Source organism: Kitasatospora sp. NPDC050463 (assembly GCF_040655255.1).
Taxonomy (GTDB): domain Bacteria; phylum Actinomycetota; class Actinomycetes; order Streptomycetales; family Streptomycetaceae; genus Kitasatospora.
This window is the reverse complement of the sequence record NZ_JBFAJO010000060.1, coordinates 1-57,671: the sequence shown is the minus strand read 5'-3', so window position 1 is coordinate 57,671 and position 57,671 is coordinate 1. Positions and strand designations below refer to the sequence as shown.

At 74.4% G+C, this 57,671-nt stretch carries 41 protein-coding genes (1 of these 41 running past the window's edge); 18 read left to right on the top strand and 23 right to left on the bottom strand.

Annotated features, from left to right (window positions below):
- The 7 genes from AB0J08_RS30405 to AB0J08_RS30375 form a co-directional block, all read right to left on the bottom strand.
- On the bottom strand, positions 1 to 685 hold the 5' portion of the coding sequence (locus AB0J08_RS30405; protein WP_360641064.1) for a hypothetical protein. Its footprint begins 86 nt before the window's first position; 685 of the gene's 771 nt are visible here — the first part of the coding sequence; the start codon lies at positions 683 to 685; the stop codon falls past the left edge of the window.
- Entirely contained in the window at positions 669 to 1,898 is a 1,230-nt protein-coding gene (locus tag AB0J08_RS30400) for a hypothetical protein (protein WP_360641063.1), read from the bottom strand. The genes AB0J08_RS30405 and AB0J08_RS30400 overlap by 17 nt, the downstream gene beginning before the upstream one ends.
- Before the next feature lie 186 nt (positions 1,899 to 2,084).
- Entirely contained in the window at positions 2,085 to 2,777 is a 693-nt protein-coding gene (locus AB0J08_RS30395) for an O-methyltransferase (protein ID WP_360641062.1), read from the bottom strand.
- A gap of 137 nt (positions 2,778 to 2,914) precedes the next feature.
- Entirely contained in the window at positions 2,915 to 4,522 is a 1,608-nt protein-coding gene (locus AB0J08_RS30390; protein WP_360641061.1) for an alpha/beta fold hydrolase, read from the bottom strand.
- Between the two features lie 228 nt (positions 4,523 to 4,750).
- Entirely contained in the window at positions 4,751 to 6,091 is a 1,341-nt protein-coding gene (locus tag AB0J08_RS30385) for an MFS transporter (RefSeq protein WP_360641060.1), read from the bottom strand.
- A 200-nt stretch (positions 6,092 to 6,291) separates the two neighbouring features.
- On the bottom strand, positions 6,292 to 8,073 hold the full coding sequence (locus AB0J08_RS30380) for an ABC transporter ATP-binding protein (protein WP_360641059.1): 1,782 nt from the start codon (positions 8,071 to 8,073) through the stop codon (positions 6,292 to 6,294).
- On the bottom strand, positions 8,070 to 10,118 hold the full coding sequence (locus AB0J08_RS30375) for an ABC transporter ATP-binding protein (protein WP_360641058.1): 2,049 nt from the start codon (positions 10,116 to 10,118) through the stop codon (positions 8,070 to 8,072). Before AB0J08_RS30375 ends, AB0J08_RS30380 begins: the two co-directional genes overlap by 4 nt.
- Positions 10,119 to 11,045: 927 nt before the next feature.
- On the opposite strand from AB0J08_RS30375, the gene AB0J08_RS30370 reads away from it, so the two are divergent.
- The 11 genes from AB0J08_RS30370 (at position 11,046) to AB0J08_RS30320 (ending at position 21,927) form a co-directional block, all read left to right on the top strand.
- Positions 11,046 to 12,533, top strand: coding sequence for a condensation domain-containing protein (locus tag AB0J08_RS30370; RefSeq protein ID WP_360641057.1), 1,488 nt, complete (start codon positions 11,046 to 11,048; stop codon positions 12,531 to 12,533).
- 61 nt (positions 12,534 to 12,594) lie between these two features.
- Positions 12,595 to 13,482, top strand: a complete 888-nt coding sequence (locus AB0J08_RS30365) for a diiron oxygenase (RefSeq protein WP_360641056.1) — start codon at positions 12,595 to 12,597, stop codon at positions 13,480 to 13,482.
- A 104-nt stretch (positions 13,483 to 13,586) separates the two neighbouring features.
- The gene (locus tag AB0J08_RS30360) at positions 13,587 to 14,438 is read left to right on the top strand and encodes an aminoacyl--tRNA ligase-related protein (protein ID WP_360641055.1); all 852 of its coding nucleotides are present in this window, start codon (positions 13,587 to 13,589) and stop codon (positions 14,436 to 14,438) included.
- Positions 14,425 to 15,498 (top strand): nitronate monooxygenase, encoded by a 1,074-nt coding sequence (locus tag AB0J08_RS30355; protein ID WP_360641054.1) that lies wholly within the window; start codon positions 14,425 to 14,427, stop codon positions 15,496 to 15,498. The genes AB0J08_RS30360 and AB0J08_RS30355 overlap by 14 nt, the downstream gene beginning before the upstream one ends.
- Positions 15,499 to 15,502: 4 nt before the next feature.
- Complete coding sequence (locus AB0J08_RS30350) at positions 15,503 to 16,534, top strand: class I SAM-dependent methyltransferase (protein ID WP_360641053.1); 1,032 nt, start codon at positions 15,503 to 15,505, stop codon at positions 16,532 to 16,534.
- Positions 16,535 to 16,608: 74 nt separating this feature from the next.
- Positions 16,609 to 16,848 carry an acyl carrier protein gene (locus AB0J08_RS30345; protein ID WP_329491118.1) on the top strand — a complete coding sequence of 80 codons (240 nt, stop codon included), beginning with the start codon at positions 16,609 to 16,611 and terminating at the stop codon, positions 16,846 to 16,848.
- Positions 16,845 to 17,510, top strand: a complete 666-nt coding sequence (locus AB0J08_RS30340; protein WP_360641052.1) for an isochorismatase family cysteine hydrolase — start codon at positions 16,845 to 16,847, stop codon at positions 17,508 to 17,510. Before AB0J08_RS30345 ends, AB0J08_RS30340 begins: the two co-directional genes overlap by 4 nt.
- A 289-nt stretch (positions 17,511 to 17,799) precedes the next feature.
- On the top strand, positions 17,800 to 20,160 hold the full coding sequence (locus AB0J08_RS30335) for a molybdopterin cofactor-binding domain-containing protein (RefSeq protein WP_360641051.1): 2,361 nt from the start codon (positions 17,800 to 17,802) through the stop codon (positions 20,158 to 20,160).
- 117 nt (positions 20,161 to 20,277) lie between these two features.
- The gene (locus AB0J08_RS30330; RefSeq protein WP_360641050.1) at positions 20,278 to 20,805 is read left to right on the top strand and encodes a (2Fe-2S)-binding protein; all 528 of its coding nucleotides are present in this window, start codon (positions 20,278 to 20,280) and stop codon (positions 20,803 to 20,805) included.
- Positions 20,806 to 20,882: 77 nt separating this feature from the next.
- The gene (locus tag AB0J08_RS30325) at positions 20,883 to 21,605 is read left to right on the top strand and encodes a class I SAM-dependent methyltransferase (protein ID WP_360641049.1); all 723 of its coding nucleotides are present in this window, start codon (positions 20,883 to 20,885) and stop codon (positions 21,603 to 21,605) included.
- A 58-nt stretch (positions 21,606 to 21,663) separates the two neighbouring features.
- Positions 21,664 to 21,927, top strand: a complete 264-nt coding sequence (locus tag AB0J08_RS30320) for a hypothetical protein (RefSeq protein ID WP_360641048.1) — start codon at positions 21,664 to 21,666, stop codon at positions 21,925 to 21,927.
- Between the two features lie 119 nt (positions 21,928 to 22,046).
- Here the strand turns inward: AB0J08_RS30320 and AB0J08_RS30315 are convergent, their stop codons facing one another.
- The 3 genes from AB0J08_RS30315 to AB0J08_RS30305 form a co-directional block, all read right to left on the bottom strand.
- A complete protein-coding gene (locus tag AB0J08_RS30315) occupies positions 22,047 to 22,643 on the bottom strand; it encodes a TIGR03086 family metal-binding protein (RefSeq protein ID WP_360641047.1) in 597 nt (198 codons plus the stop codon).
- Positions 22,644 to 22,809: 166 nt separating this feature from the next.
- Positions 22,810 to 23,559, bottom strand: coding sequence for an SDR family oxidoreductase (locus AB0J08_RS30310; protein ID WP_360641066.1), 750 nt, complete (start codon positions 23,557 to 23,559; stop codon positions 22,810 to 22,812).
- Positions 23,560 to 23,860: 301 nt separating this feature from the next.
- A complete protein-coding gene (locus AB0J08_RS30305) occupies positions 23,861 to 24,634 on the bottom strand; it encodes a transglycosylase family protein (protein WP_360641046.1) in 774 nt (257 codons plus the stop codon).
- A gap of 220 nt (positions 24,635 to 24,854) precedes the next feature.
- Between AB0J08_RS30305 and AB0J08_RS30300 the strand changes: the two genes are divergently transcribed.
- Positions 24,855 to 25,049, top strand: coding sequence for a hypothetical protein (locus AB0J08_RS30300; RefSeq protein ID WP_360641045.1), 195 nt, complete (start codon positions 24,855 to 24,857; stop codon positions 25,047 to 25,049).
- Positions 25,050 to 25,160: 111 nt separating this feature from the next.
- Here AB0J08_RS30300 and AB0J08_RS30295 read toward each other — a convergent pair whose 3' ends face one another.
- Positions 25,161 to 25,865: a lysine transporter LysE gene (locus tag AB0J08_RS30295; protein WP_360641044.1), complete on the bottom strand. Its 705-nt coding sequence runs from the start codon at positions 25,863 to 25,865 to the stop codon at positions 25,161 to 25,163.
- Positions 25,866 to 25,935: 70 nt separating this feature from the next.
- Here AB0J08_RS30295 and AB0J08_RS30290 point away from each other — a divergent pair, with 70 nt between their 5' ends.
- The gene (locus tag AB0J08_RS30290) at positions 25,936 to 26,367 is read left to right on the top strand and encodes an Lrp/AsnC family transcriptional regulator (protein WP_360641043.1); all 432 of its coding nucleotides are present in this window, start codon (positions 25,936 to 25,938) and stop codon (positions 26,365 to 26,367) included.
- 100 nt (positions 26,368 to 26,467) lie between these two features.
- Here AB0J08_RS30290 and AB0J08_RS30285 read toward each other — a convergent pair whose 3' ends face one another.
- From AB0J08_RS30285 to AB0J08_RS30275, 3 genes are all read right to left on the bottom strand, one after another.
- Complete coding sequence (locus AB0J08_RS30285) at positions 26,468 to 27,136, bottom strand: response regulator transcription factor (RefSeq protein ID WP_360641042.1); 669 nt, start codon at positions 27,134 to 27,136, stop codon at positions 26,468 to 26,470.
- A 108-nt stretch (positions 27,137 to 27,244) separates the two neighbouring features.
- Entirely contained in the window at positions 27,245 to 28,918 is a 1,674-nt protein-coding gene (locus AB0J08_RS30280) for a histidine kinase (RefSeq protein ID WP_360641041.1), read from the bottom strand.
- Positions 28,919 to 29,111: 193 nt separating this feature from the next.
- Positions 29,112 to 31,637 carry a SpoIIE family protein phosphatase gene (locus AB0J08_RS30275; protein WP_360641040.1) on the bottom strand — a complete coding sequence of 842 codons (2,526 nt, stop codon included), beginning with the start codon at positions 31,635 to 31,637 and terminating at the stop codon, positions 29,112 to 29,114.
- Between the two features lie 320 nt (positions 31,638 to 31,957).
- Here AB0J08_RS30275 and AB0J08_RS30270 point away from each other — a divergent pair, with 320 nt between their 5' ends.
- Both AB0J08_RS30270 and AB0J08_RS30265 read left to right on the top strand, forming a co-directional pair.
- Positions 31,958 to 33,280: a PQQ-binding-like beta-propeller repeat protein gene (locus AB0J08_RS30270; protein WP_360641039.1), complete on the top strand. Its 1,323-nt coding sequence runs from the start codon at positions 31,958 to 31,960 to the stop codon at positions 33,278 to 33,280.
- Positions 33,281 to 33,323: 43 nt separating this feature from the next.
- The gene (locus tag AB0J08_RS30265; protein ID WP_360641038.1) at positions 33,324 to 33,962 is read left to right on the top strand and encodes a uridine kinase; all 639 of its coding nucleotides are present in this window, start codon (positions 33,324 to 33,326) and stop codon (positions 33,960 to 33,962) included.
- Here the strand turns inward: AB0J08_RS30265 and AB0J08_RS30260 are convergent.
- The 6 genes from AB0J08_RS30260 to AB0J08_RS30235 all read right to left on the bottom strand — a co-directional run bounded on the left by AB0J08_RS30260 (position 33,910) and on the right by AB0J08_RS30235 (position 39,110).
- Positions 33,910 to 34,767, bottom strand: coding sequence for a DNA-formamidopyrimidine glycosylase family protein (locus AB0J08_RS30260; protein ID WP_360641037.1), 858 nt, complete (start codon positions 34,765 to 34,767; stop codon positions 33,910 to 33,912). The two genes, AB0J08_RS30265 and AB0J08_RS30260, sit on opposite strands and share 53 nt — an antisense overlap.
- 47 nt (positions 34,768 to 34,814) lie before the next feature.
- Positions 34,815 to 35,027, bottom strand: a complete 213-nt coding sequence (locus AB0J08_RS30255; RefSeq protein ID WP_360641036.1) for a cold-shock protein — start codon at positions 35,025 to 35,027, stop codon at positions 34,815 to 34,817.
- A 109-nt stretch (positions 35,028 to 35,136) separates the two neighbouring features.
- Positions 35,137 to 35,601 carry a universal stress protein gene (locus AB0J08_RS30250; RefSeq protein ID WP_360641035.1) on the bottom strand — a complete coding sequence of 155 codons (465 nt, stop codon included), beginning with the start codon at positions 35,599 to 35,601 and terminating at the stop codon, positions 35,137 to 35,139.
- Positions 35,602 to 35,869: 268 nt separating this feature from the next.
- The gene (locus AB0J08_RS30245; RefSeq protein ID WP_360641034.1) at positions 35,870 to 36,880 is read right to left on the bottom strand and encodes a zinc metalloprotease; all 1,011 of its coding nucleotides are present in this window, start codon (positions 36,878 to 36,880) and stop codon (positions 35,870 to 35,872) included.
- A gap of 293 nt (positions 36,881 to 37,173) precedes the next feature.
- Entirely contained in the window at positions 37,174 to 37,842 is a 669-nt protein-coding gene (locus tag AB0J08_RS30240; RefSeq protein WP_360641033.1) for an AAA family ATPase, read from the bottom strand.
- Between the two features lie 341 nt (positions 37,843 to 38,183).
- Positions 38,184 to 39,110 carry an LLM class F420-dependent oxidoreductase gene (locus tag AB0J08_RS30235; protein ID WP_360641032.1) on the bottom strand — a complete coding sequence of 309 codons (927 nt, stop codon included), beginning with the start codon at positions 39,108 to 39,110 and terminating at the stop codon, positions 38,184 to 38,186.
- A 174-nt stretch (positions 39,111 to 39,284) separates the two neighbouring features.
- Between AB0J08_RS30235 and AB0J08_RS30230 the strand changes: the two genes are divergently transcribed.
- Entirely contained in the window at positions 39,285 to 39,638 is a 354-nt protein-coding gene (locus tag AB0J08_RS30230) for a DUF6401 family natural product biosynthesis protein (protein ID WP_360641031.1), read from the top strand.
- Positions 39,639 to 39,751: 113 nt separating this feature from the next.
- Positions 39,752 to 40,558, top strand: coding sequence for an alpha/beta hydrolase (locus AB0J08_RS30225; RefSeq protein WP_360641030.1), 807 nt, complete (start codon positions 39,752 to 39,754; stop codon positions 40,556 to 40,558).
- Positions 40,559 to 40,637: 79 nt separating this feature from the next.
- On the opposite strand, the gene AB0J08_RS30220 is transcribed toward AB0J08_RS30225, so the two are convergent.
- Complete coding sequence (locus AB0J08_RS30220) at positions 40,638 to 41,513, bottom strand: SDR family NAD(P)-dependent oxidoreductase (RefSeq protein WP_360641029.1); 876 nt, start codon at positions 41,511 to 41,513, stop codon at positions 40,638 to 40,640.
- Between the two features lie 438 nt (positions 41,514 to 41,951).
- Between AB0J08_RS30220 and AB0J08_RS30215 the strand changes: the two genes are divergently transcribed.
- Entirely contained in the window at positions 41,952 to 43,646 is a 1,695-nt protein-coding gene (locus AB0J08_RS30215) for a fatty acid CoA ligase family protein (RefSeq protein WP_360641028.1), read from the top strand.
- Positions 43,647 to 43,722: 76 nt separating this feature from the next.
- On the opposite strand, the gene AB0J08_RS30210 is transcribed toward AB0J08_RS30215, so the two are convergent.
- Positions 43,723 to 55,242 (bottom strand): type I polyketide synthase, encoded by an 11,520-nt coding sequence (locus AB0J08_RS30210; RefSeq protein ID WP_360641027.1) that lies wholly within the window; start codon positions 55,240 to 55,242, stop codon positions 43,723 to 43,725.
- Positions 55,235 to 57,671: SDR family NAD(P)-dependent oxidoreductase (locus AB0J08_RS30205; RefSeq protein ID WP_360641026.1), on the bottom strand; the 2,437-nt coding region annotated here is incomplete at its 5' end. The genes AB0J08_RS30210 and AB0J08_RS30205, both read right to left, overlap by 8 nt.

Sequence of the window (57,671 nt, the reverse complement as noted above, 5' to 3'; positions counted from 1 at the left end):
GCAGTCGGTAGAACTCGCGCCTCTGCTCATCGTCGGCCGCCAGGAGGGGCGAACCCTGCGGGAGGTACACCTGCCCGTCGCGAAACCGAACGAGTGTTTTTGACGTTCGAAAGGTCACGCCCAACCAGGTGGCGTCCGCCGCCTGGACGGGCGCATCCAATACGATCTTGTGCCTGTGCCGCCGATTCGAGTCGACGGAAAACGCGACGACACTGTGGTGGGCGAGGGGGATCTCGAACTTCTCGCCACCGGTCCCCTTTGATTCGAAGATCAGCTTCCTCGGCGGGCTCGCTTCGGGATCCTGGTAGCAGGAGAAGACGGCGATAAACGACTCGTCGGCCAGATCGAGGGCTTGGTCGGAATGGCTGCCCATGGTCGTGTAAGCGTTCGTGTAGCTCTCGATGAGAGCATTGTTGAATCCGACCGAAAGCGCCGCACGCTCTTGAATCCGCCGGGCAAGCCGTTCGTGCACATCCCGGAAACGCTGCGCCGGGCTGCCGTACCGCGTGGTAGTGCGCACGAGAGGCACATCACCCGCCTCTTCGATCCTGGCAAGCACCGCGCCCCGCCGGCCTTTTCCCACGTCTTCCCAACGAGCCGACGCGGCCAGCTCCGCGAAGAGATTCTCCTCGGTCGGCAAAGTGTACGAGAGGATCTCGTCCGAGATCCTAGATCCGGGGGGCAATGTAGTCTCCCGTGTTCATACTGAAGAGGAATTCGTCGCCGTAATCAATGAAGGACGAGGTCCTGTTCTCCTCGGCGTACAGCCTGCGCAGCTCGTCCATGCCGGCCGGTGTGGGTGGCCCCAGCTTCACCAAGTCGCCGGCCACTTTGAGGAACGTGTGGCCGTTCTTGTGCACGGCTTCGGTGCTCGAACAGCGAACCACGTATCCCAGACGGGTCGGGAGCAACTCGGCGTCCAGCATGGAGGGCCGGATTTCGTGCGCGTACAGGCGGTTGGTGGACAGCGGCATGAAGAACACGGAGCCGGGATAGAGGGTGAGGGTGAACTGCTCGGGGAGCGCGACGCCGTCGGGCTCTTCGATCCGCTCCTTGAGGCGGAAGTGAAGTCTGGTCAGCCCGCTGGCCCCCTTCACGCCGTGGTCGAAGGCGTCCTCGGCCAGGGGCCGCAGCCCGTCGAGCCGGTCATAGAAGGTACAGAAGGCCATGATGCCGTTGACGGGCATGTCCTTGGTCTTGTCGGCATGGGCCGAGATCCTGGCCTTGGACTGCTTGCGATCGGCCGTGGCAAGGATGTTGTGGTAGGTCTGAGCGAGGACGTGATTCAGCGGCGCCTGGTTCCGGAAGACGGCGGCGGCCTCGCGGTTCAGAGCCTCGACGATGTGCGTATCGGTCGGGCGAAAGCTCTCGGTCGGCCCCGAGAGATTCGTGGAGCACCGAAGCAGGCGGAAATGGAGTTCGTCACCGTTTCGTGCGACGGGCGTCAGGTAGATTCCGCTGCGGTGGGCTGTTCCAGGCTTGGTGGACTCCGTCAGGGACTGGAAGTTGTGCTCCGCACGGATCCGCCCGAAGTGATCGGCGTCGAGTCCGAAGAAGCGACGGTAGTACACGCCGACACCGTGCACGCGGATGGGAACTCGGCCGAGGTCGATGAGGGTCCAAGGCTCGTCGACGTCCTCGTGGTAACCGTGTGACAGCTCCCGGATGACGAATATCCGAGCAGCCGCACGCAGGTGGCGGCCGCTGATCCCGGATATGTCGCCACACAGGTAGACGGTCTTCTGCGCGAGGTCGGGCGAACCAGACGCAAGGTCCTCCGGCGTGATGGTGGACCCGAAGAAGTCCCTGATCACGTCACTGTCCCGCAACGTCGAAGGCGCAACCAGGATGTTGCTCGCATCGTCGATGCGGGCTTCTGTCGGCGCTGGTGTGTACATCAAACGGTACCGGCCATTCGCAGATCTCGGTGGATTTCTCAAAACCGTGGACATGGCAACGGCCCGCACTCTTTCATTCGCGCTGCGAAGCGTAAACGAAAGGGCACGGACCGTTGGACCTCGATGCTCTCACGGGGGCTCGACAGCGGGCAACGGGCTCTCGTTCCGGCGGTCCGGCAGTCCGGGTCAGCCCGTGACCAGTGCGAGCACGAAGCCGTCGTACCCCTTCTCCCCCACCGTCTGCACGGCGGTGGCGGTCAGCCGGGGGTGCGCGGCGATCTGCTCGGTGAAGCGGCGGACGCCCTGGACCCGCGGGTCGGTGCTCGCGCCGTCGGTGACGGCGCCGTCGCGGACCACGTTGTCACCGATGATCAGGCTGCCGGGCCGGGTGAGGCGCAGCGCCCACTCCAGGTAGGCGGGGTTGCTGGGCTTGTCGGCGTCGATGAAGACGAGGTCGAAGGGTTCGCCGCCCTCCTTCTCCAACTGCGGCAGGGTGTCCAGCGCCCGGCCGGTGCGCAACTCCACGACCTCTGCGAGCCCGGCCCGTTCGATGGAGCAGGTGGCGACGGCGGCGCACTGCTCGTCGGCCTCCAGGGTGACCAGCCGGCCACCCTCGGGCAGCGCGCGGGCGAGCCAGATGGTGCTGTAGCCGCCGAGGGTGCCGATCTCCAGCACCCGGCGGGCGCCGTGCACGCGGGCCAGCAGCGAGAGCAGCTTGCCCTGGTTGGGCGCCACCTGGTGCGGGGGCAGGCCGGCCGCCTCGCTGTCGGCCACGGCGGCCAGCAGGGCGGCGTCCTCCTCGACCAGCAGGCCGTTGAAGTAGGTGTCGACGGCGGTCCAGGTCTGCTGCGGGTCCGGTCGGCCGGTGTCCGGGGTCATCTCCGTGGGTTCCCTTCCAGTACTGACTCAGTTCCGAAGAGAAACTTACTGGATACCCGGGCCGGCGCGACGGTCGGCCCCCTGCCGCGACGGGCAGGGGGCCGACGGGGTCGGTCCGGGGTCGCCCCCGGCTCCGGTCAGGCCACCGGCGGGAAGGCCTCGGCGTCCGGCTTGAGGAGCTGGCCGGGGGCCGGCACGGCCTGGTCCACCAGGTAGCGGGTGACCAGCTTGTTCAGCTCCTTGCTCCGGCCGACCGCGCAGTGCTCGATCACGTCGACGCTGACCAGGACGGCGCTGCCGAGCTGGCGCTGCATGCGCTTGGCGAAGGTGTACTGGGTGGCGGGGTCGAAGAGGTTGCCGATCACCATGACCGGGGTGGCGGTCCGCCGGTTCCAGGGACCGGTGTACCGCTCGACGTCGCGTGCCGGGGCCGGCCAGGTCGCGCAGGCGGGCGCGTCGAAGGCCTGGTAACGGCCGAAGGTGGGCGCTTCACGCTCCCAGGAGCGGGCCAGATTGGCGAAGACCCGCGGGTTGGAGGGGTACGGCTTGTCCTGGCAGTTGACGCCGTAGTAGGAGTCGTCGGCGGAGTACGGGGTGTCCGCCGGGGCCTCGCGCAGCGCGGCGGGCACGGTCACGGCCAGCACGTTGGCGTCGTCCGCGTTCTTCGGGGCGGTCAGCGCCGGCGCCTTCTGCTGCCGCAGGACATCGTCCAGCGCCTGCAGCGAGGCGGCCAGCGGCGCCTGCCGGCTCTGCGCGTACAGGGCGTTGGCGACCTGGCTGGTGAAGCTGGACAGCGTCACCTGGGTGCCGTTCGGCAGGGTGACCGGGGAGGTGCGCAGGTGGTCGCGGATCGCGTCGAACTTGGCCCGGGTGTCGCCCTCGCCGAAGGCACAGCGCGGCGCGCCGACCGTCCCGCACCGCTTCAGGTACTCGTCCAGGGCGAGTTCGAAGCCGTCCGCGCGCTGCTTGTCGTACTCCAGGCCGTTGTGCAGCCGCAGATTGGGGTCGACGTTGCCGTCGATGATCAGCGCGCGGACCTTGTCGGGGTACATGTTGGCGTAGGTGGCGCCGATCAGCGTGCCGTAGGAGAACCCGGCGAAGGAGAGGCGGCTGTCACCGACGCCCCGGCGCATCCGGTCGAGGTCGCGGACCACGTTCTCGGTCGACATGTGCTCGATCAGCGGGCCGGCGTTGCGGTCGCACGCGTCGGTGTAGTCCCGGGTGGCGGCCAGTGTGCCGTCGACCTCGGCCGCGGTGACCGGCACTCCGGTCATCCGGTCGAAGACGGCGCCGGCCTCCTCGTCGGTGGTGAAGCACTTCAGCGGGTTGCTCCGCGCGACGCCGCGGGGGTCGAAGCCGACCAGGTCGAAGCGGGCCTGGACCTCGGGGTCGAAACGGGTGCTGGTCGCCCAGAGATAGCCACTGCCGCCCGGGCCACCGGGGTTGAGGAACAGCGAGCCGATCCGCTTGGCCGGGTCGCCGGCGCGTCGGCGCATCATGGCGATGCCGATCTTCTCGCCGGACGGGTCCGCGTAGTCCAGTGGCACGGGATAGACGGCGCAGTCGTAGATCCCCGGGTCCGGCTTGGACGGATCGGGATTGCACGGGGTCCAGGCGACCGGATCGACCCGGGCCTCGGCGGCCGCCACGCCGGGATCCGGTGCCGCCGACGCGGCGACGGCGGTACCGGCGACGAGCGCGAACGCGCTGGCGACCGCCAAGGTCAGACTGGTGATGCGGGACACGTAACCTCCTCCGGTTCAGCAAACCCGGTCAGCCTGGCAGCCGGTACTCGGGAGGGGAAGACCACGTGCGGTCGTAGATTCTTCTGGCGTGACGTCATCTGTCCGATATTTTCCCGCTATCGGGGCAGGATCCGGCGCAAAATCCACCGTGCCGTGACCGTACATCGCCACCTTGTGATCGGCGCGGGCGGTCCGTGCGGAGCCGGCTCCGCGGGTGGTGCCGGTCGGTCAGCGCCGGGCGGGCGCGGCCGCCGGAGCCGCTCGCTCCGCCACGGCGTCCGGAACGACATCCGCTACGGCATCGGGCCCGGAGACCGGCACGACATCCGGCCCGACACCGACGCCCGCCGCCGCGACCGCCCCCGGCCGCCGACGCTCCGCCCATCGCACCGCCGGCCCCATCGCCCAGCCGGCCGCCGCGAAGATCCCGCCCAGCACCAGCCAGCCGGGGACACCCCAGGTCAACAGCAGCGTGGTGAGCAGCAGGGGTCCGACCGTGCGCGCCACCGCCACGCCCGAGCCGAAGAAGCCCTGGTACTGGCCGGTCTGATGGGCCGGTGCCAGGTCGAAGGCGATCTGCCAGGAGCCGGCGGACTGCCGCAGCTCACCGGCGACCTGCAGCGCCGCCGCGGCGACCAGCAGCCCACCCAGCGCCCAGAGCGGCAGGCCCCCGGCCGCCGCCAGCGCGAAGACCCCGCAGGAGGCGAGCAGGACGAGCCCGGCCTCGCGCACGGCCCGCGAGGCCGTGCGCAGTCCGCTGACGCGGCGGGCCACCCGCACCTGGAACAGCATCACCCCGACCGTGTTGAGAACGAACAGGGCCGAGCCCAGCCAGCCCAGCCCGGGCGCCCGGTCGGCGATCCAGAGCGGGATCACCAGGCTGAGCAGCGGCATGCGCAGCAGCAGGACGGTGTTGAGGAGCGTCACGACGGCGAACGGCCGGTCGGAGAGCACCTCCAGCCTGGGCGCGGCGCCCGTCCGGTCGCGGCCGGGAGCCACCTCGGGCAGCCTCAGCAGCAGCAGTCCCGCGGTCAGGAACCCCAGCGCGGTGAGCAGGAAGGCGGCGAGGAAGGCCGTCCTCGTACCGACCGTCAGGACGACGCCGCCGACGGCCGCGCCGAGGGCCAGGCCCGCGTTGAGCGTCGACTGCAGCCGGGCGAGCAGCCCCGTGCGCTCCGCCCGTGCGACGAGGCCGCCGACCAGCGCCTGACGCGCGGCGGTGAGCCCGGACTGCGCGGTGGCGTACAGGGAGGCGGCGAGCAGGAACCCCCCGAAGGAGTGGACGACCAGGAACGAAGCGACGGCCGCGGCGGTGGCGAACGCCAGCAGCACCGCCGTGCCCCGCGGCCCGCGCCGGTCGGCGAGGTGGCCGAGCGGGACTCCCGCCAACGACCCCACCGCCCAGGCCACCGCGAGGCCGAGACCGAGCCGGCCGGGTGAGAGGCCCACGACGCGGGTGAAGTACAGCGCCGAGCAGGTGAAGTACGCCCCGTCGCCGATCGAGCTGATCAACTGGGCGGTGGCGAGGGTCCGTCGGGCCCCGGCCGGCGGGATGGATCGATTCGACACAGCTCTCCCGGATCGGGCGGCCGTCGGCCGCTCGGTGACGCTGACAGGACCGATCCTAGGGGGCAGGTGTGCCGCCCGGCAGGGCCAGTGAGGTACCAGGAGAGTGGGCCACTTCGCCTCCGGAGGCCCGGGACGGCCCGCGAAGGCCCCGGCCGGAAGGGCCGCGGGTGCGACCCCGGGCCGGGGCCGCACCCGGCCGCTCACCGGTAGACGCGGGCCTGCAGTCGGTAGAGCTCGGCGTACAGGCCCGCTGTGGCGGCCAGTTCGGCGTGGCTGCCGACCTGCGAGACCCGGCCGCCCTCCAGCACCACGATCAGGTCGGCCATCCGCACCGTGGAGAAGCGGTGCGACACCAGCAGGGTGATCGCACCGGTGTCGGCCCGGGCCTGGGCGGCGAGGTCGGCGAAGCGCTCGAACAGGGCGTGCTCGGCCGTGGCGTCCAGGGCCGAGGCGGGCTCGTCGAGTGCCACCAGCAGCGGCCGACGGCGCATCAGTGCCCGGGCCAGGCCGAGCTTCTGCCACTGGCCGCCGGACAGTTCGGCCCCGTCGCCGTAGCCACGGCCCAGCAGCCCGTCGAGGTCGCCGTCGACGCGGGCCAGCGCCGGGCCGCAGTCGGCCGCCTCCAGCGCCTGGGTGAGCGCCGCGTCGTCGTCCAGCCGCTCCAGGTCCCCGATGCCCACGTTGTCGCGCAGCCGCAGTTCCAGCCGGGCGAAGTCCTGGAACAGGGTGGCCACTCGGCGCTGCCAGAGCTGCGGGTCGCACTCCTCCAGATCCACTCCGTCGACCAGGATCCGGCCGGCGGTGGGCCGGTAGAGCCCGCACAGCAGCTTGACCAGAGTGCTCTTGCCGGCGCCGTTCTCACCGACGACGGCGAGCGCGGCGCCCGCCGGGATGTCCAGGGTGACGTCGTCCAGGACGGGCCGCTCCTGGCCCGGGTACCGGAAGGTGACGCCCTCCAGGCGGATGCCGGCCGTCATGACCTCGGGGACGACCGCTCCCGCGGTGCCCGCCGGGCTCGGTTCACGGAGACCGTCCAGCCGCTGCAGGGTGCGGCCGGCGCCCTGGAGCACCGAGAGCAGCGCGAGCGCGCTGGAGACCTGCAGGCTGACCTGCGCCGCGAGCGTGATGACGAGGATGACGTCGCCGATCCCGGCGCCCGCCCCGGCGTTCACGGTCTGCCGCGCGACCAGGTAGATCGCTCCCCCGTATGCGCCGGCAAAGGCCAACTGGCCTGCCGCACGCAGCAGTCCGGACTTGGCGTGGGCGCGGGCCAGGACAGCGGTGGCCCCCCGCCAGTCGCGGCCGTGCCGCTCGATCAGCACCGAGGCGGCGCCGGACAGTCGCACCTCCTTGACGGAGGCGTGGGTGGTGGCGAGTTCGAGCAGGTGGCGGCCGAGCCGGTTCTCCGGCGCGGTGGCCTCCTTGCCGCGGTCGACCAGGAGTTGGGCCCGATTGCCGACCAGCACGGGCACCACGGCGAACAGCGGGAGCAGCAGCAGCCACGGGTCGAGGAAACCGAGCAGCACCGCGGTGACGGCCATCTGCAGTCCCAGGCCGCCGAGTTGGAGTACCGCTTCGAGCGCGGCCCGGGTACGCGGCAGCTCCTCGCGGATCAGCGTCAGGGTGTCCGCGACGTCGGCGCGGTCCAGCTTCTCCAGGCCGCGGTCGCCATGGGCGATCGAGATCACCTCGGCCTGCAGGCTCAGCTCCTCCAACTCGCCCAGTTCGAAGTAGGAGAGGTGAGCGAAGTGATTCATCGTCAGTTCGACGACCAGCAGCAGGGCGGTGGTCAGGGCCAGCCAGGTGGCGGCCGAGCCGGTGCCGTCGATGGCGGCTGTGGTCAGCTCCTTGAGGCTCACCGCGATCAGCGGCGTGGCCAGGTAGCCGACGGTCATCAGCAGGACGGCGTGGGTCAGCCGGCGGGCGTCGCAGTGCGCGGCGAGCCGCAGCAGCCGGCGCACGGCGTGGAGCAGTGTGGTCATCGGGCACCCACCGGGCGCATGGCGCGGTCCTCTTCCTGTCCGTCGGTCTGATCGTCGTCGGCCTGCTCGTCGTCGGGGTGCTCGGCGTCGGCGTGCTCGGCGTCGGCACTCTCGCCGGCGCCCTCCTCGCGCGCGAACCGCTCCGCCTGGACCCGGAACAGCTCGGCGTAGCGGCCGTCGAGCTCCATCAACTGCTCATGGGTGCCGCTCTCCACCACGCCGCCGTCGGCCAGGACGACGATCCGGTCCGCGCGGCGCACGCTGGAGAAGCGGTGCGCGATGATGACGCTGGTGATGCCCTCGGTCATCTCCAGGAAGCGGTCGAAGAACGCCGCTTCGGCCCGCACGTCGAGTTGCGCGGTGGGCTCGTCGAGGATCAGCAGCGAGGCCCCGGCATCCACGGCGAGCAGCGCGCGGGACAGGGCGATGCGCTGCCACTGCCCGCCGGAGAGGTCGCTACCGCCCTCGTACTGGGTGGACAGGACGGTGTCCAGGCCCTTCGGGAGCCGCTGGACGATCTCGGCCGCTCCGGCCCGCTCGGCGGCGGCGAGCAGCGCCTCGCGGTCGCCGAGCAGCTCCGGGCGGCCCATGCCGATGTTCTCGGCGGCGGTGAGCTGGTAGCGCGTGAAGTCCTGGAAGATGACGGCGATCCGGCGCTGCCAGTCCTCGGCGGGCAGCCCGGCGAGGTCGGTGCCACCGGCGGTGATCCGGCCCTCGGTCGGCTCGTGGAGCCCGGCCAGCAGCTTCACCAGGGTGGTCTTGCCGGAGCCGTTGAGGCCGACAATCGCGGTGGACCGGCCGGGTGGCAGCTCCAGCTCCAGCCCGCGCAGCACGTCGGGGCCGTCCTCCTGGTAGCGGAAGGCGACGCCCTCGAACCGGATCGGACCGTCGACGGCGGGCGGGGCCGTGACGGCGGACCGAGTCGCACCGGCGGGCGGACCGTCGACGGCGGGCGGGGCCGTGACGGCGGCGGTGCGCGGCACGCGGAGGCGGTCCTGCGCCAGGGCCTCGAAGCGGACCAGCGAGTCGTAGGCCGCCAGCCCGTACTGGGTCTGGACGTCGCTCTCCGGGAAGTAGACCCCGAAGCGCATCGGGATCAGCACGGCCTGGAGGGCCACCGAGAGCTGGAGCAGCGACAGCGTGCCGTCGACTCCGCTGCGGGCCAGGACGACGAGCGCGGTGCCGCCGCCGAGCAGGCCGACCACCGCGAGGCCGACGAAGGGCCAGAAGAGCAGTCGGCGGCGCCCCGTCCAGAGCGGTTCCAGGTAGTCGCGGGCCTCCCGCTCGTGGCGGCCGAGCAGCCAGGGCAGCAGCCCCAGCATCCGGGTCTCCTTGGCGAGTTCGGTCCCGCCCGCGGCGCGCCGCAGATAGCCGACCCGGCGGCGCGGACCGGCCAGCGAACCCAGCAGGGCCGCGAAGCGCCCGAGCGAGCCCCGCTGACCGAACCGGATGACCAGGGCGGTGAGGGCCACCATGACTCCGGGGAGGAAACCGAGCGTAACCGCCACCATGACGGCGGCGCCCGCCAGTTGGGCATAGCGGGCGATCAGCGCCAGGGCTCCCGCGGCGGCGTCGCCCGGAGTGGGCCGGGCCCGGTCGAAGGCGCTGCGGGCGTCCGAGAGCAGATCGAGCACCTCCTGCCGCTCCAACTCCGCCGCGGGCAGGGCTCTCAGCGCGCCGTCCATCAGCCGACCGATGCAGGCGCCGTCGACCCGGCGGGTGACCACCTCACTGATCACGGTCTGGAACGGGGTCAGCAACTGCTGCAGGACGAACGCCCCGACGGCGATGCCGAGCGCGGCCGCGACCTTCTCCCAGGCCGCCCCGGTGGTGCCCCCGGCCGCCGTGGCGGCGGGGATCTCCGCGATGACGCGGCTGGTCCAGGCGATGAACGCGATCGGCAGCAGCCCGACCACGAGGTGGACGAGCACGGCAGATACGAGCAGGCCGGCACCGGCGTGACGCAGCAGCTCGACAACGGCGCGCCAGCGCCTGATGCGGCTGCCGAGCCATCCGGCGTCGGCAGACGGAACGGAAGACGGCACCTTGAAACCCCCGTGGACAGATGTGCTGACGAAGCCGACGAGCCGATGGACCGACGAGCTGGGTGAACTGGGAGACGTGAACCGGTGGACGGGCGGAGCCGGCGTACTGACAAGCCGACGAGAAGGGCGGACGCGTGACGCGTCGTCGACCGCGGTCGTTCGTGCCGGTGCTGGAAGACACCCCGAAGCAGGACCGGCGGCTGTGCGGTTCGGCGCGAGCAGGAGCCACGGGGTACCCGGGCGGTCGGCGGAAGGGGCGGGCGTGGGTGACAACCGATTTTGTTCCGCTGCTGCTCATGATCGTGCGCCGCGATCAGCTTGGACTAGACCAGTGGTCACGTCAAGGAATTCCCGGAACTGCCGGCCCCGGGTCGTCACCGCGGCCGGGCCCGGCCGGGCGGACCGCCGGAAGATGCTGGACAACCGGAAGCGGGGGTCGCTAGGGTCCGAAGCGGATGGGAGCAAACCGGCCGGCAGGTCGGCGCTTTCGTCCTTCACCTCGGACCGGGGTCGACGTGGGCCGCCGCCCGATCGGTGGCCCCGCACCTCTGGAAGCCGGACCGAGGGCCAGGCCCGACAAGCCAGCCCCACCTCCGCAGCCTCCCGTACCGCAGCGTCCGACACACCGCGGCGTCCCACTCACCGCGGCAGCCCGCTCACCGCGGAGTCCCACCGCCGCACAGCCCGCTTCGCGCTCCGCCGAACCGGCCGCGCGCAGCGGCCACCCGGGCCCGCCCGCACCGCCCCGAGCGGCGCACCCGCACGCCCGGTCCGCACCGCGACCCCCGGCGCACCCGCATCCCCGGTGCACCGCGTCCCGAGGCGCCCCACCGCCGTGGCGCCCGGACGGGACCCGCCGGACCCACCCGCACCACGCCGTCAACCGACCGCGCCGCCTGACGCAGCGCAGCCCCGAGAGGCATAGGCATGGAACACCGTCGTGTCGGCTCCCTCCGGTTCCACGGGGACCGGACCGAGAGCGCCCCGATGACCTGGGGCCAGCGCGCCATCTGGAAGTCCATCCAGTGGCTCGACGAGGGCGCCCACTACTACAACATCCCCCGGGTCGTCGCCGCCCCACCGGGCCTGACGATCAGTCAGGTCGAGGTGGCGCTGGGCCGGCTGCTCACCCGCCACGAGGCGCTGCGCACCCGCTTCGAGCAGACCGAGGACGGACCGGTGCAGTACGTGTCCGCCTCCGGCGAGCTGGCCGCCCCCGTCCACGAGGCCCCGCCGGGCCAGGGCGCGACGCTCGCCGACGAGGTGTCCCGGACGCTGGCGGCCGAGCCCTTCCGGCACCGCGAGGAGTGGCCCTTCCGCTGCGCCCTGGTGCTGGAGCAGGGCGAGCCGGTCCACGTCGCGCTGGTCTTCTCGCACCTGGGCGTGGACTTCTGGGGCGTGCAGCAGGTCGAGCAGGACCTGCGCGACCTGCTGGCCGGGCAGGATCCGGAGCCGCCGGCCTGGCAGCCGCTGGACCAGGCGCGGTTCGAGACCGAGGGCCCGGGCGCCGCCCGCGGCGCCGCGTCGGTCGAGTACTGGCGCCGGAGCCTGGCCAGCGTGCCGCCCGCGATGTTCCCGCCCGCACCGGTTCCGCCCGTCGAGACCGAGCCGGAGCCCGGGACCGGGGCCGGGTCCGGGACCGGGACCGAGGGCGAGACCGGAACCGCTGCCGGGCCCGGGGCCGGGGGCGAGACCGGAACCGCTGCCGGGTCCGGGGCCGACCGCTTCGTCCGGCTCTGCATGAACTCGCCCGCCACCGCCGTGGCCGCCAGCACGCTCGCCGACCGCTGCGGCGTCAGCACCGGTACCGTCCTGCTCGCCGGCACCGCCGCACTGCTGGGCTCCTACACCGGAAACAGCACCGCCGTCCTGCAGTTGATCGCCGTCAACCGGCACGACGAGCGCAGCCGCCGACTGGTGGCCGCGATGACCGCCAACGCGCTGTTCTCGCTGGACGTGGCCCGGCCGACCTTCGAGGAGGTCATCCGCGCCACCTTCCTCGCCGCGATGAACGCCTACCGCTTCGCCCAGTACGACCCGCTGGTGGTCGACGGGGTGATCGACGCGGCCCGGGAGGCGAGCGGCGGCGCGCTGCGGCTCTCCTCCTTCTTCAACGACGTCCGCCTGCACGACCGTTGGGAGCAGCTGCCGGGCACCGACGGCTCCGCACAGCAGCTGCGCGCCCTGACCGCGAAGACCGAGGTCTCGCTGATCGGCACCTGGGAGCGCCAGGACGCCGACTTCTTCGTGCACACCACCTACGAGCCCGATACCTGCCTGCTCTACCTGATGGCCGACACCGCGCTGATCCCCCGGCCGGAGATCGAGCGGCTGCTGCGCGCCTTCGAGCACCTGCTCGTGGAGAGCGCGGCCGGCCTACCGGCCCTGGACACCCTCCCGGTCGCCGGGTCCTGACCTCCTTCTCCCCCCTTCCGAAGCACGTCCGCAGCCCCACCACCGCACAGGAGCAACACCCATGAGCAGCACAGCGCCCGCCGTCTGGGACGAGGAGGTCAGCGCCGCCGTCGAGCGTCTGACCACCGCCGCCGAGAACGAGTACTACAACCCGTACCAGACCTTCGACTGGCCGGAGGGCATCCCCGAGGGCGCCCTGTGGATGAGCGAGGACCTGATGACGGTCCACGGCACCGATGCGGCCGCCGAGCTCACCCGCGAGCAGTACCTGGCGCTCGCCAAGTGGGAGAGCGTCAACTTCTACAGTCTGAACGTGCACGGCATCCGCGAGCTGATGCAGGAGGTCGTGGCGCGCATCCACGCGCCGGGCTACGAGATCCCCACGCCGTTCTTCCACCACTTCCTGGGGGAGGAGAACGAGCACATGTGGTTCTTCGCGGAGTTCTGCCTCCGCTACGGCGGCAAGCTCTACCCCAACCGGGCGATGAGCTTCGGGGACCAGAAGCGCTCCGCGCTGTTCGACAACTTCATCGTCTTCAGCCGGATCCTGATCTTCGAGCAGATCGTCGACCACTTCAACAGCAGGATGGCCGGCGACGCCGCGCTGCCGGAGACGATCCGGGCGATCAACCGGGTCCACCACCAGGACGAGTCGCGGCACATCGCGTTCGGCGCCCAGCTGGTCCGCGCGCTCTGGGACCGGCTCCGCGAGGCCGGCGACGAGCAGGAGCTGGCCGCCGCCCGACAGTACATCGAGAAGTACGTCAACGCCTCGATCCAGCAGCTGTACAGCGTGGATGTCTACCGCGACGCCGGCATCCCCGAGCCGTTCGCCTTCCGCACCCGGCTGCTCGCCGACCCGGCCCGGGGGCCCGTCCATGACGCCATCGTCAGCCGCACCACGGCCTTCTACCGCCGGATCGGCGTGCTCGCGCCGAAGGCCGCCTGAACCCCCGGGGCCCCCGGCCCCACCGCCGCCGCCGGCGACGAAGCACACCCGGCACGCGCACACCCACGAGAATCACGAGAGCCACGAGAACGAGGTCCCGCCCCATGACATCGACCGTAGAGCCCGCCCCGACCGCCGTCCGGCTGCGCGACCCCGGCCCCGGCCTGGTCGCCCTGGACCCCGACCGGGCCGCCCTGCTGCTGGAGCTCGACGCGCTCTTCACCGGCCTGGCCGACCAGGTCGCCGCGCCCGCCGTGGTGGGCCCGCCGCTGCTGCCCGTGGAGGGCCTGGCCAAGCTCGACTACTTCCGCAACTTCCCCCACCTCGGGGTGCTCGCGGCACGCCTGTCCGAGCAGGCCGTCGACGAGCTGGCGGCCGGTGCGGAGGCCGGCCGGCAGCCCGTCGAGCCCACCGGCTACGTACTGCCCTCGGCCACCTGCTACGGCGTGCTGCTCTCCCTGGAAGGTCAGGAGGTCGGCGAGGAACTGCGGCTGACCGCGGTCGGCCGCTGCTTCCGCAACGAGGACCACTACGACGGCCTGCGCCGGCTCTGGGGCTTCCACATGCGCGAGGTCGTCTACTTCGGCTCGGCCGACGGCGCCCGCGACCACCTCGCCACCTCCCGGGTCTTCGTCGAGGAGCTGGCCGGCCGCCTCGGCGTCGAGCTGTCCTACCAGCCCGCCAACGACCCGTTCTACGACCGGACGGGCTCCCGGGCGAAGCTGATGGCCCTGGACCCGGTGAAGTACGAGTTCGTCGCCACCGACGGCACCGCCATCGCCTCGGTCAACCGCCACCGCAACTTCTTCGGCGAGCGGCTCGGCATCACCTCGGGCGGGCGGACCGCGCACAGCAGCTGCACCGCGTTCGGTGTCGAGCGCTGGGTGCACGCCCTGCTGCTCGCCCACGGCAGCGCCGACAAGGCCCTGGCCCGGGTGCGCGATGTCCGCGGCTGACCCCGGGGAGCGGGCCCGGGTGATCGCCGCGGCCGAGCGTGGCGCCGCCGCGCTCGGCGTGGAGTTCCCCCTGGTCCAGGCCGGCATGGGCGGCATCGCCGGGCCGGCGCTGGCCGCCGCCGTCAGCGAGGCCGGCGCGCTGGGCACCGTCGCGCTCTACAAGGGCGACCGGGCGCTGGCCGTCGAGCTGATCGGCGACACCGCCCGCCGAACGGCTCGCACCTTCGGCGTCAACCTGATCCCCGAGGTCTCGGGCCGGCTGCTGCCGGAGCAGATCGGTGCGCTGATCGAGGCGGCCGACCGGCAGCTCGTCCTCAACAGCTACGGCCTGCCCCCCGAGGCCGAGGCCCGCCGGGTGCTGGACGCCGGACACCGGCTGCTCGTCCAGGTCGGCACGCCCGAGGACGCGGCCGCCGCCGCGGAGCTGGGCGCCCACGCCGTGGTGCTGCAGGGCACGGAGGCCGGCGGCCACCACCTCGGCACCCGGTCACTGCGCGAGCTGCTGGCCGCCTACGACCAGGAGCCGCCCGTCCTGGTGTCCGGTGCCGTCGCCGACGGCGGCGACCTGCTGGCCGCGCTCCGGGCCGGGGCGAGCGGGGCGCTCTGCGGCACGGTCTTCGTGACCACCACGGAGTCCGCCGCCCACGACGACTACAAGCGGGCCGTCGTCGCGGCCACCGGTGCGGACACCCTGATCACCGACCGCTTCTCGATCGGCTGGCCCGGTCGGCCGCACCGGGTGCTGCGCGGGCCGGTGACCGACCCGCCCGAGCCGCCGCCGGCCACCCTGATCGCCTGGACCACCGTGATGGGGGTGCGCCGCCCGGTGCCGCGCGGCTCCGCGGCCGCCCCGACCGTCGAAGCGGAGGGACGGATCGACGCCATGGCCCGGTACGCCGGCCTCGGCAGCGGCCGGGTGACGGCCGTCGAACCCGCCGGCCGGGTGGTCGCCCGCTTCCGCGACGAGTTCCTGGCCGCTCTCGGGGGCGACGGTGCCCGCTCCAGCGGCGCCCCCGTCGACTCCTCACCTCCTCATTCTTCTGCTTCCGAAAGGACCTGACCTGATGGCCCTGGACCTCGCACTGACCCAGGTCAGCCAACTGGCGTTCGGCTACTGGCACTCCCAGGTACTGATCGCAGCGGTCGAGCTCTCGGTCTTCGACGCGCTCGCCGACGGCCCGCTGAGCGCCGAGGAGGTCGCCGAGCGCTGCGCCGTCCCCACCGACTCCGCACTGCGGCTGCTCGACGCCGCAACCGCCCTGCGGCTGCTGACCCGTGGCGCCGACGGCGGGTACAGCAACAGCCGTACCGCCGAGCGCCTGCTGACCACCGGCTCGCCGGAGTCGCTGGTGCGCTGGGTACGGGTGATGGGCCGCTGGTACCAGCCCTGGGGCCGGCTCGGCCAGGCCCTGGAGCAGGGCCGCGCGGTCGAGGACCGCAACGAGCGGCTGACCGACGACCCCGCGTACGTCGAGGACTTCATCCTCGGCATGCACGAGTACAACTCCCGTACCGCGGAGGCGGTCGCCCGGGCGCTGCCGGCCGAGGACGCCCGTCGGCTGATCGACGTCGGCGGCGGCGCGGGCAGCTACAGCATCGCGTTCTGCCGGGTCTGGGAGGGCTTGCGGGCCGAGGTGGTCGACCTCGCGCCGGTGGTCGAGCTGGCCGGCAAGGTGATCGGCGAGGCCGGCCTGGCCGACCGGATCACCGCCCGGACCGGCGACTACTACCAGGACGCCTTCGGCACCGACGCGGACGTCGTCCTGCTCTCCAACGTGCTGCACCAGGAGAGCCCGGAGAACTGCCTCTCCATTCTGGGGCGTTCGGCGGCGGCGCTGCGTCCCGGCGGCCGCGTGCTGGTGCACGGCCACTTCCTGGAGGAGTCCCGTACCGCGCCGGTCTTCACCACCCTGCACAACCTCTCCGCCCTCGCCCTCTGGAGCGGCGGCCGCAGCTACACCACCGACGAGATGGCCGAACTGATGACGGCGGCCGGCCTGTCGGACATCGAGGTGCTGCCCACCGCCGAGCAGTCGGCCCGCCTCCTGGTGGGCCGCACCGCCGGTAGCGGGAGCGCCGCCGGCAGCGCGGGCTGAGCCCCGCCCGGACAGCGCCGTCGCCGTCCCCGTCGCCGTCGTCGTCGGACCCCTTCGAACCCCCAGGAGCAGTCATGCAGCAGATCATCGAGTGGATCAACGCCAAGAACCCGGAGCTGGACCGGGAGATCGACCGCGAGGAGGACCTGATCGAGGGCCGCCTCATCGACTCCCTGGACTTCCTGGAGTTCATCTACCTGCTGGAGAGCATCTCCGGCCGCACCATCGACCTCCAGGAGGTCAGCGTCGACGACTTCCGCACGGTCGAGCGGATCGAGCAGCGCTTCCTCGCCGACCTCATCGAGGCGGCATGACCACGGCCGACGCGCACCTCGAACCGCACCCGGAGTCCTCCGCCCTGGTCACCATCGACCTGCAGCGGGACTTCCTCTCCGACAGCCCCTACGGCATCCCCGGGACGACCGAGGTCCTGCCACAGGTGCGCCGGACGGTCGAGGCCTTCCGCGCCGCCGGCCGCCCGGTCGTCCACATCGTCCGGCTGTACGAGAAGGGCGGTGGCAACGCCGACCTGGTCCGCCGTACCCTGCTGGCCTCGGGCACCGAGCTGGTCGCGCCCGGGTCCGAGGGGAGCGGGCTCGCCCCGGCGCTCGCCCCGCAGGGCGCGCCCCCGCTCGACCCCGCGCTCCTGTTGGCCGGACGGGCCCAGGAGTTGGGGCCGAAGGAGTACGCGATCTTCAAACCGCGGTGGGGGGCGTTCTACCGGACGCCGCTGCAGGAACTGCTGGAGCGGCACGGCGTGGACACCGTGGTCTTCGTCGGCTGCAACTTCCCGAACTGTCCCCGGGCCAGCCTGATCCAGGCCAGCGAGCGGGACTTCCGGGTGGTGGCCGTTCCCGACGCGATCTCCCGCACCAGCGAGCAGGGACTGGCGGAGGTCGCCGGGCTGGGCGTCCAACTGCTCGACACCGCCGCGCTGCTCGCGCGGTTCGGGTTCCCGGAGCCCGCGGGGAGCTGACTCCCGCGCGACGTCGGCGCGGTCCCGTCCACCAGGACCGGTCCGCGCCGACCGCGCGCCCGCCGTCTCCCGCGGACCCCGGGGCCGCCCGTGCCCGCACCCGCACCGCACGCGCACCGCACCCGAGGGGTGAACCTCCGTACGAACACGGAGCAGCGTTCACCCGCTTGGCGGTACCCAGGAGGCCGCCGCGCGGTGCGGTGCCGTCCGTACCCGCCCCATCCGACATCCCCACAGATGCCCCTTCCGGCCCGAAGTGCCCGTGTTGACCGGCCAGTAACCCACTCCTATGCTCGACCGCGTTCGTGATCCGGCACCGGGGCCGGGGCCGCCCAGGTCCGCCCCGCCGGAGCCGACCCCGGCTCGAAGGGCTCCTGCCATCAGCACCTCCGTCGCACCCTCGGACAGCACGCGGGACACCGCCGCCCCGACCGCCCCCGACCGTGCCACCGCGTCCACCGGCCGCCGCCGCTTCCTCACGTACCTGCTCGCCGCCCCCACCCTCACCATCGCCGCGCGAGCCGGTCTGGACGCCACCGCACCCGCCGCCACCCATGCCGCGGAGGCCGAACAGGGCGCCGCCGCACCACAGTTGATCGGCCTGCCCGGCATCCCCGACATCCTGGACCTCGGCGACGCGCTGATCGTCGCCGGTCTGCCCACCGCCCACCTGCTGGTGCTGGAGATCGCCGCCGACGGCCGCGCCGCGCTCCACCTGCCCCGACTGGAGGTCGGCCAGGGCCTCACCACCACCGTCGCGATGCTCGTCGCCGACGAGCTCGACGCCCGCCTCGGCGACGTCGACGTCCCGCTCTCCGACGGCCGTCCCGACCTGCTGTTCAACCAACTCACCGGCGCCTCCAACTCGGTGCGCTCGCTGTACGACCCGGTCCGGGCGGTGGCCGCCGCCGCCCGGGCCCGGCTGGTCACCGCCGCCGCCCGTCGCTGGTCCCTGCCGGCCGACACCCTGCGCACCGCCGACTCCGCCGTCCTCGCCCCCGACGGCCGCCGGGCCGGCTACGGCGAACTCGCCGCCGCCGCGGCCACGATCGCCGTACCGGCCGTACCCGCCACCCCCAAGTCCCCCGACCAGCAACGCCTGGTGGGCCGGCGGACCGGGCGGATCGACGCCCGTGACATGGTCACCGGCCGGGCCAAGTACGCCGGTGACCTCGCCGTTCCCGGCGCCGTGCCGACCGTGGTCGCCCGCCCCACCACCATCAACGGCACCCTCAGGACGCTGGACGCCTCGGCCGCCCGCACCATGCCCGGCGTCCTCGGCGTGGTGCAGATCCCCAGCGGCGTGGCGGTACTGGCCGAAACCTTCGACCAGGCGCTCAAGGCCCGCGACGCGCTCCGCACCTCCTGGAACCCCGGACCGGTCGCCGCGCTCTCCGACGCCGACATCCGGGCCCGGCTGCGCGCCGCCCACGCTCCGTTCCTCGTGCCGCCGCTGCTCACCCAGTACGTGGACGCCGAGTTCGACTTCGCCTTCGTCAACCACGCGCCGATGGAGGTGCTGACGGCCGTCGCCGACGTGCGCCCCAACCGCGCCGAGGTCTGGTTCGCCTCCCAGACCCCGATCGTGGCCCAGCAGACCATCGCCGCCGAGCTCGGCCTGCCGCAGGACGCCGTCACCGTCCATGTGGTGCGCGGCGGCGGCTCGTTCGGTCGGCGGCTGTTCTTCGACGCCGCGCTGGAGGCCGCCCGGATCTCCCGGGCGGCGGGCCGCCCGGTCAAGCTGATGTGGACCCGCAACGACGACATGCGCCACGGCCGGATGCGCCCCGCCAGCCACCACCGGGTACGCGCCACCTACGGCCTGGGTCAGGTGCTCAGCTACGAGCACCGGGTCGCCACCGTGCAGACCGACTTCCGGCACGGGCTCGGCGAGGCCCTCACCGCCGCCGGATTCAGCCTCTCGGTGGCCGGGATCAGCCTCGCCCAGGCCTTCTTCCTGCTCAGCGAGAAGAACCCGTACAACGTCGGCATCCCGACCCAGCTCCTCGCCGAGGTGCCGCTGGAGATGCACACCGGCAGCTGGCGCTCGGTCTACTCGGGCACCGTCCGCGCCGCCGACGAGATCATGATGGACGAACTGGCCCGGCGGCTCGGCCAGGACCCGGTCGCCTTCCGCCGGGCCCGGCTGCGCGACGCCGGCGGCCGGGCCGTCCTGGACAAGGTCGCCCAGGCCGGCCGCTGGGGCCGCCCGATGCCCGCCGGCCAGGCCCAGGGCATCGGCTACCACGACGAGAACGGCGGGCGCGTCGCCTACCTGGTCGAACTCGACGCCACCGATCCCCGCCTGCCGCGGGTCACCCGGGCGGTGATCGCCGCCGACCTCGGCCGGGTCATCAACCCCAGTGGCCTGGAGGCCCAGTTGACCGGCGCGCTGATCGACGGCATCTCGGTGATCCTGCAGGCCGGCAACCACATCGACCACGGCGCCGTCCGCGAGGGCAGCTTCGCCGACTTCCGCTACGCCCGGCAGCGGCACAGTCCGCCCTCGGTCGAGATCCATCTGCTGCCGCCGAGCGGACCGCCCGGCGGCGCGGGCGAGTTGGGCGTCCCAGCGGCCTCGGCCGCGGTGGCCAACGCCTATGCCCGCGCGACCGGAACCGCCCCGCGCTCCTTCCCCCTCGACTTCTGACCCCGCCTTCCGACCCCGCCTTCCGACCCCGACCTCTGACCCCGCCGCGCCACTCCCCCGGCCACTCCGGTCCGTCGCCTCCCCGACCCCCGACCTCCTCGAAGGGCTCAACTCCCCATGACCAGCCACACCTTCGTCCTCAACGGGCAGCCGGTCACCGTCGAGGCCCCGGACGACATGCCGCTGCTCTGGGTGCTGCGCGACAAGCTCGGCGTCACCGGCCCCAAGTACGGCTGCGGGGTCGGCGTCTGCCGCGCCTGCACCAGCCACCTGGACGGCGAGGAGTTCCAGCCGTGCACCGCGGCGGTCAAGGACTGCGCCGGCCGGACGGTCACCACCATCGAGGGCCTCGCCGACGGCGAGGTCCTGCACCCCGTCCAGGAGGCCTGGCTGGAGTGCGACGTCGCCCAGTGCGGCTTCTGCCAACCCGGCCAGATCATGACGGCGGTGGCCCTGCTGCGCCGCACCCCGGAGCCGACCGACGCCGACATCGACCAGATCCAGAACATCTGCCGCTGCGGCACCTACCCGCGGATCCGCGAGGCGATCAAGAAGGCGGCCGCCGCCGGGCGGGCCGCCACCGGGCCGACACCCCAGGCGGCCACCGGGCTCGCGACCGGGCTCGCGACCGGGGCCACGCCCTAGACGGCTGATTCCCAGGGCGGGAGCGAGCTGAAAGTGGTGGTGGTGTCCTGGGGGGAGCGAGTAGCGTCCGGGATTCGATGACTGACTCCTGGGACACCATCGCCGACTGGTACGCAGGTCTGCTGCGGGCTGGTTCTGCGATGCACGACTTCAACCGTGCCGTCCTGCTTGATCTCCTCCCCGAGGATCTGGACGGCCATCGTGTCCTCGACCTGGGATGCGGCGAGGGGATCATCGCCCGCTCGGCGGCTGCTCGCGGGGCGTCGGTGGTGGGCATCGACCCGTCACCACGGATGATCGAACACGCGTGGGCCGCCGGAACAGGCCAACCCGGCACGGTGGTCTACGCCGTCGACGACGGATGCACACTGAGCACGGTCGCCGCCGACTCGGTCGACTGGGTGACCGCAGGCCTGTCCCTGAACAACGTGCCTGACCTCGATGCCGCGCTCGCGTCCGTGCGACGCGTGCTCGTGGCGCGGAGCTCACTCGTCTTCACCATCCCCCACCCCTGCTTCGAAGCGCCGTTCGCCACCTGGACGCAGGTCGCAGACGGAGCCGCCCACCGGGTCGTCGGCGACTACCTCGCCGAAGGGTTCTGGCGCTCCGACAACCCCGAGGGCGCCCGCCGGGCCGGCAACCGGCACCGCATGCTGTCCACCTACCTGGCCGCATTGGTCCGGTACGGGTTCGCCCTGGAAGCTGTGACCGAGCCGGTCCCGAGCGCCCAAGTAGTGGTCGCGCAGCCGCGAAGGGCCGGACTCCCGCCATTCCTCGCCATCCGCGCGCGCCGCGCTTGAATGCGAACCGGGACCACCCGCTCTCGTTCCATGCCGAAGCACCGCGAGGGAGCCCGATGTGCTGCGCCCCGGCGGCGACGGCCACCTCCGCTTCACCGACCCGCCGCACGCCGCCGGCCCCGGCGAGCCGGCCGCCCATCTGCCCGCCGACGTCCACGCCGAACTCCTCGGCACCCTCGCGCCGGGGCGTGCGACGGAGCCGACCCGTGCCCGCACCCGCGCCTACGTCGACCGTTCCTGGGCGGCCGCCCCTCGGCCCTGCTCCACGGTCCCACCTCGCACTGCCCCGAGTATCGAGTTCCGTTGGAGCCGGGGCCGGTAGCACCCCGCCCCGCCCGCTCGGCAACGGGCCGGGCCGACGGCGCCCGGTCGGGAACGGCCCGTACCGGGGCCGGCCGGCAGCGCTGGGGGCGCTGCCTGCCACCGGGCACCGGCCACGGCTCACCGCGTCTGCGGATCGCGACCGAAGAAGGCGACCAACCGGTCGTAGACGGGCGCGTCCTCGGACACCGTCACCTCCGGGCCGAAGGCATGGTGCTCCTCCTCGCTGCCCCGGTACTCGGGGCGCAGCGCGCCGCGCCCCCAGGCGAGCGAGGCAGCCGCGACGTCCTGGTCCAGGCCGGCGGTGGACTGGCCGGTGGAACGGGCCACGTCCCAGGCGTGCACGGCGAACTCGGCGATCTGCTGGTCCACCGGGAAGCGGGCGGGCAGCTCACCGACGCCGGGCACCTCGATGACGCCGTCCAGGTCGCCGGCCTCGCGCCAGGCCGCCACCAACCCCTCGGCACCGGCCTCGAAGGCGTGCAGCCAGTCGCCTTCCAGGCGGGTGAAGGGCTGTGACCAGTCCGGGTTGCCACCCTCCGCCCGGATGGTGAACTGCCGCAGGTCGAAGAGGAGATGGCTGACCAGCTGGGCGACGTCCCAGGAGCGGCAGGTGGTCGGATGGGTCGCCTGCTCGGCGCCGATGCCGTCGATCAGCCCGGCGGTCTGCGCCAGGGCCCGGGCGAGCAGCTCGATCGGGTCTTCCGCTGCGGTCATGGCACACCTCTTCGCTTCGGGGTCAGGCGATCGGACCGGCCGATCGTAAACGGGAGGACCGACAACCGGCCCGGCGCAACACCGCGCCGGGCCGGTCGTCGACCCCACGGTCGGCCCCGCGTTCGACCCCGCATTCGGCCCCGCGTTCGACTCGGGGCCGACCGGCTCAGGCCGCGAGGCCGCCGTCGACGGCGATCTCGGCGCCGGTGATGTACCGGCCGTCCTCGCTGACGAGGTGCGCGATCGTGGCCGCGATGTCCTCGACCCGGCCGTAGCTGCCGAGCGCGGTCAGGCCCCGCTGGAACTCCGCCGACGGGCCGTCCGCCGGGTTCATCTCGGTGTCGATCGGCCCGGGGTGGATGACGTTGGCGGTGATCCCGCGCGGGCCCAGCTCGCGCGAGAGCGCCTTGGTGAGACCGATCATCGCGGCCTTGCTGGCCCCGTAGAGCGTGGCGCCGGGGAAGGCCACGTGCTTCGTGACACAGCTGCCGATGGTGATGATCCGCCCGCCCTCGCCCAGGTGGGCGGAGGCCGCCTGGGCGTAAAGGAACGGCGCCCGGACGTTCACCTCCAGCACCCGGTCCACGTCGTCGAGCGCGATTTCGCCGATCGGGCCGAGCACGCCGACGCCGGCGTTGTTGACCAGGATGTCGAGCCGCCCGAAGCGTTCGGCCACCGCCTCGACCACGGCCCGGACGGCCTGCGGGTCGGCGCTGTCCGCCCGGACCGCCCAGCCGCGCCGGCCCATCCCGGTGATCTTGGCCGCGACCGCCTCGGCCCGTTCCGTACCGCCCTGGTAGGTGACCACGACGTCGGCGCCGTCCTCGGCCAGCCGCAGGGCCACCGCCTCCCCGATCCCCCGGCTGCCGCCGGTCACCAGGGCCACCTTGCCGTCGAGCTTCGCAAGCTTGGTCATCGTCATATCGCCTGAACTCCTTGACTCGTTCCCGGACATGACTCAATCTTCAGCTCACGCCGCCCGCGAGTCCGGCGGTATTCGGACGTCGCGTTCAACGTTCAACTACCACCGGGGGCCTCCGGCAGTTCCGTGGACGCCGCCCCGCAGTACGAAGCCACCGCCGGCTGGCCGGGCCGGCCGACCCGCCGTCAGCGATCTGCCGAGGCACGGCGCCGGCCCCGGCGACGCGCCGAGCGGCCGCCCCTGGACGGGACGGCCGCTCGGCGCGAATGCGGGGACGGGCGACTGCGGGGAGGCGTCAGACGCTGAGCGTCTGGCCCGGGAAGATGAGGTCCGGGTTGCCGCCGATCGCCTTGACGTTCTTGGCGTGCAGGCTCGCGGTGTCGGTGCCGAACTTGGCCGCGATGTCGCTCAGGGTGTCGCCGCTCCTGACGGTGTAGCTGCCGCCGGAGGCGTTCCGGTCGTCGGCGGCCGGCTTGGTGGCCTTGGCGACGTCCTGGGACTTCCAGGACTGCGTCTTCTGCGACTTCTGGGCCTGGTCGCCCTGCGCGGGCTTGCTCGGGGCCTGCTTCGCCTGCGGGGTCTGCGCGGGCTTGGCCGGCTGCTGCGCCTTGGGGGCCGCGACCTTGGGAGCGGCCGGGGCCGAGGTGTCGACGGCCGCCGGGGCGCCGCCCTTGGCCAGGCCCGCCTTCGCCGAGCAGACCGGCCAGGCGCCGGGGCCCTGCGAGGCGAGCACCTTCTCGGCGACCGAGATCTGCTGTGCCTTGGTCGCCTGGTTGGCCTGCGAGGCGAAGGCGGTGCCGCCGTACGCGGCCCAGGTGGACGGGGTGAACTGCAGTCCGCCGGAGAAGCCGTTGCCGGTGCTGATGCTCCAGTTGCCACCGCTCTCGCACTGGGCGACGGCGTCCCAGGTCGAGGTGGACGCGGCGGAGGCCGAGGTGGCCGTGACGAGGCCGGCCACCGGAAGGGCCGCGACGGCCCCGCCGACCAGCACCAGACGGGCACGGCTGCGGCGCTTCCCGGCGGTGGCGGTGTTGGTGGTGGCAGCGGCGGTCTCGTTACGGATCGTCATGAAAGTCCTCTCGACAAGCCCCGGGCGGGCAGGCGGAACCAGGCCCTTGGCAGGGCCGTCGCGCTCACCTCACTCGACGGGCGGCCGGACACGTGTCGGACGTGCCGCGCCGCCCCGGCCACCCCCGCTCGCCGACGGCCTGTTCGAGCCGGTCGCGTCAACGGGCACGGCCCTCGCGCCGGGGGTCAGTCGGCGGGCCGTGCGTCGGGGGTGAACCCGGGTGGTGCTCGTTGCACCGCCAATGAAGCTACGGGCCCTCAGGGGCGGCTTCAAGCAATTCTTGGGCCCTGCAGGTCAGTTGACTGTTACCGGCGGTATCGATCATGAAACCGTGCCCGAAATGAACGGGTTTGACAGCATTTTCAAGATCAAATGGTCAATTTCCGTGCTCGCGCTCACATCTGTCCATCTGTGAAGCCGCCCACACCGTCGACGGAGCGCAATGACAGGACGACGGACCGTCACCGCCGTCACCGGAGTTCCCGGTTCCGCGGGGCGCCGCCGTGGTATCGCCCACACTCGTGACTCAGCGTGGCCACGCTGTGCGCACTGCGTAGAACACGACCAGTCCGTAGCCGACGCAGTAGCTGAACCTGCGGGCCCGAGCCGAGAGCCGCGCGCCCACCGAGACGCCCACCGCGGCCAGCAGTTGCTGCCAGAGCAGCGAGGCCGCCAGCACACCCGCGACGAAGGCCGCCCCGCCCGCGCCGCTCCGTGGGCCGCCACCGCCCGTGACCAACGCGGCAAAGTAGAGCGCGGTCGTCGGATTCACCGCCGTCAGCGCGGTGAACCGCAGAAAGGCCCGGAGCGGACCACCCGCCGCCCCCGAGCCGCCCGAGCCGCCCGGCGCGGCCTGGGCGGCCTGGGCGGCCTGGGGCCGGCGCAGGCCCAACAGCCCGCGGACCGCCACCGCCGTCAGCACCACGGCCGAACCCGCCCGGGCCCAGGCCTCCCAGCCGGCAGGAGTCGACGCCCACCGGGCGCCGAGCGCCGTGGCGAGCGCCGCGTACGCCGCGTCCACGAACGCCACCGCGCACGCCGCACTCACCGCGGCCGCGCGCCCGCGCCGCCCCTCCTCCAGCAGCAGCACCCCGACCGCCCCCAGCGGCACCGCCACGCCCAGCCCCGCGCCGACTCCCGCCAGCGCCGCCGCTGCCGTGCCGGCCCCGGCCGTCCCGGTCGCCGTCGCCGCCGCGCCCGCCATGCCCGCCATGCCCGTCACGTCCGTCATACCGGCCACCGTGGCGCAGCCGCCACGACAACGGCGGCCGGAACCCGGTCCGGACCGCGATAATCACGGCATGGACGCCCTCGACAGCGAAATCCTCGGCGAGCTGCGCGCGGACGCGCGGATCTCCTACCGCGACCTCGGCGCCCGTGTGGGCCTGAGCGCCAATGCGACGGCCGACCGGGTCCGGCGGCTGGTGCGGACCGGGGTGATCCGGGGCTTCACCGCCCTGGTCGACCCGGCCGCCGACACCGCGCGCCCGGGCCTGACCGTCTTCGTCGACGTCCGGCTGCGGCCGGAGACGGACAGCGACACCTTCGAGACCACGGCGCTACGACTGCCCGGCGTCACCGAGACCGCCCATGTCACCGGCGAGTACGACTATCTGCTGCGTGCCCGGGTGGCCGACGCCGCCGGGCTCGACCAGTTGCTGCGCCGCCTGAAGCACGAGGCGGGCGTCGCCCACTCCAGCACCCGCCTCGCCCTGCGGATCGCCACCCGCTGACCCGCTCTTCGCCCCGGCTGCGGCATGGACGCCCCAGCAGGGAGGCCGCCGCACGGACCGCCGCAGTACGGACGGCACGGATTCCTCGGCACGGAGCGGGTCAGATCGCGCCGCCCAGCCCCGCGTCGCGCGCCAGCAGGGCCGCCTGCACCCGGTTCTCGCAGCCCAGCTTGGCCAGGATCCGGCTGACGTACGTCTTCACCGTCGCCTCGCTCATGTGGATCCGGGCGCCCGCGTCCGCGTTGGACAGGCCCTCGCCCAGCAGCGCCAGCACCTCCAGCTCGCGCGCGGTCAGCACCTCCAGCCGCCGCCGGGCCGCCGTCCCCCGGGCCGCGGCCGGGCCGCTGCGGGCGCCGGCCAGCGAGTCGACGATGTGCCGGGTGGCGGCGGGCGAGAGGAAGGCGTTCCCGGTGGCTGCGGCCCGGACGGCCTGGATCAGCTCGGCGGGCGCGGTGTCCTTGAGCAGGAACCCGGCGCCGCCCTCGGTCACGGCGCGCAGGACGTTGTCGCGCTCCCCGAAGGTGGTGAGGATCAGTGCCCGCGCGCCGGGCACCACCCGGCGCAGCTCGCCGAGCGCCGTCAGCCCGTCCATCACCGGCATCTGGATGTCCAGCAGGACGACGTCGGCCCGGTGGGCCAGCGCGAGGTCCAGGGCCTGCCGGCCGTCGGCCGCCTCGGCGACCACGTCGATGTCGTCGGCGGAGGACAGGATCATCCTGATCCCGGCCCGGATGAGCGGCTCGTCGTCGGCGACGAGGACTCGGATCACTGCTGGTCATCCCCTCGATGTGGTGCGGGTGGCACTGCTCGGCACCATCCTCACACCTCGGCCGGGCCGGCCTCGCCGGGCGGCCCCGTCACCCGCTCGGCCGTGGTCTCAGAACCTCCCCAGGTAGTGCTGCTTCTCCACCAGCACGCCGTCCTTGAAGCAGAACCGGGCCACAGCGTCCTCGCTCCCCGAGCCGGTCGTGTCCCCGGCGAGGAAGTAGCGGCAGGACGACCCCGCCGGCGGGGTCGGGCCGCTGCCCTCGTAGTCCTTGGTGAAGAAGCCGTTGCCGGCCGGCAGACGGCCCACCACCTCCGCCTCGGGCGTGCCCTCCTGGATCGAGTCGTACAGCGAACGCTCCACGGTCGCGTCGTTGGCGGCGCCGATGAAGGCCAGCACGCCCCACACCAGCAGCCCCAGCACGGTGAGCAGCACGACCGCCCCGCCGACCGCGCAGCCGATCGCCGGGCTGCGCCGCCGCCGGCCCCCGGTGACGCCGTCGACCGCCGGCAGCGCGTCCAGCGCCCAGGGCTCCTCCCCGACGGGCCCGGGCCCGAAGGCCGGATCGACGGCAGGATCGCCGCCGGCCCCCTCGTACGGCAGCACGGCGGCGATCCGGAATCCGGCCTCGACGGTCGGCCCGGCGTGCACCATCCCACCGACCAGCCGGGCCCGCTCGCGCAGCCCGGTCAGCCCCTGGCCGCCGCTGACCGGCGCCGTCCCGGACCCCGCCCGTACCCCGACCGGCTCCGGCGCCGGCGGGTTGACCACCTCCACCACCAGCGCGTCCGGCTCGTAGCGCAGCGACACGGTGATGGGCGCGCCGGGGGCGTGCTTGTGCGCGTTGGTGAGCGCCTCCTGGACGATCCGGTACGCGGCGTGGCCGACGTTGGCGGCCGGCGTCCGGCGCTCGCCGTCCTCCCCGAAGGCGACCGGCGTCCCGGCCGCCCGGGAGGACTCGACCAGCTTCCCGATGCCCTCCAGTCCGCCGGTCCGCCCACCGCCGGCCGGTGGGCCGACCGGCGCGGGCACCGTGGCGGTCGACTCGTCGTGCAGCACTCCGACCACCTCGCGCAGCTCGCGCATCGCGGCGACGGCGGCCAGCCGCAGCACGCCCACCGCCTCCCGCTGCCGGTCGGACAGGGTGCGGTCGACCTCCAGCGCGCCGGAGTGAACGGAGATCAGGGCGAGCTGGTGGCCCAGGCTGTCGTGCATGTCCTGGGCTATCCGGTGCCGCTCGCGCAGCCGGGCCTGGTGCGCCACCATGGTGCGCTCGCGCAGCAGTTGCTCGTTGCGCTCGCGCATCGCGTCCAGCAGGGCCCGGCGCTGGGCCCGGTACCGGCCCCAGAGCGCGGGCAGCACGGCGAGCAGCAGGAAGCCGCCCAGGGAGAACCCGATCATCAGCTTCATCGGTGCCGACCCGGCGTCCTTCACCACGCCGGTGGCCGTCATCAGCAGGAAGGCACCGGCGAACGACCCGGCCAGCACGCCGACCCGCTTCACCCGGGAGCCTGCCGACCAGCCCACGCAGGCCAGCAGCGGCAGCGGCCCAGCGGCCCAGCCGGCGGCGACGGCGGTGAGCAGCAGCACGGTCGAGGGCAGGCCGCGCCGGAGCAGGAAGAGCACGGCCGTCCCGACACCGAAAACCGGCCAGAGGCACTCGTGGGAGGCCACGTCGATCAGCACCGCGAGCGCGCCGAGCAGCAGCGCGCCGCCGGCCTCCCGCACCACCGGCCAGAGCCGCCAGGGCCCGGGCAGCGCCGTCCGCAGCGCCGTACGCCACACCCTTCGTCCTGCCCTCGACCAGGCCTTCGCTATCGCGTCCACCCCGCGAGGCTAGCGAAGCGCACCCCGGAGCAATGTCGCCGTTCGTCGCTCCTCGCCCCGACGAAAGTCGCGCCCCGTCACCGGTGGCACGGGCGCGGCAGCGCCTCACCGACCCCGACCGCGCCTCACCCACCGGCACCGCGCCGGCGCCTCACCCGTACGCGGTGAGCATCAGCGCCACGTCGTCGACCCGGTGGGTGGAGCCGACCTCGCGCAGCAGCCGCTCCACCAGCCGTTCCAGGCCGTCCTCCTCGCCGCCGGGCTCCCCGGCCACCCCGGCGAGGGCGACGCGCAGCCGGTCCACGCCGTGGTCGATCTCCACCGCCGGATCCTCGACCAGTCCGTCCGTGTAGAGCGCGAGCAGCGAGCCCGGCGCCATCCGGAACTCGCTGACCGGGTACTCGGCCCGGTTGTCGACGCCGAGCAGCGGCCCGCCCGCCACGTAGAGCGCCTCGGTGCTCCCGTCGGGGTGGCGCAGCACCGGCGGGAGGTGCCCGGCCCGGGCGATCCGGGCGGTGCCGTCGGCGGGGGTGAGCCGGATCAGGCAGCAGCTGGCGAGCAGCCCGGGGTCGAGGTCGAGCAGCAGCTGGTTGGTACGCGTCAGCACCTCGTCCGGCGGGTGTCCGCTGGCGGCGAAGGCCCGCACCGCGCTGCGCAGCTGTCCCATGGTGGCGGCGGCGCCGACGCTGTGGCCCTCGACGTCGCCGATGACCAGGTTGAGGTCCTGGCCGGTGACGATGGCGTCGTACCAGTCGCCGCCGATCTCCATCCCCTGGGTGCCGGGCAGGTACCGGGCGGTGATCCGGACGTTGTCCAGGTGCGGCAGCCGGTGCGGCAGCAGGGCCTGCTGGAGGCCGCGGGCGAGGGCGAACTCGGCGTCGTAGAGCCGGGCCCGCTCCAGGGCCTGGGCGATGAAGCCGCCGAGGGCGGTGAGCAGTCCGCGCTCCTCGACGGTGAACACGCGGGACTCGTCGAAGCCGATGATGCAGCTGCCGACCGGGTGGCCGGAGGCGATCAGCGGCAGGAAGGCCCAGGCGCCCATCTCGTCCAGGGCGATGCCGGGATAGGCGACGGCGAGCTCGTGGACGGACTCGAAGAAGATCGGCGCACCGGAGCTGAGCGCCTCGGCGCCCGGCACGCGCGCGGCGACCGGTGTTCCCTCGAAACGGTCCAGGAAGCCGTCCGGGTAACCGGCCTGGGAGACCAGGTGGAGGCGCTTGTCCCGGACGGCGTAGATGGCGAGCTCCTGGCCGCCGAAGGCCGGCAGGATCTGCTCGGCGACGGCCTGGCAGACCTCCCGGACGGTGACCGCCTCGCTCAGCGCGCTGGCGAGCTGGAGCAGGTGGTACATCGCCCCGACGCTGGTCCGGGTGCCGGGCGGGGGTTCGGCCGGTGGTTCGGCCGCGCCGGCGGGCGGCTCGGCGGCGACGACCCGGCCGGTGACGCCGTGGGTGTCCGGGTAGAGCGAGAACGCCAGCCAGCCGTCCGGCGGGCGGGCCGCGAGGAAGGCGGTGGGCTGCTGGGAGAGCATCGCGGCGCGGTAGCGGTTCTCGTACACCGGGTCGGCGAGCCAGGGCAGCACGTCCCACGGGTGGTGGCCGACCAGGTCCTCGCGGCGGGCGTGCAGCAGGCGCTCGACGCTGCGGTTGGCGTAGGTGATGCGGCCGTCCGGGTCGAGTGAGAAGACGCCGTCGCGCAGCCGCTCGACGGCGGCCGCGGCGGCGGTTCCGGTACGGGTGTCCAGCACGGCGCCGACCAGGTGGGAGCGGCCGTTCGGCCCGCCGCCCTCGGGGACGCGGCCCCAGAGTTCGACCGGGTACGGGTGGCCCTCGTGGTCGAGCACCCGCACGCGGGCCGCGAGCACCTGTCCGTGGTCCAGTGCGGCACGGGCGGCGGCCCGGAACTCGGGCAGGTCGCCGGGGGCGATCCGGGTGGTCAGGGTGGCCGCCCGGCCGTCGAACTCGGCGGGCGACAGCCCGAAGATCTCGCAGAACTGCTCGTCGACGGAGAGCGCCCCGGTGGCCAGGTTCCAGTCGAACAGGCCGACCCGGGTGGTCGGCGGGGAGGGCGGCGCCAGCTCGACCACGGTGGTCTCGCCGTTGGGTTCGATCAGGCGCCCGCGCCCGTCCAGGGCCGCCAGCGCGGCCGCCAGGCCGTCGGCCACCACCCTCAGGTGCCGCTGCGCGCCGCGCGGCACCCCTTCGTCCGAGGCGGCCCACAGCACGCTGATCACCCCGTACGTCTCCTCGCCGGTCTTGACGGGCACACAGGCGGAGGCGTAGTCGTACGGCATGCCGACGGCGAGCTGCGGGAAGCGCCGCATGGTGTCCTCGGTGTCGGCCAGTGCGATCGTGCGGCCCGTCCGGAAGCTGACCGCCACCGGCATCGGCCCGGCCGCCGCGACCCGCCGGAACGGCGTGATGATCGACAGCGGCACGCCAGCGATGGTGCAGAGCACCAGCGAGCGCCGGTCCCGGGCACGCAGGTAGACCATCCCGCCGTACGCGTCGGTCTCGGCCAGCACCCTGCGGACGGCGGTCGCGAGCAGTGCGTCCCGCTCGTGCGTCGCCCCGGCCACGGCATCGCGCTCCCGGGGACGGCGCGCGTCGGGTCGCGCCGCCCAGGTACCGCCGGTCACGTGCGGACCGGGCCGGTCCGCCGGCACACCCTGGCGCATCCTCCCTTGCTACGCCCGGGTCAAGGGACTGTCAAGGCGAGCCCGGGCAGGCCCGGCGTGCCGCCCCCCGGTCGCGCCGCCATGACCGCCACGCCGACCGACCGAGGCCGCACCACGGTGGTCGACCTCGGGGCCGTCGCGATGGCCCCCACCACGCCGACGGGCGTCCACGTCGGCCGGGCCGTGCACCGCGGGGGCCGGCACCCCGACGAGTGGTGCGCCCACGGTGACCGGCCGCCTGCGAACCGTCCGGACGGGCTTCGATATCCTCCGTCGGACAGCGCAGCGCATCGGCTGCCCCGGGGGAAGCGAGTACATCCATGCAGCCGGCACCGTCCGACCCTGCCCGACCGCCGGCGTCCGACCAGGGCGGCGGCGCCTGGCAGTGGGACGAGACGGACGACCGGTCGAGCGCACCGGCCGACGTGCTGAGCGGCGGCGCCGAGGACGACGGCGGACCGCGGCCCACCCGGCGGCGGTTGCTGGCCGGCGCCGGACTGCTGGCGGCGGGCGCCGCGGCCTGGGCGTTCGCCCGCTCGGCCGGCGGGCCGGACCCGGCGCCGCCCCGGCCCCTGCCCACCCGGCTCGCCGGACCGGAGCCGCTCTGGACGTACCGGGGCCGGGAGCCGATGGCACCCGAGCGGCTGAACGGGCGCCCCGCCGTCCCGGTCCTCCTCTCCCGCGAGGGGCTCCAGGTGCTCGACCCGGCCACCGGCAAGCCCCTGCGGATGCTGACGTTCGCCGCGGTCAGGGCGAACTGGCCGGACGACGTGGACCAGCCGGGCACCCGCGTGGTCGTCGGCGCCGACCGGGTGTTCACCACCTCCAACGGCCACGTCGACAGCCACCACCTCACCGATCCGGCCTCGGAGTGGAGCCTGCCGCTGCCGGAGGAGTCGGGCAGCGGCACGGTCACCCTGTTCGGCTGCGCGGGCGACGTCGTGTACGGCGCGGTGCAGCCCCGGCCGTACGCCGGCGGCGACCGGCTGTTCGCGGTGCACGTCCCGGAGCGGCGGCTGCTCTGGACCCGCGCGGCCCTCGGCGGCGAACGGCCGCTCACCCCGGTCACCTCGGCCGGCGGCCGCGTTCCGGTCTTCGACAACTCGGCCGACGGCGCCCACCTGGCCCTGCTGGAGGCCGCCACCGGCAAGCGGCTCTGGGCGGTGCCCGCCGAAGCGGGTCTGACCTGGGCCGTCGCCGACGCGGAGCACGTCTACGCGCCCGAGGGCCCGGCCGGGCTGCGGGCGCTGCGGCTCGCCGACGGCGCCCCGCACTGGTCGGTCCGCCCGGGGCCGGCCGACGAGTGGCGGCTCCTGCCGCCGGTCACCGGCGGCCCCCGGGTCTATCTGTTCCGCGACAACGGCCTGGTCACCGCCCACGACGTGACCACCGGCGACCGGCTCTGGGAGCGCCACCTGCCGTTCCGGCTGGATCGCCGCAGCCACCCGCTGCTCGCCGGGCCGGCCCTCTACGTGCCCGGACCGGCCGCCGCGGGCGTGTGCGCGCTGGACGCCGCCACCGGCGAGGAGCGCTGGACGTTCCGCGACTCCGGCCCCGGCGTCGACGTCTGGTCGCTCTCCAACGACCCCACCCGCCTCTACGCCGGCCACGACGACGTCCTGCACGCACTCCCCCTCGTCTGACCCCGGCCCCTCGGCCCGCCCCGCGCCGGGGGAGGATGGCGGCGTGCAGGTACACCCGATCTCGCCCGACCGGCTCGCCGAGCGCCTCGCCGACCGCATCACCGCCCTGCCCGGCGCCGGAGAGCGGTGGCTGCGGGTCGCCGTGGACGGCGCGCCGGCCGCCCTGCCCGGCGCGCTCGCCGACGCGCTGGTCGAGCCGCTGCGGGTGCGCGGCCGCCCGACCCTGCGGGTGTCGGCCGCGGCCGCCTTCCTCCGGCCGGCCTCGGTCCGGCTGGAGTACGGCAGGCAGGACCCGGACGCCTATCACGACCTCTGGCTGGACGACGGCGCCCTGCTGCGCGAGGTGCTGGACCCGCTGGAGCCCGGCGGAACCGGCCTGGTCCTGCCGTCCCTGCGCGACCCGGCCACCGACCGCGCGACCCGCGCACCGTACACCCCGCTCCCGGCCGGCGGGGTGCTGCTGCTGGACGGCGCGCTGCTGCTCGGCCGGTGGCTGCCGCTGGAGCTGACCGTCCACCTGGCGCTCACCCCGGCCGCGCTGGCCCGCCGTACCGCGCCCGAGGAGCGGTGGACGCTGCCCGCCTTCGCCCGCTACGAGGCCGAGACCGCCCCCGCCGAGGCGGCCGACCTCACCGTCCGGGTCGACGACCCCCGCCACCCGGCCCTGGTCGAGCACCGCTAGCGGTCCGTGCCTCGGGGGCCGGTCCGCGCTGGCAGTGCGGGCACCAGAACGCCACTCGCTCCTGGGGCGGGGCGCCCTGGGTCGCCGTCCGGACCAGGACACCGCAGCGCGGGCACGGCCGCCCGGCCCGGCCGTACACCCAGTGCCGGTGGCCGGGCCGGGTGTCACCGGTGGTGACGTGCCCGGGGCGCAGCCGGTTGGCGTCGAGGAGCTGCCGGGCCCGCTCCACCAGCCGTTCGGGGCACGGCAGTTCACCCACTGCCGTCCACGGGGTGACGCCGGCCAGGAAGCAGAGCTCGTTGGCGTAGACATTGCCGATGCCGGCCAGATTGCGCTGGTCGAGGAGCGCCTCGGCGAGCGGCCGGCCGGGCTCGGCGAGCAGCCGGCGGACGGCCTCGGCCTGGTCCCAGTCGGGGCCGAGCAGATCGGGCCCGAGGTGGCCGACGACGCGCTGTTCGTCGGCGGTGCGCAGCAGCTCGACGACGGGCAGCCGGTAGCCGACCGCAGTGGCGTCCTCGGTGCCGAGGACGGCCCGGATCTGCCAGGCGGGCCCGCCGGCCCACCGCTCGCCGGGGCGGTAGACCTCCCAGCGGCCGTCCATCCGCAGATGGGTGTGCAGGGTGAGGCCGCCTTCGAGCCGGGTGAGCAGGTGCTTGCCGCGTGCGGCGACCTCCAGCACCCGCCGGCCGGTGAGGTCGGCGGTGGCGTGCGCGGGGACCCGCAGGTCGGCGGTGGTCAGCACCCGGTCGGCGAGCGCCGTGTGCAGCCGGGCCGCCACGCGGTGGACGGAGTCGCCTTCTGGCATGGCTCCATCCTCCCCCGCGCGGCGGCCTCGGGGCGCGCGCGACCGGCTCAGTCCTCCACGACGACGTCGTCGGCCTGCATGCCCTTCTGGCCCTGCGCCGCGACGAAGGTGACCCGCTGGCCCTCCACCAGGCTCTTGAAGCCTTCGCCCTGGATCGACCTGAAGTGGACGAAGAGGTCGGGCCCGCTCTCGGGGGTGATGAAGCCGTACCCCTTCTCGGCGTTGAACCACTTCACCGTGCCCGACTGGCGCTGCGACATGTCCACTCCCTCGATTCACCTGCTCCGACCGGACGCCCGGGCGCCCGGGGGTCCTTTCCTTCCGTCACGCGGCGGCCCGTCACGCGCTGGTCCGTCACGCGGCGACCCGTCACGCGCTGGTGGGCGGCGCCTGCTGCTCGCGCACCACGACGACCGGGCAGGGGGCGTGCTCGGTGAGGTGGCGGCTGACGGAGCCGAGCAGTGCGCCGGAGAATCCGCCGAGGCCCCGGCTGCCGACCACCACCAGCGCGGCGCCGTCGGCGGCCTCCAGCAGGGCCTGCGCGGCGTTCCCGGGCATCACGGCCTCGGTGATCCTGACGCCGGCGTCGTCCCCGACGACCTTGACGACCGTTTCGGAGAGCGTCCGCCCGGCCAGTTCTTCGGGGTTGAAGCCCTCGGCCAGAGGCACCGCGAGCCCGGACCAGCCGTAGAACGCCGGGTACTCCCAGGCGGCGATCGCCTGGACGCGGCCGCCGACCAGCTTGGCGTAGTCGACCGCCCAGCGCAGCGCCCGCTCCGAGGCGGGCGAGCCGTCCACTCCGACGACGATCCGGGGGTTCGCGCTGTGGGCCATGCCGCTGCTCCTTGCTCGACTACCGCGGCTTCACCTGCCGCTGCCTCCCAAACATAGATCGATACGGACATACAGCAGCAAATTGCCACGCCGAGGGCGTCGAACGCTTTCGAACCCTGTGCGATCCCGGCCCGCTGCCGAGGAAGCAGCGACGCACCGCCGGCACCGACGGCACGCCCGCCCACGGGGGCGGTACCGGCACTGGTACTGGCGGATGCGCGGGCCCCATCACCCACGCACCCGCCAGCGCTGTCGGACGGCCGGGCCGTCAGGCCCGGTAGGCGGCCCAGGAGTTGGACATCCTGGCGACCTGACCGGGGGTGAACTGCGTCATGCAGGAGTCGTAGGTGTAGTCCATGAAGTTGTGGATCGGGTCGACGCCGGTGGCGGTGCAGGTGTCGCGGCCCGCCGGGCACTGGTAGGCGGCGCTCTTCTCGGCCGGGGTGTCCGAGACGTAGTCGCCCTGGCCGCCGCAGCCGCCCTGGAAGGTGTGGTAGAGCCCGAGCCAGTGGCCGACCTCGTGGGTGGCGGTGTCGCCCTCGTTGTAGTTCGCCGCCGAGCCGCCGGGGAACGAGCTGTCGAGGATGACCACGCCGTCGTCGCTCGGGTTCGACTGGTAGGAGCTGGGGAACGTCGCCCAGCCGAGCAGCGACTGGCCGAGCTTTGCGGTGTAGAGGTTGAGGGCGTTGGCCCCGCCCTTGCGCAGCGAGCTCTTCATCGACCGCTCGGCCGAGGAGCCCGGGGTGATGCCGTTGTACCAGGTCGAGTTGTCGGTGTAGTCGGTGCCGACCAGCTGGAACTGGAACTGGCTGGCGGTGTTGCCCGCGCCCTGGCCGCCGTAGGCGGCGTTGAGGACGGAGATCTGCCGGCTGATGTCCGTCGCGCTGAGCTTGCCCGTCGTTCCGGCGTGGACGACGTGCACGTACACCGGGACGGTCGTGCTGGCGGCCAGCGTGCCGGGGGCGAGCAGCGTGCTGCCCTGGGAGGAGTGGGCCAGCTGGGCGACACGGGCGTCGAGGTCCGCGTCCATGGCCGCGGCCTGGGCGTCGGTGACGGCGTTGGGCTCGTGGCTGCCCGGGCTGCCGGCGGGCTTGCGGGCCCCCGCGTCCTGGCCCGCCCCGTCGACGCACGGGGCGGCGACCGAGGCGGGCGCCTGCGCGGCGGCGGTGGAGAACGCCGAGGGGGCGGCGAACTGGGTGAGCCCGAGGGCTGCGACGAGGGCTGCGGCGCTGAGGAATCTGCGGGGGACACGCGAGGGTACGCGGGCAGAACGACGCATCTGCGCTCCTGAGGGGGAGTTGTGGGGGGGCGGCGGAGGGGGCCGCCGAGCCTAGGCTACGCAGGGCTGCGTGTACGCGTCAGACGTGTTCCAGCCTGAAAGTTCTGACGACATATCGGACATAATCCGGAAGCCCGATCGAGTGACACCGGTCACAGGTGGAACATTTCCGGTGTCGCGCGATCGGGGCGATGCCCCCGAGTTGTCCGAAAGTTGACGCTCCGTCCGTCCGGCTGTCCTCGGTAGGCCATCCGGGCCGGTCGGGTGGGCGACCCCGCACCGCCTCGCCGAGACTACGACGCCACGAAGACGATCTCCCGCACGGCGCGCGCACCGGCCCGGTCGAGTACCACGGCCGACGCACAACCCGCCGGCGGCTCCCCGGTGCCCGCCAGCCTCCCGCGCAGCCGCCGGGCCGACTCGCGGTGCCTGGCGAAGGCGTAGGCGGAGACCCGCTGCCCCCGGGCGTACTGGCCGTCCCGGGCCTCGTCCGCGCTGGCGTCCAGCAGGACCAGGTGCACCCGCCGCCCCTGCCGCGCGGCCGCCCGGCCCAGCCAGTGCCGCACCCAGGGCAGCGTGCCGCAGTCGTGCACCGCGAGCGGGCCACCGGCCAGCACGGCGCGGCGCAGCCGCCGGTAGTGCGCGGCCCGCACCAGCGGGCGGTAGACGAAGTAGGGCAACCAGCCGGGCAGCCGGGCCGCGTACTCCTCCCGGACCTGCTGGGAGTCGATCAGCGGGGCGCGGATGCACCGGCGCATCAGGGTGCTCTTGCCGCTCCCCGGCAGGCCCGAGACGATCAGCAGATCGTCGGCCCGGTAGTGCAGCGCCTGGGCCGGCGCCCCGGCGGAGCCCGCCCCGCCGCACACCGGCCCACCGGGCCCCCGGCGCAGATCGTGCAGGCCGCGCGGGCGCAACACCGCGGCGGCCGGGCGGACCTCGGCGGCGCACGCCGATCTCGGCACGGGCACCTTGGCCCCGGACACCCCGACCTCAACCACCGGCACTCCCCCTGACTCCGCGGCGCCGGCTCCCCGGCCCCCGCCTCCCGAAGAAGCCTTCCCCCTTCAAGAGAGAGTAAAGACTAGTGGTCAGCGCCGGTACGGCCGAGCCCTTTCACGCCGGCACGACGCCTCCCGCACAACGCCCACGCACCGCGCTCCTCGGAACCGCGCCCGGGGAGCGGCGCGTTCGTACCGGTACGTTCCCACCGGAACGGGGCCGCCGGGCCGCCTCGGCGCCTCCCCGGCGACGCGGGGGGCGGCGGCGGCCCGGCGGACGGTCGCCGACCCGGTCGCGAGCCGGGTCAGCCCAGCTGCGGGGCGACCCGGGAGGCGATCAGCTCCAGGTGGTCGAGGTCGTCCAGGTCGAGGATCTGGAGGTAGACGCGCTCGGTGCCCACGGCGGCGTAGCGGCCGATCGCCGCCACCACCTCGTCGGGCGTGCCGGCCAGGCCGTTGGCCTTCAGCTCGTCCACGTCGCGGCCGATCGCGGCGGCCCGGCGGGCCACCTCGGCGTCGTCCCGGCCCACGCAGGCGACCAGGGCGTTGGAGTACACCAGGTCGTCGGCCCGGCGGCCGGCCCGCTCGACGGCGGCCCGGACCCGGCCGAACTGGGCTGCGCTCTCCTTGACCGAGACGAACGGCAGGTTGAACTCGTCGGCGAAGCGGGCGGCCAGCGCCGGGGTCCGGGTCGGGCCCGTGCCCCCGACCAGCACGGGGATCTTCTGCTGGGCGGGCTTGGGCAGCGCCGGCGACTCGGTCAGCCGGTAGTACTCGCCGGCGAAGTCGAAGGTGTCGCCGACCTTGGTGTTCCAGAGCCCGGTGACGATGGCCAGCTGCTCCTCCAGCCGCCCGAACTTCTCCTTGGGGAAGGGGATGCCGTAGGCGGCGTGCTCCTCCTCGTACCAGCCGGCGCCGAGGCCGAACTCGACCCGCCCGCCGCTCATCGCGTCGACCTGGGCGACCTGGATGGCGAGCACGCCGGGCAGCCGGAAGGTGGCGGCGGTCATCAGGGTGCCCAGCCGGATGGTGCTGGTGTCACGGGCCAGGCCGGCCAGCGTGATCCAGGCGTCGGTGGGGCCGGGCAGGCCGTCCACGCCGCCCATCTTGAGGTAGTGGTCGGAGCGGAAGAAGGCGCTGAAGGCGCCGAGCTCCTCGGCGGTCCGCGCCACCCGGAGCAGCGTGTCGTAGCTCGCGCCCTGCTGGGGCTCGGTGAAGATTCGAAGATCCATGCGGTCCATTCTGGTACAGACCACCCCGGGCTCACGGGCGATCCGCACTTTCGGCCGAGTGACGCCGACGGGTGGCGGGGTGGCGCCGCGGCCGGCGGCCGGCGGGCGGCGGGGTGGCCAAGGTCTCAGCCCGCGCGGCCGCTCCCCCGGGTCCGCTCGCCTACCGTTGGACGGATGTTCGCCACGCCCGACGAGTCCCACCGAGGCTCCCCCGACCAGCCGGCCGGCTGCCCGCTGCCCGGGATCGTCGCCGCCTTCACCCCGCGGCTGGCCGAGTTCGCCTTCGAACCCGGCTTCGTCGCCGCGGTCGACCAGCACGTCGCCCAGCTGCGCGAGCTGCTCTACGCGCAGGGGCCGGACCTGCTGCCCCTGACCGTGGAGCGCGCGGAGCTGTCGCAGTACGCGCAGGGGTTCCTCGACGCGCTCACCGAGATCGGGTGGCGGGAGCCGGTGGGCTACGACTTCGCGGTGCACCGGCTGACCGCGATCTGCTGGCTGGTGCGCGAGCAGGGCCTGCTCCCGGCCTGACGGCGGACCGTACCGTCCGGCCGGAACGATCCTCCCGAGTGGGCCCCGCGGCCGGTCGGGCTGCGCGTACAGTGGCGGTCCAACGGACGGACGGCGGGGCGGGGCGGTACAGGGTGAGCGGCGACACGGGGAGCACGGTCCGGACGGGTCGCGAGGGGAACGCGGCCGGGCACCGGGCGCTGGTCTGGCGGGAGCTGCCCGAGCGCCCGGCGGCCGCGGTGCTGGTGCTGCACGGCGGCGAGGAGCACAACCGCAGCCGGCCCGGCCCGCTCAACCTGCCCGGCCTGCGGATGTACGGCTTCGTCCGTGCCCTGCGCCGGGAGACGGCCGGAGCCGGGGTCGCGATCGGCACGGTCCGCTACCGCCACCGGGGCTGGAACGGCGACCGCGCCGACGCCGCCCGGGACACCCGCGCCGCGCTCGCCGACCTGGCCGAGGAGCTGGGCCATGTGCCGACCCTGCTGGTCGGCCACTCGATGGGCGGGCGGGCGGCGCTGCGCGCGGCGGGCCACCCGAACGTCACCGGCGTGGTCGCGCTGGCACCGTGGTGCCCGGCGCAGGACCCGTGCGAACAGCTCGCCGGCCGGGACGTCCTGATGCTGCACGGCGACCGCGACCGGGTCACCGGCCCGGCCGACACCCGTGCCTTCGCCGCCCGCAGCCGCTCGGCCGGGGCCCGGGTCTGCGGCTACACCGTGGTCGGCAGCGGTCACGCCCTGCTCCAGCGCTCCGCCGACTGGCACCGTGCCACCGCCCGGCTCTGCACCGGCCTGCTCGGCCTGCGCGCGCTCCCCGCCGAGGTCACCGCCGCGTTCGGCCTGCCCGCCGACACCGGCGACGCCCTCGACCTCCCGCTCCCCGCCCAGCCGCGCACCGCACCGCCGCGCCGCCGCACGACGGCCCTGCCGACCGACGCCTGACGGCTGACGGCAGATGCCTGAGGGCTGCCGACCGACGGCTGGCGGCTGACGCCTGACGTCGCAGGGCCCGGTCGGGCGGTCACGGGGCGTCCACCACCGTCCCGGGGGCGGGTATCGCGTGTTCCGCCGCGCGGCTGACACCCTCCCAGGCGGCCCAGGTGTCCATCCGGGTCCGCGCGATGTCGAACGCCAGGTCGTAGACCATGCTCCCCAGGAGCAGGCGCAGCGGCGGCTCGTCACTGTCGACGAGCGTGAGCAGCGCCTCGGCGGCGAGCTTCGGGTCGCTGTCGATCGAGCCCTCGGCGAACTGCTTCGCCAGCTCGGCCCGGAGCGGGTCGTAGGCCTCCAGGGTGTCGGTGCTGTGCATCGCCGTGTAGAGGTCGGTCCAGTAGCCGCCGGGCTGGACCATGCTCACCTTCACCCCGAAGCCGGCCGCCTCCATGGCGAGCGCCTCGCTCATGCCCTCCAGGGCGAACTTGCCGGCGCTGTAGAGCCCGGTGCTCGGGAAGCCGCCGAGGGCGGCGATGCTGGAGATCTGGACGAGGTGCCCGGAGCCCTGCCGGCGCAGGGTGGGCATGACGGCCTGGCTCACCCAGAGCGCCCCGAAGAAGTTGACGTCCAGCTGGGCCCGGGCCTCGGCCTCGGTGAACTCCTCGACCATGCCCATCGACAGCATCCCGGCGTTGTTGACGACGACGTCGAGCCGGCCGAAGTGGCCGACCGCCTCGGCGACGGCCGCGAAGACGGCGTCCCGGTCGGTGACGTCCAGCCCGAGGGGCAGCACCCGCCCCGGGTGGGCGGCCGCCAGGCGCTCCAGCGGCCCGGTGCTCCGCGCGGCGACCGCGACCCGGTCGCCCGCGGCCAGTGCCGCGTCCGCGAAGGCGCGTCCGAGGCCACGGCTGGCGCCCGTGATGAACCAGACCCGGTCGGTGGTGCGTGCGGGCGAGGTGCGCATGGGCGGCTCCCATCGATAGAGACGAGACGGTTCGTCTCGTTCGATGCCTCCACTATCGCCGCCCCGGACCCAGTCGTCAAGACGGACCGTCTCGTCTCAGGTCACTCGCGCCCATGGCCACCACCCGGCCCCCGGCCCGGGTGGACCGCGCACGACCCTTTTTGACGGTTCTCGACCACGGTGATCGCCCCGGCCGGTAGCGTCACTCCTGTCGTCCGAGTCCCACGGGCACCGGGTGCCGCCGGCCACGACCCAGGGCACCGGGTGCCGCCCGGTGCGACGTGTCAGGGCGGCGCTGCGGGGAGCGCGCCTTCGTGTGGACCCCGAGGAGTGAGAACCAGTGTTGACCGCCAGGCACCGCAGCCGCGCCGAAGCCGTACCCGAGGGCGCCGGACCCGCGCGCGCCGTACCCGAGGGCGCCGGACGGGCGGCCCGCCGATGACCGTCGCCCCCCGCCACCCGTTCGAGGCCGAAGCCGGCCTCGCCGACTACCTGGAGCGGCACGCCCGCACCACCCCCGAGAAGACCGCGATCATCCATCCGGACGGCCGCGAGCCGGCCGGCGGGATCCGCTACCGCGAGCTCAGCTACGGCGAACTGCAGCGCCGGGTCGAGGAGTTGGCCGCCGGCTTCAGCCGGATCGGAATCACCTCGGGCATGCGGACCATCCTGATGCCCAAGCCCGGACCGGATCTGTACATCCTGGTCTTCGCACTGCTGCGGATCGGCGCCGTGCCGGTGGTGGTGGACCCGGGCATGGGCATCAAGCGGATGCTCAACTGCTACCGCGCGGTGGGCGCGGAGGCCTTCGTCGGGCCCTCGGTCGCGCACGCCGTCCGGGTGCTCGGCCGCCGCACCTTCGCGACCGTCCGGATCAAGGTGACGCTGGGACGGCGCTGGTTCTGGGGCGGTCACACCCTGGACGGGCTGCTCGGCGGCCCCGGATCGGCGCCGGCCAAGCCGGTGACCGGCGACGACCTGATGATGATCGCGTTCACCACCGGCAGCACCGGGGCCGCCAAGGGCGTCGAGAGCGTCCACCGGATGGCCACCGCGACGGCCCGGCAGATGCACGCCGCGCACGGGCGCGACCGCGACGACGTCTCCCTGGTCACCGTCCCGATCTGGGGGCTGTTCGACCTGATCTACGGCTCCACCATGGTGCTGGCGCCGATCGCTCCGGCCAAGGTGGCACAGGCGGATCCGGAGCTGCTGACGGCGGCCCTGACCCGGTTCGGGGTGTCCACCGTGTTCGGCTCCCCGGCGCTGTTCCGCGTCCTCGCCGCGCACCTGGAGCGGGAGCGCACCCCGCTGCCCGCCCTGCGCAGCGTGGTGTCCGCCGGAGCGCCCGTTCCGCCGGACCTGGTGGCCGCGCTGCGCCGGGTGCTGGACGAGCGGACCGGGATCCACGTCGCCTACGGCGCCACCGAGGCGATGCCGATCTCCTCGATCGAGTCCGCCGAGATCCTGGGCGAGACGGCGGCCCGCGGCGCGCTGGGCGACGGCACCTGCGTGGGCCGGCCGGTCGACGGGACGGACGTGCGGATCGTGCGGGTCAGCGACGACCCCCTGCCGGACTGGGAGGCCGGCCTCGCCGTCGCGGCCGGGGAGATCGGCGAGATCGTGGTGGCGGGGGACGTGGTCAGCCCGCGCTACCACGCCACCGCGGACGCCAACGCCCAGTACAAGATCCGCGAGCGGTCCACAGCGGGCCCCGAGCGGATCTGGCACCGCACCGGTGACCTCGGCTACCTGGACGACGCCGGGCGCATCTGGTTCTGCGGGCGCCGGGCGCAGCGGGTCCGCACCGCCGAGGGAGACCTGCACACCGTCCGGTGCGAGGGGGTCTTCAACGCGCACCCGCTGGTCCGGCGCAGCGCGCTGGTCGGCATCGGGGCCGCCGGCGCCCAGCGCCCGGTGGTGTGCGTGGAGACCGAACCCGGCGTCGGTGAGGAGCAGTGGCAGGACCTCCTGACCGAGCTGCGCCGGCTCGGCGCGGACCAGCCGCTGACGGCGGGACTGCGGGAGTTCCTGCGGCATCCGGGCTTCCCGGTGGACATCCGGCACAACGCCAAGATCGGGCGCGAGGAGCTGGCCGGCTGGGCCGAGCAGCAGACGACCGCGCGCGTCTGAGTCCTCCCGGGCACGCCCTCGCGGGCCGGTCCGGGCGGCAGCACCGCCCGGACCGGCCCGCGGGGAGCCCCGCAGGTCAGCGCGTCAGCCAGAAGGCACGGCGCTGGAAGGCGTAGGTGGGCAGGTCCACGTGCCGGCCGCCGGACAGGGCGGTCCGCCAGTCGACGGCCGATCCGCGCACCCACTGCCGGGCGAGCGCCTCCAGTGGGCCGGCCGGCCCGGTCGGCACCGGCGCGGAGTCCGGGGCGGCCGGGCCGCTCGCGACCACGTTCTCGGCCGCCACCCCCTCCGCCAGGGCCTTGAGGCCACTCAGGAAGCCCTCCCGGTCGGCGGCGAGCACCGCCGCGCGGTGCTCCAGGCCCGCCCGGCCGGCGGCCAGTGAGAACGCGACGTCCCGGGCGGACACCTCGGGCCGGGACGCCACGAAGGCGGCGAGGCGCTCCGCCTGGGCGGCCACCGCGGTCGCGCTGCGGCCCGACAGCACCCAGGGCAGCGAACCGCCCGCCTGCTCGGAAGCCGAGGCGTCCTCGGGCGCCGAGGCGTCCTCGGGCGCCGGTGCGTCCCCGGGCGCCGACGCGTCCTCGGGAGCCGGTGCCCGGTCGGCGACGTGCTCCAGGACGACGTGCGTGTTGGTGCCGCTCATGCCGAACGAGGACACCCCGGCCCGCCTGGGCCGGCCGGTCTCCGGCCAGGGCTGCGCCTCGGTCAGCAGCCTGACCTCCCCGGCCGACCAGTCCACCCGCGACGAGGGCCGGTCCGCGTGCAGCGTCCTGGGCAGCACGCCGTGCTGCATGGCCAGCACCATCTTGATCACTCCGGCCACCCCGGACGCCGACTGGGTGTGCCCGACGTTGGACTTCATGGCGCCCAGCCAGAGCGGCCGCTCCGGTGACCGGCCGGCGCCGTACGCGGCCAGCAGTGCGGTGGCCTCGATCGAATCGCCCAGCGCCGTGCCGGTACCGTGCGCCTCGACCGCGTCGACCTGATCGGGCGTCAGCCGGGCGTTCGCCAGGGCCTGGTGGATCACCCGCTGCTGTGCGACGCCGTTGGGCGCGGTCAGCCCGTTGCTCGCGCCGTCCTGGTTGACGGCCGAACCGCGGACCAGGGCCAGCACGGGGTGCCCGTGGCGGCGCGCGTCCGACAGCCGCTCCAGTAGGACCACGGCCACGCCCTCGGCCATCCCCATGCCGTCCGCCTCGGCCGAGAAGGACTTGCAGCGGCCGTCCGCCGACAGCTCGCCCAGGCGGCTCAGTCCGACCAGCTCGGAGGGGTAGGACATCACCGTGACCCCGCCCGCCAGGGCGAGCGCGCAGTCGCCCTGGCGCAGGGCCTGGGCCGCCAGGTGCAGGGCCACCATCGAGGACGAGCACGCCGTGTCGACGGTGACCGCGGGGCCCTCCAGGCCGAGGGTGTAGGAGACCCGGCCGGAGAGGACGCTGATCACGTCGCCGAGGCCGAGGTGGGCCGTCAGCTCGTCGGTGACCTCGGCCAGGGCACCGTAACCCTGGTAGCGGGAGCCGATGTAGACGCCCGTCCGGCTGCCGCGCAGGGTGTGCGGGTCGATGCCGGCGCGCTCGACGGCCTCCCAGGAGGCCTCCAGCAGCAGCCGCTGCTGCGGGTCCATCGCCAGCGCCTCGCTCGGGCCGATGTCGAAGAACCCGGCGTCGAACTCGGCGGCGTCGTGGAGGAATCCGCCCTCCCGCGTGCAGGTGGTGTCCGGACGGCCCGGCTCGGGGTGGTAGAGGCCCGCGAGGTCCCAGCCGCGTCCGGTGGGCAGGCCGGAGACGGCGTCCGTACCGGCGTCGAGCAGCCGCCACAGCTCCTCGGGCGTCCGGATGCCGCCCGGCAGGCGGCAGCTCATCGCCACGATCGCGACGGGGTCGTCGTCGGCGCCGGTCGCGCTGCCGGTGCCCGCCGCGGGCCGCTCGGCCGCCCGGGGCGACTCCCCGAGGATCTCGGTCCGGAGCCGGCCGGCGAGCGCGAGCACCGTCGGGTGGTCGAAGACCACGGTGGTCGGCAGCCGCAGGCCGGTCGCGGCGTTCAGGCGGTTGCGCAGGTCGACCGAGGCCAGCGACTCGAAGCCGAGTTCGCGGAAGGGCCGCCCGGTCGCGATCGTCTCGTGCGAGGCGTGGCCGAGCACCGCCGCCACCGTCCCGGCGACCAGCTCCAGCAGCTCGCGGTCGGCCTCCGCCACCGGGCGGCCCGCCAGGCGGCGGCGCCACCGGGAGAGCAGGTCCGCCGCCTGCTCCCGCTCCGGCCGCTCGGCCGGGCGGCCTGGGCGGGCCTCGGGGATCGCGTCGAGCAGCGGTCGCGGCCGGGCCGAGGCGAAGGTCGGGACGAAGCGGTCCCAGGCCACGTCGACCAGGGCGACGAAAGTCTCGTCGCGGTCCAGGACCTGCTGGAGGGCGGCGACGGCCGGTTCGGGGTCCATCAGGGGCAGGCCCTGCCGGAACAACCGGCTCTCGGCGTCCTTGGAGGGGCCCTCGGCGCCCCAGCGGTCGGGCGTGTTCCACAGCCCCCAGGCCACCGAGGTGGCCCGCAGCCCGCGGGCCCGGCGCTGCTGCGCGAGGGCGTCCAGGTACGCGTTGGCCGCCGCGTAGGCGCCGTGGTCGCCGCTGCCCCAGACTCCGGCGACGGACGAGAAGAGCACGAAGGCGTCCAGCTCGTCCCGGTCGAAGATCTCGTCGAGGTGGCGGGCGCCGTCCGCCTTGGCGGCGACCACCTCCGCGAACTCGGCCGGGGTCGTGGCGTCCAGCGAGCTCAGCCGGATGAAGGCGGCGGCGTGCACCACGGCGCGCACCGGCGTGCCGTCCGCCGCCAGCCGGTCGACCAGCGCGGCGAGTGCGGACCGGTCGGCGACGTCGCAGGCGGCGACCGTCAACCTCGTGCCGTCCGCGGCGAGTTCGTCCCGGAGCGCGGCCGTCGCCGGACCGGTGGCGCCGGAGCGGCTGGTGAGCACCAGGTGCTCGGCTCCGCCGCGGGCCAGCCAGCGGGCCAGGTAGGGTCCGACCGCCCCGGTGGCGCCGGTGAGCAGCACGGTGCCGCGCGGCCGCCAGTGGGCCGGCGCACCCGGATCAAGGGCGGCGTCCGGTGCGGCCGCGCGGATCAGACGGCGCGCGTACAGGCCGGCGGACCGGACGGCCACCTCGGCCTCGTCGGCGATCCCGGCGAGCACGCCGCACAACCGGGCGCCCGCCCGCGCGTCCGGCCGCTCGGGCAGGTCGACCAGGCCGCCCCAACGGTCGGGGTGTTCCAGGGCGACCGTCCGGCCCAGACCCCAGACGGCGGCCTGGCCGGGGGCGTCGAGCTGGTCGGCGCCGCCGACCGAGACCGCGCCCCGCGTCGCGCACCAGAGCGGGGCCGCGATGCCCGCGTCGCCGAGGGCCTGCACCAGGGTGAGGGTGAGCACCAGACCCACCGACAGTGCGGGGTGCTCGGGGTGCGGCTGCCAGGCCGGCGCCACCAGGGACAGCACACCCGCGAACGGCTCGCCCCCGGTGGCGAGTTCACGCAGCCGCTCGGCCAGTCGGACACGGTCGCCGGCCGGGTCGAGCTCGATCCGCAGCACCCGGGCGCCGTGCTCGGTGAGGACCCGCTCGGCCTCGGTGCCCCAGGGGTCGCCGGTGTGGCCGGCGGGAGTCGCCACCAGCCAGCTGCCGGTCAGGGCCGGCGCGGACGGCTCGCGCAGCGGCTGCCAGTCGACCGCGTACCGCCAGCCGTCCACGACGGACCGGGTCCGCTGCCGCTGCCGCCAGGCGGCGAGCACCGGCAGGGCCGGCGCCAGGGCATCGACGGCCGCTCCGCCGTCCGGGCCGGCGCCCAGCGCGCGGGCCAGCGCCTCGATGTCGCCCTGCTCGACGGCGGCCCAGAACGGCTGGTCCGCGAGGGGCCCGCCGGCGGTGTCCGGTTCGTCCTCCGGGTCGGCGTCGAGCCAGTAGCGGCGGCGCTGGAAGGCGTAGGTGGGCAGTTCGACCGGGCGCCCGCCGGCGGTGGCGGTGCTCCAGTCGACGGGCAGACCGGCCGCCCAGAGCCCGGCCACGGAGGCCAGCAGCCGCGCCGAGCCGCCGTCGTCACGGCGCAGCGTGCCGGTGACGGTGGCGGTGGTGCCGGTGGTCTCGACGGTGTCCTCGATGCTGGTGGTCAGCACCGGATGCGGGCTGACCTCGACGAAGACCCGGTGGTCGTCGTCGAGCAACGCCCGGGTGGCGGCCTCGAACTCCACCGCCTGCCGCAGGTTGGCGTACCAGTAGGCGGCGTCCAGCTCCTCCCCGGCCATCGGCCGTCCGGTCACCGAGGAGTAGAACGGGATCACGGCCGGACCCGGCACCACCGGCGCCAGCACCTCCAGCAGCTCGTCCCGGACGAGTTCGATCTGCGGCCCGTGCGAGGCGACACCCGCCTGAACCCGGCGGACACGAACGCCGTCCGCCTCGCAGGCCGCCACGAACGCGCCCAGCGCGTCGAGATCACCCGACACCACCACGGTGCCCGGCCCGTTCACCGCCGCCACCGAGAGCCGGCCCTCCCAGCCCCGCAGCCGCTCGCGCACCTGCTCCACCGGCAGGAACACCGGAGCCAGACCGCCCCGGCCGACGAGGCCGGCCAGGGCCCGGCTGCGCAGTGCGGCCAGCCGTGCGGCGTCCGCCAGCGACAGCACGCCGGCCACGCAGGCCGCCGCCACCTCGCCCTGGGAATGCCCCACCACGGCCGACGGCTCGACGCCGTAGGAGCGCCAGAGCGCCGCCAGCGACACCATCACCGAGAACAGCACGGGCTGCACCACGTCGATCCGCTCCAGCGACGGCGCGCCCGGTACACCCCGCACGACGTCGAGGAGATCCCAGTCGACGAAGGGCTTCAACGCCTGGGCGCACTCGGCCATCCAGGCCCGGAAGAGCTCCGACTCCGCCAGCAGCTCCGCGCCCATCCCGAGCCACTGCGAGCCCTGCCCCGGGAACACGAAGACGACGCCGTCGTGCGAGGTGACGCCGGACCGGACGATCCCCGCGGCCGGTCGATTCCCGGCGAGCGCGTCCAGGCCGCGCAGCAGCGCCTCACGGTCCCCGCCGAGCACCGCCGCCCGCTCCGGCAACGCCGCCCGGGTGGCCGCCAGCGAGTACCCGACGTCCACCACCCCCAACTCCGGCCGCTCCCGCAGATGCGCCGCCAAACGACCCGCCTGCGCGCGCAACGCGCCCTCGTCACCACCCGACACCAGCCACGGCACTACGACGCCCGCTCCGGCTCCGGCTCCGGCTCCGGCTCCGGCTCCGGCTCCGGCTCCGGCTCCGGCTCCGGCTCCGGCTCCGGCTCCCGGGGAGTCCACCAGCGAATCCACCGGCGGCGCCTGCTCCAGCACCACATGCGCGTTGGTCCCACTGATCCCGAACGACGACACCGCCGAACGCCTCGGCCGCCCCGTCTCCGGCCACTCCCGCGCCCGCGTCAACAACTCCACCGCACCCGCCGACCAGTCCACCTGCGCCGTCGGCTCCGCCACGTGCAGCGTCCTCGGCAGCACCCCGTGCCGCATCGCCTGGATCATCTTGATCATTCCGGCGGCACCGGCGGCTCCCTGAGTGTGGCCGAGGTTCGACTTCACCGAGCCCAGCCACAGCGGCCGGTCCAGCGGCCGGCCCTGGCCGTACGTCGCCAGCACCGCCTGCGCCTCGATCGGGTCCCCCAGCCTGGTCCCGGTGCCGTGCGCCTCCACCGCGTCCACCCCGTCGGCGGAGAGCCCGGCGTCGGCCAGGGCCTGCCGGATCACCCGCTGCTGCGCCGGTCCGTTCGGTGCCGACAGCCCGTTGCTCGCACCGTCCTGGTTGACGGCGCTGCCCCGGACCAGCGCGAGCACCCGGTGTCCGTGGCGCCGGGCGTCGGAGAGCCGCTCCAGCACCAACAGGCCGACCCCCTCGGACCAGCCGGTGCCGTCGGCCGCCGCCGAGAACGGTTTGCACCGGCCGTCCGCCGCCAGCCCGCGCTGTCGCGAGAACCCGGTGAACGCGGCCGGCGTGGTCATCACGGTCACGCCGCCGGCCAGCGCCAGCGAGCACTCGCCCGAGCGCAGCGAACGGCTCGCCAGGTGCACCGCCACCAGCGCGGACGAGCACGCGGTGTCGACGGTGATCGCCGGGCCCTCCAGTCCGAGGGTGTAGGAGATCCGGCCCGACGCGACGCTGCCCGCACCCCCCGTGCCCGCGTACGCCTCCAGCTCGGACGCCCCCTCGGCCCGGTCGAGCAGCGCGCCGTACTCGTGGTACAGCAGCCCCGCGAACACCCCGGTGTCACTGCCCCGCAGGCCCGCCGGGTCGATGCCCGCCTGCTCGAACGCCTCCCAGGAGGCCTCCAGCAGCAGCCGCTGCTGCGGGTCCATCGCGAGCGCCTCACGCGGGCTGATCCCGAAGAACTCCGCGTCGAACTCGCCCGGGTCGGCCAGGAACGCGCCCGCGTCGACGTAGCTCTTGCCGGGGCGGTCCGGGTCGGGGTCGAACAGGGCGTCGAGGTCCCAGCCGCGGTTCTCGGGGAAGCTCCCGACCACGTCCCGGCCCGCCGCGACCGCCTCCCAGAGGTCCTGCGCCGAGTCGATGCCGCCGGGGAACCGGCAGGACATGCCCACGATCGCGATCGGCTCGTCCTGGGCCGCGGCGGCGAGCGCGGCCGGCCGCGTGGCCGACGGCTCGCCGAACAGCTCGGCCTCCAGCCGGCGGGCCAGCACCGCCGGGGTCGGGTGGTCGAACACCAGGGTGGCCGGCAGCCGCAGACCGGTGGCCGCGGCGAGCCGGTTGCGCAGCTCCACGGCGGTCAGCGAGTCGAAGCCCAACTCGCGGAAGGCGAGCGCCGGTTCGACGGCGGAGGTGCCGCTGTGGCCGAGCACCGTCGCGGCGTGCGAGCGCACCAGCTCCAGCAGCGCCCGCCCGCGCTCAGCGGCCGGGCGGGCGGCGAGCCGCTCCGCCAGGGTGCCGGCGTCGCCGGCCCGGGCGACCCGCCGGCCCGGCCGGACCAGGCCGCGCAGCAGGGCGGGGACGGGAGCATCCGCCGACCGGAGTCCGGCGAGGTCGAGCGCCATCGGCACCAGGACGGCGTCGCCGGTCGCGAGCGCGGCATCGAACAGCGCCAGCCCCTGCTCCGAGGAGAACGGCCGCACGCCGCTGCGAGCGATCCGGCGGTGGTCGGCCCGGTCCAGATGGCCCGTCAGCCCGGTGGCCTCCGCCCACAGGCCCCAGGCCAGTGACACGGCCGGAAGTCCCTGCGCCCGGCGCGCCTCGGCGAGCGCGTCCAGAGCCGCGTTGGCCGCCGCGTAACCGGCCTGGCCGGCGCCGCCGAGCACGCCCGCGGCGGACGAGAAGAGCACGAAGGCGGCGAGGTCCGGGGCCAGTTCACGGCTGAGTTCGTGCAGGGCGAGGGCAGCGTCGATCTTGGGCCGCAGCACCGTGGCCAACCGCTCCGGGGTCAGAGCGGCCACCAGACCGTCCTCCAGCACTCCGGCGGCATGCACCACGCCGGTCAGCGGGCGCCCGATGCCGGCGAGCAGGGCGCGCAGCGCGTCCCGGTCGGCGGTGTCGGCGGCCGCGATCGTCACCTCGGCGCCCAACTCGCGCAACTCGGCTTCGAGTTCACCGGCACCCGGGGCCGCCGGACCGCTCCGGCTCACCAACAGCAGATGCCGCACCCCGTACCCGGTCACCAGATGCCGGGCCAGCAACGACCCCAGCGTGCCGGTACCCCCCGTGACCAGCACCGTGCCCTCGGGGTCGAAGCGCGGAACCGGCGCGCCGACCTCGGCCGGGGCCGCCCGCACCAGTCTGGGCACCAGCACCTCGCCCGCCCGGACGGCCAGTTGGGGCTCCCGGGAGGCGAGTACGGCCGGCGGCAGGAGCGGGCGGGCGTCCGGGTCGTCGACGTCCACCAGGACGAAGCGGCCCGGGTGCTCGGCCTGCGCGGAGCGCACCAGGCCCCAGAGCGCGGCAGCGGCCGGATCGGCGGCTTCGCCCGGCCGGACGGCGGTCGCGGCGCGCGTGACCAGCACGAGCCGGCGCTCCGCCGACCGCTCGTCGGCCAGCCAGGACTGCACGGCGTCCAGCGCCCGCCGCGCCGTCCGGTGCACCGCGTCGGCCTCGGCGGTCGCGTCGGTCGCGTCGGTCGCGTCGGGAGCCGTGGGGAAGTACTCGACGACCGGGGCGGTGTCGGCCTCGGCGGCGGCTGCGGCCTGGGCTGCGGCGCCCTGCTCGGACGGGCCGGGCGCCGGCACCCACCCGATCCGGTAGAGGGCGTCCCCCGCCGCAGCCCGGTCTCCGCCGAACTCCTCGGCGGAGACCGGGCGCAGGGCCAGCGAGCGTGCGGTCGCCACCGGCTGGCCGGACGGGTCGGCGACGGACAGCGCCGTGCGGTCGGGCCCGTCCGGCCGCAGGCGCACCCGCAGGGCCGAGGCGCCCACCGCGTGGACGCGCACCTCGTTCCAGGCGAACGGCAGGCGGGTGGGGTTGGGGGCCTTGGCCCGGTCGGCGGCTTCGGCCGTACCGGCGTCGGCTTCGGCTTCGGCTTCGGCTTCGGCTTCGGCCGTATCGGCCGCTTCGGGTCCGCCGCCCGCATCGGCCAGGAAGGTGGCGTGCAGGGCCGCGTCGAGCAGCGCCGGGTGCAGCCCGTACCGGCCGGCCTCGGCCGACTGCTCCTCGTCCAGGCCGACCTCGGCGAACACCTCCGCACCCCGCCGCCAGGCCGCGCGCAGCCCACGGAAGGCCGGTCCGTAGTGGTAGCCCGCCGCCACCAGCCGCTCGTACAGCCCCCCGGTCTCCAGGGCCACCGCACCCGGCGGCGGCCACGCGCCCGCGTCGAAGGCGTCCGCCGACCCGTCCGGAGCCGGACCGGAGGCCGCCAGCACGGCGGTGGCGTGGCGGGTCCACGGCCCGTCGCCGCCCTGCTCCGGACGGGCGTGGATCCCGACCTGCCGCGCACCGGACGGTTGCGCGGCGCCCACCCGCACCTGTAGCCGGAGGCCGCCCTGCTCGGGCAGGACCAGCGGCCGCTCGATCACCAGCTCGTCGAGCAGCTCGCAGCCGACCTGGTCGCCGGCCCGGACGGCGAGTTCGACGAAGGCCGTGCCCGGCAGGATGGCGGTGCCCGCCACGGCGTGGTCGGCGAGCCAGGGGTGGGTCTCCAGCGAGAGCCGGTTGGTGAACAGGACCTCGTCGCTGTCCGCCGGCTCGATCACCGCGCCGAGCAGGGGGTGGTCCGCCGTGGCGAGCCCGGCGGACGTCAGCCCGCCCGCCGCCGACCCACCGGTCGCCGGCCCGGAGGCGTTCAGCCAGTAGCGCTGCCGCTGGAACGGATAGGTCGGCAGCTCCACCCGCTGGGCGGGCACGCCGCCGAAGGCCGCCGTCCAGTCCACCGGCCGGCCCTGGACGTGCACCTCGGCGACCGAGGTGAGGAACCGGTCGAGTCCGCCGTCGTCGCGGCGCAGCGAGCCGGTGACGATGCCCTGGGCCCCGGCGGCCTCCAGGGTCTCCTGCACGCTCACGGCCAGCACCGGGTGCGGACCGATCTCGACGAAGACGCCATGGCCCTGCTGCACCAGCGCCCGTGTCGCGGGCTCGAAGGCGACGGTCCGGCGGAGGTTGCGGTACCAGTAGTCGGCGTCGAGTTCGGTGCCGGTCAGCCACCGCTCCTCGACCGTCGAGTAGAACGGCACGCTCGCCCGTTCCGGCGCGATCGGCGCGAGCACGTCCAGCAGTTCCTCGCGCAGCCGCTCCACCTGCGAGGTGTGCGAGGCGTAGTCCACCGGAATCCGCCGGGCCCGCACCTCCCGCGCCTGACAGTACGTCAGAAGCTCGTCCAGGGCTCCCGGTTCACCGGCCACCACGGTCCCGGCGGGACCGTTCAGCGCCGCGATCTGAATCCGGTCCTTCCAGCGGGCGAGCAGCTCGCGGACCTCGTCGACGGGCAGCGGAACGGACACCATCCCGCCGAGCCCGGCCAACCCGGTCAGGGCCCGGCTACGCAGAGCCACCACCCGCGCCGCGTCCGACAGCGACAACGCGCCCGCCACACAGGCCGCCGCGATCTCCCCCTGCGAATGCCCCACCACCGCGGCCGGCTCCACACCGTACGAACGCCACAGCTCGGCCAGCGACACCATCACGGCGAACAGCACGGGTTGCACCACATCGACCCGCTCCAGGGACGGCGCCCCCGGCCCACCGCGCAGAGCCTCGAAGAGGTCCCAGTCGACGAACGGCTTCAACGCCTCCGCACACTCCGTCAGCCGCTCCCGGAAGACACCGGACGCCTCGGCCAGCTCGACCGCCATGCCGACCCACTGCGCGCCCTGGCCCGGGAAGACGAAGACCGTCCGACCCGGACCCGGGCCCGCCGCCACGCCGCGGACCACGCCCGGCGCCGGAGCATCCTCGGCCACGGCGGCGAGGCCCTGCAGCAGGCTGTCCACATCCGTGCCGAGCAGCACCGCACGGTGCTCCAGAACGGCCCGGGTGGTCGCTAGCGCGTGCCCGACCGCCGCCGGGTCCGGCACCGGGTCGGCCGCCGGGCGGTCCTGGAGCGCCGACCGCAGACGGGCGGCCTGTTCGCGCAGCGCGGGCGCGCTCCGCGCCGACAGCAGCCACGGCACCACGGGCGGGCCGGGCACCGCCGGTACGCCGGCGGGCTGCGGTGCGGCCGGCGCCCCGGCCTGTTCCGACTCCGCCGCGCCCGGCACCCCGGCCGGCTCCGGCTCGGCTGCGGCCGGCGCCTGTTCGAGGACGACGTGAGCATTGGAGTCCTGCCGAGAACGCTGCACGCCGAGGAGCCGTCCCCGCACATCGGCCCCGAAGGCCCGGCAGCGCCCGTCGGTGGACAGGCCGCGCAGCCGGGAGAACCGGACGAACTCCTCGGGGGTGAGCATCACCGTCACCCCGCCGGCCAGTGCCAGCGAGCACTCGCCCGAGCGCAGCGACTGGACGGCGAGGTGCAGGGCGACCAGGGAGGAGGAGCAGGCGGTGTCGACCGTCACCGCGGGGCCCTCCAGCCCCAGGGTGTAGGAGATCCGGCCCGAGGCGACGCTGGCGGCGCTGCCGGTGCCGACGTGCCCCTCCAGATCGGCGGGGATCTGCGCGCCGCGCCGCGCGTAGTCGCCGTAGACCACCCCCGCGAACACCCCGGTGTCGGTGCCGCGGACCGAGGCCGGATCGATGCCCGCGTGCTCGAACGCCTCCCAGGCGGTCTCCAGCAGCAGCCGCTGCTGGGGGTCCATCGCCAGCGCCTCGCGCGGCGAGATGCCGAAGAACCCGGCGTCGAAGTCGGCGGCGTCGTGGAGGAACCCGCCGGCCCGGACGTAGGAGCGGCCCGGCACGTCGGGGTCCGGGTCGTAGAAGTCCGTGAGGTCCCAGCCGCGGTTGACGGGCAGCGCCGAGATCACGTCCGCGCCGGACGCCACCAGGTCCCACAGGCCCTCGGGCGAGGTGACCCCGCCGGGCAGCCGGCAGGCCATGCCGACGATCGCGATCGGCTCCTGGCGGCTGTCCTCCACCTCCCGCAGACGGTCGCGGGTCTCGCGCAGCTCGGCGGTCACCCGGTTGAGGAAGTAGCGCATCCGGTCGTCATTCATGAGCGTTTCCCTCTGCGGAGTGATCGGGCTGGTAGATGCCGAACTCGTCGCCGAGGAGCCCGATCAGCTCGTCGTCGGTCACGGCTTCGAGTTCGGTGACGGTCTCGGCGGGGCCGGCGGCGCGCGACGCGGTGGCGCGCCAGCCGGCCAGCAGGTCCTGCAGGCGGTCGCCGACCGCCTGCCGTTCGGCCCCGGCGACCGAGGCGGCGGAGAGGACCGCCGCCAGCCGGTCCAGTTCCGCCAGGATCGGCACCACGGTGGTGTCGGGGCGCGGCGCCAGTTCGGCGTGCAGGTGGTCGGCCAGGGCGGCCGGCGTCGGATGGTCGTAGATCAGGGTGGCGGTCAGCCGCAGGCCGGTCGCCGCTCGCAGTCGGTTGCGCAGTTCGACGGCGGTCAGCGAGTCGAAGCCGAGGTCCTTGAAGGGCTGGTCCGGCTCGATCGCCTCCGGCGAGGAGTGCCGCAGGACGGTCGCGATCACCGGCCGGACCAGCTCCAGCAGGGCCCCGGGGCGCTCCGCCTCCGGGAGCTCCGCCAGTCGCCGGGCCAGGTCGGTCGCCGGCCCGTCCTGCTCCCCGCCGGCCGCCGGACCGGACGGGGCGGCCCCGCGCCGCGCGCGGAGGTCGCCCAGCAGAGGTGCGTTCCAGGCCAGGTCGTCCCAGGCACAGCGCAGGACGGCGACGGAGGTCTCGTCGTGGTCGAGAATCCCCTGCAGGACGTCCAGCGCCTGGGCCGGGTCGAGGTCCTGGGCGCCGTGGCGGCGGATCCGGTCCTCGGCGCCGGGGCCGGCCGCGACGGCGCCGTCCCAGTGGCCCCAGGCGATGGCGGTGGCGGGCAGGCCGTTGGCGCGCCGGTGGTGGGCCAGGGCGTCCAGATAGGCGTTACCCGGAGCGTAGTTGGCGTGCCCGGCCAGACCGCAGATACCGGCGATCGAGGAGAACAGGACGAAGGCGGAGAGGTCCAGGCCCTTCGTCAACTCGTGCAGCACCCGGGCGCCGCCGACCTTGACCTGTAGCACTCGCTCCATCTGATCAAGCGTCAGATCGCCGAGCAGGGCGTCGTCGAGCAGGGCGGCCGTGTGGACCACGGCGGTGAGCGGGTACTCCGCCGGCAGCCCGGCCAGCACCTCCGCCACCGCGCCCCGGTCGGACACGTCACAGGCGGCCATGGTGACCCGCGCGCCCGAAGCGGCGAGTTCGGCCTCGAAGGCCTCGGCGTCGGGTGCCGCACGGCCGCTCCGGCTCAGCAGGAGCAGGTGTTCGGCGCCGTCGCCGGCCAGCCGACGGGCGACGTGACGGCCGAGGGCGCCGGTGGCACCGGTGATCAGCACGGTGCCCCGGGGCTTCCACGCACGGACCGGCGCCACACCTGCCAACGGCGCCCGCTCCAACCGGCGGACGAACAACCCCGATCCCCTGACCGCCAGTTCGTCCTCACCGTGCCCGCCGAGCACGGCAGCGACGGTGGCCCGCGCCACCTCGCCGTCGACGGACTCCGACACGTCCACGATGCCGCCCCACCGTTCCGGCAGTTCGGCGGCGACCACCCGGCCCAGCCCCCAGAGCATCGCCTGCTCCGGACTCGGCACCCGCTCGCCGGCGCCGACCGCCACCGCGCCACGCGTCACACACCACAACGGCGCCGCGACACCGGCCGCCTCCAGGGCCTGCACCAGAGCCACCGTCGCCGCCAGCCCCCACGGCACCGCCGCACCACCCGCCGCCGCACCCGGCCCACTCGCCAACAACGACACCACACCGGCCGGCTCCCGGCCCTTCAGCACCGCCGCCAGCGACTCACGGTCACACCCGTCACCCACCGCCAACACGCTGACGCTCATGCCGCGTTCGGCAAGAGCCGCCTCCAGTGCCGAGCCCCACTCGCCCTCCCCACCCCCGTCCGGCACCAACAGCAACCACTCGCCCCCGGACACCCCCGCAGCAGCCACCGCGTCCAACGGCCGCCACACGACGCGATAACGCAACGCGTCCACTGCACTCAGCGGCGAACCACCCACCGGCTCCAACCAGAACCGCTCACCCTGGAAGGCATACGTCGGCAGATCCACCCGACGACCACCACCGGTGGCGACGCTCCAGTCCACCGGGACGCCGCGCACCCAGACCTGTGCGGCCGAGGTGAGGAAGCGGTCCAGGCCGCCTTCGCCACGATGCAGTGTCCCCACCACGACGGCCTCATGGCCGAGTTCCTCCACCGCCTCCTCAATGCCCGGACCCAGCACCGGGTGCGGACTCACCTCGACGAACACCCGATAGCCCTGCTCCGACAGCCGGCCCACCGCCCGGTCGAAACGCACCGTCTCCCGCAGATTCCGGCACCAGTACTCCGCGTTCAACTCCGCCGGATCCAACACGCCGCCCGTCACGGACGAACAGAACGGCACCTCCGCCGAGCGGGGCATGACCTCACCC

Coding starts and splice junctions, on each gene's coding strand:
- AB0J08_RS30400 (WP_360641063.1), bottom strand. CDS start 1,898: ATGTACACACCAGCGCCGACAGAAGCCCGCATCGACGATGCGAGCAAC.
- AB0J08_RS30395 (WP_360641062.1), bottom strand. CDS start 2,777: ATGACCCCGGACACCGGCCGACCGGACCCGCAGCAGACCTGGACCGCC.
- AB0J08_RS30380 (WP_360641059.1), bottom strand. CDS start 8,073: ATGACCACACTGCTCCACGCCGTGCGCCGGCTGCTGCGGCTCGCCGCG.
- AB0J08_RS30370 (WP_360641057.1), top strand. CDS start 11,046: ATGGAACACCGTCGTGTCGGCTCCCTCCGGTTCCACGGGGACCGGACC.
- AB0J08_RS30365 (WP_360641056.1), top strand. CDS start 12,595: ATGAGCAGCACAGCGCCCGCCGTCTGGGACGAGGAGGTCAGCGCCGCC.
- AB0J08_RS30360 (WP_360641055.1), top strand. CDS start 13,587: ATGACATCGACCGTAGAGCCCGCCCCGACCGCCGTCCGGCTGCGCGAC.
- AB0J08_RS30355 (WP_360641054.1), top strand. CDS start 14,425: ATGTCCGCGGCTGACCCCGGGGAGCGGGCCCGGGTGATCGCCGCGGCC.
- AB0J08_RS30350 (WP_360641053.1), top strand. CDS start 15,503: ATGGCCCTGGACCTCGCACTGACCCAGGTCAGCCAACTGGCGTTCGGC.
- AB0J08_RS30345 (WP_329491118.1), top strand. CDS start 16,609: ATGCAGCAGATCATCGAGTGGATCAACGCCAAGAACCCGGAGCTGGAC.
- AB0J08_RS30340 (WP_360641052.1), top strand. CDS start 16,845: ATGACCACGGCCGACGCGCACCTCGAACCGCACCCGGAGTCCTCCGCC.
- AB0J08_RS30335 (WP_360641051.1), top strand. CDS start 17,800: ATGCTCGACCGCGTTCGTGATCCGGCACCGGGGCCGGGGCCGCCCAGG.
- AB0J08_RS30330 (WP_360641050.1), top strand. CDS start 20,278: ATGACCAGCCACACCTTCGTCCTCAACGGGCAGCCGGTCACCGTCGAG.
- AB0J08_RS30325 (WP_360641049.1), top strand. CDS start 20,883: ATGACTGACTCCTGGGACACCATCGCCGACTGGTACGCAGGTCTGCTG.
- AB0J08_RS30315 (WP_360641047.1), bottom strand. CDS start 22,643: ATGACCGCAGCGGAAGACCCGATCGAGCTGCTCGCCCGGGCCCTGGCG.
- AB0J08_RS30310 (WP_360641066.1), bottom strand. CDS start 23,559: ATGACCAAGCTTGCGAAGCTCGACGGCAAGGTGGCCCTGGTGACCGGC.
- AB0J08_RS30305 (WP_360641046.1), bottom strand. CDS start 24,634: ATGACGATCCGTAACGAGACCGCCGCTGCCACCACCAACACCGCCACC.
- AB0J08_RS30295 (WP_360641044.1), bottom strand. CDS start 25,865: ATGACGGACGTGACGGGCATGGCGGGCATGGCGGGCGCGGCGGCGACG.
- AB0J08_RS30290 (WP_360641043.1), top strand. CDS start 25,936: ATGGACGCCCTCGACAGCGAAATCCTCGGCGAGCTGCGCGCGGACGCG.
- AB0J08_RS30275 (WP_360641040.1), bottom strand. CDS start 31,637: ATGCGCCAGGGTGTGCCGGCGGACCGGCCCGGTCCGCACGTGACCGGC.
- AB0J08_RS30270 (WP_360641039.1), top strand. CDS start 31,958: ATGCAGCCGGCACCGTCCGACCCTGCCCGACCGCCGGCGTCCGACCAG.
- AB0J08_RS30260 (WP_360641037.1), bottom strand. CDS start 34,767: ATGCCAGAAGGCGACTCCGTCCACCGCGTGGCGGCCCGGCTGCACACG.
- AB0J08_RS30255 (WP_360641036.1), bottom strand. CDS start 35,027: ATGTCGCAGCGCCAGTCGGGCACGGTGAAGTGGTTCAACGCCGAGAAG.
- AB0J08_RS30250 (WP_360641035.1), bottom strand. CDS start 35,601: ATGGCCCACAGCGCGAACCCCCGGATCGTCGTCGGAGTGGACGGCTCG.
- AB0J08_RS30245 (WP_360641034.1), bottom strand. CDS start 36,880: ATGCGTCGTTCTGCCCGCGTACCCTCGCGTGTCCCCCGCAGATTCCTC.
- AB0J08_RS30235 (WP_360641032.1), bottom strand. CDS start 39,110: ATGGATCTTCGAATCTTCACCGAGCCCCAGCAGGGCGCGAGCTACGAC.
- AB0J08_RS30230 (WP_360641031.1), top strand. CDS start 39,285: ATGTTCGCCACGCCCGACGAGTCCCACCGAGGCTCCCCCGACCAGCCG.
- AB0J08_RS30220 (WP_360641029.1), bottom strand. CDS start 41,513: ATGCGCACCTCGCCCGCACGCACCACCGACCGGGTCTGGTTCATCACG.
- AB0J08_RS30215 (WP_360641028.1), top strand. CDS start 41,952: ATGACCGTCGCCCCCCGCCACCCGTTCGAGGCCGAAGCCGGCCTCGCC.
- AB0J08_RS30210 (WP_360641027.1), bottom strand. CDS start 55,242: ATGAATGACGACCGGATGCGCTACTTCCTCAACCGGGTGACCGCCGAG.